Here is a 57,671-nt window from a genome sequence, read left to right as displayed (position 1 = left end):
CTCGCCGTCGCGGGCGTCTACCTCTTCACCCCCGTCGTCCACGAGGCCATCGACCTCATCGAGCCCTCCGCCCGCGGCGAGTTGGAGATCACCGACGCGCTCCAGCGCATGATCGACAAGCGCCTGACGGTCCGCTCCACCGTCATCCCCGGCTACTGGAAGGACACCGGCAACGTCACCGACATGCTGGAGGTCAACCGCACCCTCCTCGAACGGCTCCAGCCCTGCACCGAGGGCACCGTCGACGAGGAGAGCCAGATCGTCGGACGGGTCCGCATCGAGAAGGGCGCCGAGGTGCGGCGCTCACGCATCGTCGGCCCCGCCATCATCGGCGCGGGCACCCTCGTCAGCGACTCCTACGTGGGGCCCTCCACCTCGGTCGCGGAGAACTGCCGCATCATCGGCAGCGAGATCGAGTTCTCCATCGTCCTGCGGGACTCCTCCTTCGACCGGGTCCGCCGGATCGAGGGCTCGCTGGTCGGACGCAATGTCTCGGTGAGCCTGGCGCCGCGGCTGCCCGCCACGCACCGCCTCGTCATCGGCGACCACGGGCAGGTCCAGATCTCGTCATGAGCACTGTCCACCTCCTCGTCGTCACCGCCGTCCAGTCCGAACGCGACGCCGTCGCACGGGGGTTGGACCCCACCGCGCCGGCCCTGCCGCACCCCCTGCCCGGGCACGAGATGCTGCGCACCACGGGCGGGGGAGGACCCCACCCGCTGCACGCGGACCTCCTCGCCGCCGGAGTGGGCCCCGCCGCGGCGGCCGCCGCCACCGGCGCCGCCCTCACCGCCGCCGCCCTGCGCGAGAAGCCCTACGATCTGGTGATCACCGCCGGTATCGCCGGAGGCTTCGCCCCGGTCGCCCCCCTCGGATCCGTGGTGGTGGCCGACCGCGTCGTCGCCGCCGACCTCGGCGCGGAGTCCCCCGAGGGCTTCGTGGCCGTGGACGACCTCGGCTTCGGCCGCAGCAGCCACCCGTGCGCCCGCCACCTCGGCGCCGCCGTGGCCCGCGCGCTCGGCGCGGTGCACGCCCCGGTGCTGACCGTCTCCACCGTCACCGGCACCGCCGAACGCGCCCAGGCCCTGCGCACCCGCTACGAGGGCGCCGCCGCCGAGGCCATGGAGGGATTCGGCGTCGCCGAGGCCGCCGCCGCGCACGGCGTCCCGCTCCTTGAGATCCGTACGGTCTCCAATCCGGTCGGCCCCCGCGACCGCGCCGCCTGGCGCATACCCGACGCCCTGTCCACGCTCTGCGACGCCTTCGGTGTCCTGCGGACCGTCCTCGACCGGGGCGCGCCGCCGCCCTACTCCTGAGGCCCCGCGCGGCGCCCGCGCCCCTGCCGAAAGCCCGTGTCCCGCACGGGCTTTCGGCGTTCCGGGCACCCCCGCGGACAGGGCCCCGCCTGCGCCGATGACACCCGCCGGGGATTTCCAAGGGTTTCCCCAGAGAACCCGGCCGGGTACCGAAAAGACCCCGCGTCGCGGGTCATGCTGTCCGAGCCGTACGAGGAAAGCAGCGGGCCGGACAGCACCGGTACGGCCCCGGGCTCCAGACGACAGCAGCGTTCCCTAAGCCGAACCGATCACCTGTGGGGGTAGTCCATGTCGAATGAGGCGCAGCTTCGGGACTTCCTCAAGAGGGTCACCCTCGACCTGCACGAGACCCGCCGCAAGCTGCGCCAGCTGGAGTCCCGCGAGCGCGAGCCCCTGGCCGTCGTCGGTCTCGGCTGCCGCCTCCCCGGCGAGGTGCGCGGCCCCGAGGACTTCTGGGACCTGCTCTCCTCCGGCACCGACGCCGTCTCGGACTGGCCCGCCGACCGCGGCTGGCACCGCGGCCCCGTCGAAGGCGCCGAGGGCTCCCGGCGGCAGGCGGGCTTCGTCCATGACGCCCCCTGCTTCGACCCGGCCTTCTTCGGCATCTCGCCCCGCGAGGCCCTCGCCATGGACCCGCAGCAGCGCCTCCTGCTCGAAGTCGTCTGGGAGGCCCTGGAACACGCGGGCATCGACCCCACCGCGCTGCGCGGCAGCCGCTCCGGTGTCTTCGTCGGCTGCAGCGACCAGGGCTACACCTCCGGTCTGCGCGAGGTCCCCGAGGACGTCCGCGGCCACCTGCTCACCGGCAACTCGATGTCCGTCCTGTCCGGGCGGGTGGCCTACACCCTCGGCCTCGAAGGCCCCGCCGTCACCGTGGACACCGCCTGCTCCTCCTCCCTGGTCGCCCTGCACCAGGCCGCCCAGTCGCTCCAGTCGGGCGAGTGCTCCCTCGCCCTCGTCGGCGGCGTCACCGTGATGTCCGGCCCCGGCGCCTTCATCGAGTTCGGCGCCCAGGGCGGCCTCTCCTCCGACGGCCGCTGCAAGGCCTTCTCCGACGACGCCGACGGCACCGGCTGGGCCGAGGGCGCCGGAATCCTCGTCGTCGAGCGCCTCTCCGACGCCCGGCGCAACGGCCACCGGGTCCTCGCCGTGGTCCGCGGCTCCGCGGTCAACCAGGACGGCGCCTCCAACGGGCTCACCGCGCCCAACGGCCTCGCCCAGCAGCGCGTCATCCTCGCCGCACTCGCCAACGCCGGGGTGCCCGCCGCCGAGGTCGACGCCGTCGAGGCGCACGGCACCGGCACCTCGCTCGGCGACCCCATCGAGGCCGAGGCCCTGCTCGCCACCTACGGGCAGGGGCGCCCCGCCGAGCGCCCGCTGCTGCTCGGATCCGCGAAGTCGAACATCGGCCACACCCAGGCCGCCGCCGGTGCCGTCGGCGTCATCAAGGCGATTCTCGCCCTGAACCACGGCGTCCTCCCGGCCACCCTCCACGCCGAACAGCCCTCCCGCCATGTCGACTGGTCGGCCGGACACCTCCGGGTGCTCACCGAGGCCGCACCGTGGCCCGAGGCCGACCACCCGCGGCGCGTCGGCGTCTCCGCCTTCGGCGTCTCCGGCACCAACGCCCACGCGATCATCGAACAGGCGCCGCAGGCACCCGAGGAGGACGAGGACGCCCCCGCCCCGCGCGCCGCCCTGCCCGTCCTGCCCTGGGTACTGTCCGCCCGCGACGAGACCGCCCTGCGCGCCCAGGCCGGCCGGCTCCTGACCCACCTCACCGCCCACCCCGGCACCGACACCTACGACCTGGCCCACTCCCTGGCGACCACCCGCGCCGCCCTCCCGTTCCGCGCCGCCGTCCTCGGCACCGAGTCCGAGCTGCGCACCGGCCTCACCGCGCTGGCCACCGGCGAAGCACACGAGACCGTGCTCACCGGCCAGGACCGCGGCGAGGGACGCACCGCCTTCCTGTTCGCGGGTCAGGGTTCCCAACGGCTGGGCATGGGACGGGAGTTGTACGAGGCGTTCCCGGTGTTCGCGGAGGCGTTCGACGCGATCTGCGCGCACATCCCCGGGTTGAGGGAGGTCGTGTTCGAGGGCGGGGATCCGGAGGTTCTGCGGCGTACGGAGCATGCTCAGCCCGCGTTGTTCGCGTTCGAGGTGGGGTTGTTCCGTCTGGTCGAATCGTTCGGTGTGCGGCCGGAGTTCGTGGCCGGTCACTCGGTCGGGGAGATCGCTGCCGCGCATGTCGCGGGCGTGTTCTCCCTGGAAGACGCGTGCGCTCTGGTGGCAGCACGCGGTCGTCTGATGCAGCAGCTGCCTTCGGGTGGTGCGATGTGGGCGGTGGAGGCCTCGGAGGCGGAGGTGCTGCCGCTGCTCGAGGGCCGTCCGGAGGTGGGTGTCGCGGCGGTCAACGGGCCGCGTGCGGTGGTGCTTTCGGGTGCTGAGGCCGAAGTCGAGGTGCTGGCTGGTGAGTTGCGGGAGCGGGGTCACCGCGTCAACCGGTTGAAGGTCAGCCACGCTTTCCATTCGCCGTTGATGGAACCGATGGTGGAGGAGTTCCGTGCGGTTGCCGAGGGCGTGACGTACGGGCCTGCGCAGCTCGGCGTCGTCTCGACGCTGACCGGTGCGGTGGCGGACGCGGACGAGTGGGGGGACCCGGCGTACTGGGTGCGCCATGTGCGCGAGGCCGTGCGTTTCGGTGACGGTGTGGAGGCGTTGGCCGCTGCCGGGGTGACCCGGTTCCTGGAGATCGGGCCGGACGGCACCCTGACCGCACTCGCCGCCCACACCCTGTCGGAGAACGACCGGCTCCTGTTCAACTCCGCCCAGCGCAAGGACCGTTCGGAGCCGGAGGCGCTGCTCGGCGCGCTCGCCCGGCACCATCTGCACGGCGGCGAGCTGGCCTGGTCCGCGCTGCTGCCGGGGGCGCACACCGTCGCTCTGCCGACCTACGCCTTCCACCGCGACCGCTACTGGCTCGAACGCTCCTACGCCGCCGACGGCTCGGCCGCCGAGCCGAGCCGCCACCACCACGAGGTCGTCTGGCGCTCCGTCTCCGGACTGTCCGACACCGCCCGCCTGACCGGGCGCTGGCTCTGCGTGCTCCCGTCCGCATCGCCGGACCCCGAGGCCTACGAGACCCTGCGGACCGCCCTGGCGGATGCCGGGGCCGAACCGGTCTCCCTGACCCATGAGCCGGACACCTCGCGGGAGGAACTGGCCGCACGCCTCACCGAGGCCGCCGAGGACACCGGCCTGGCAGGCGTCGTCTCCCTGCTCCCGCTGAGCGAGGGCGAGCACGAGGACGTGCCGTCCGGGCTGCTCCACTCGGCGCTCCTGGTGCAGGCCCTCGGCGACGCCGGGATATCCGCTCCGCTCTGGACGCTCACCCGCGGCGCCGTCGCGGCCACCTCCGAGGACGTCGGCCCCCGCCCGGAGCAGGCCGCGGTCTGGGGCCTCGGCCGGGTCGCCGCCCTGGAGCACCCCGACCGCTGGGGCGGTCTGATCGACCTGCCGGAGACGCTCGACCGGCGCTCCGCGGCACGCCTCGCCGGACTGCTGGCGGGCGCTCCCACCGGGGGCGAGGACCAGGTGGCCGTCCGGCCGGGCGCCGCCCTCGGCCGCAGGCTTGTTCCCGCCGTCCAGGAGAAGGAGGCCGCCTGGACCCCGGCGGGCACCGTCCTGGTGACGGGCGGAACGGGCGCCCTGGGCAAGCGGGTTGCCCGCTGGGCCGCCGAACAGGGCGCCGCCCACCTGCTGTTGGTGAGCAGGCGCGGCGACGAAGCCCCCGGCGCCGTCGAACTCCGCGAGGAGCTCACCTCCCTCGGCGCAGAAGTGACCTTCGCCGCGCTCGATCTGACGGACCGTGAGGCGGTGCGCGGGCTGTTCGAGGGCCACGAGGTGGACGCCGTCGTCCACACCGCGGGTGTGCTCGACGACGGTGTGCTCTCCGGGCTGACCGAGGAGCGGTTCCGCAGCGTGTTCCGCGCCAAGGTCGTCGGCGCGCGGCACCTGGACGAACTGAGCCGCGGCCGTGAACTCTCCGCCTTCGTCCTCTTCTCCTCCTTCGCCGGCACCGTCGGCTCCCTCGGCCAGGCCAACTACGCCGCCGCCAACGCCATGCTGGACGCGCTGGCCGAGGAGCGCAGGGCCGCGGGTCTGCCGGGCACGTCGATCGCCTGGGGTCCCTGGGCGGGCGGAGGGATGGCCGCCGACGCCGCGGCCGAGGAGCGCCAGGTACGCGGTGGGGTGAGCCTCCTCGACCCGGCGGACGCACTGGAGGCACTGGCCGCCCGCGCCACCGGCACCGCCGCCGCCCTCCTCGTCGCCGACATCGACTGGGACCGCTTCGTCCCGGCCTTCACCGCCGTCCGCCCCAGCCCGCTGCTCGCCGAGCTGCACCGCGCCCCTGCCTTGCCCGAGTCCGGCACCGAGGACACCCATGGCCTCCGTGGGCGTCTTGCGGGGTTGCCGGTGGAGGGGCAGTTGCGTGAGGTGTTGGAGTTGGTGCGGTCGCGTGCTGCTGGGGTGTTGGGGTTTGCGGGTGCGGGGGAGGTGGGTGCGGAGCGTTCGTTCCGTGATCTGGGTGTGGATTCGTTGATCGCGGTGGAGTTGCGCAATGTGCTGGCGTCGGTGTGTGGGGTGTCGTTGCCGGCGACGGTGGTTTTTGATTATCCGACGCCGTTGGCGTTGGCGGGGTTCTTGCGGGATGAGGTGTGCGGGGGTGCGGTCGCGGAGGCGGCTGGTGCTGCTGTGGTGCCCGTGGCGGGTGCTGTCGGGGATGAGCCGGTGGCGATCGTGGGGATGGCGTGCCGTTTCCCGGGTGGGGTGGATTCCCCTGAGTCGTTGTGGGAGTTGCTGGTCCAGGAGCGGGACGGGATCACCGACTTCCCCACGGACCGCGGCTGGGACCTCGACCTGATCTTCGGCGCCGACAAGGACAACCCCTACGCCAGTCACACCCGCAGCGGCGGCTTCCTCGACGGCGTCGGTGGTTTTGATGCGGAGTTCTTCGGGGTGTCTCCGCGTGAGGCGTTGGCGATGGATCCGCAGCAGCGGTTGCTGTTGGAGGCGTCGTGGGAGGCGGTGGAGCGCTCGGGGATGGATCCGCGGTCGCTGCGGGGGAGCCGGACGGGCGTTTTCGCGGGCACCAACGGCCAGGACTATCCGGTGCTGCTGGGTGTCTCGGAGGGGGACTTCGGGGGCTACGTGGGCACGGGCAGCGCGGCCAGTGTGGTGTCGGGCCGTGTGTCGTACGTGCTGGGGCTTGAGGGTCCTGCGGTGACGGTGGACACGGCGTGCTCGTCGTCGTTGGTGGCCTTGCATCTGGCGGTGCGTTCGGTGCGCTCGGGGGAGTGTGATCTGGCGCTTGCGGGTGGGGCGACGGTGATGTCGACGCCGGGTGCGTTTGTGGAGTTCTCCCGTCAGGGTGGTCTGGCGGTGGATGGCCGGTGCAAGGCGTTCGGTGAGGGTGCGGATGGTACGGGGTGGGGTGAGGGTGTCGGTGTTGTGGTGGTGGAGCGCTTGTCGGTGGCGCGTGCGAAGGGGCATCGGGTTCTGGCGGTAGTGCGTGGGTCCGCGGTCAATCAGGACGGTGCGTCCAACGGTCTGACCGCGCCGAATGGTCCCTCGCAGCAGCGGGTGATTCGTGCGGCTCTGGCTGATGCGGGTGTGTCTGCCGATGGTGTGGATGTGGTGGAGGCGCACGGTACGGGGACGGCGTTGGGTGATCCGATCGAGGCGCAGGCTCTGCTGGCGACGTACGGGCAGGACCGGCCGATGGAGAGTCCGTTGTGGTTGGGGTCGGTGAAGTCGAATCTTGGTCATACGCAGGCTGCTGCGGGTGTGGCGGGTGTGATCAAGATGGTGGAGGCGTTGGGGCGTGGGGTGTTGCCCGCCTCGTTGCATGTGGGGGCACCGTCGTCGCGGGTGGACTGGTCTGCGGGTGCGGTGCGGGTGTTGGAGGAGTCGTGCGGGTGGCCGGAGGTGGAGGGTCGTCCGCGGCGTGCGGGTGTGTCGTCGTTCGGGTTGAGCGGGACGAACGCACACGTGATCTTGGAGCAGGCGCCTGAGGACCTGTCCGGTGGGGGTGAACTCCCGGCAGACGAAGGGTCGTTGGCGCAGACCGACACCGACACCGACACCGACACCGGCGCAGGCATCGATGTTGCTGGTGTTCCGGTGGCGTGGGTGGTGTCGGGGCGTGGTCGCGGTGCGTTGAGTGCGCAGGCGGAGCGTCTGGCTGCCTGGGTCGAGGAGCAGCCCGGTGTGGATGTGCGGGCTGTGGGTCGTGCACTGGCGTTGACGCGTTCGGCGTTCGAGGACCGTGCCGTGGTGCGTGGCTTTGACCGTGAGGAACTGCTTGCCGGTCTGGGGGCGTTGGCGCGGAGTGAGACCTCGCCGCGGGTGACGCTCGGCACGGTGGTTGAGGGTCGGTTGGCGTTCCTGTTCGCGGGTCAGGGCGCCCAACGCCCAGGCATGGGGCGGGAGTTGTACGAGGCCTTCCCTGCATTCGCGGACGCCTTCGACGCGATCTGCTCACAGCTCGGCGAAGAGCTGCGAGACGTCGTCTTTGGTGAGGACACTGACCGGCTGAACGAGACCGGCTGGACGCAGCCCGCCCTCTTCGCCTTCGAGGTGGCCCTGTTCCGTCTGCTCGAATCGTTCGGCGTACGCCCGGACTTCGTGGCCGGTCACTCCGTCGGGGAGATCGCGGCGGCGCACATCGCGGGCGTGTTCTCCCTGGAAGACGCGTGCGCCCTGGTGTCTGCGCGTGGCCGTCTGATGCAGCAACTGCCCGCAGGCGGAGCCATGTGGGCGGTGGAGGCCTCCGAGGCGGAAGTCCTGCCTCTCCTCGAAGACCGTCCGGAGGTCGGTATCGCGGCGGTCAACGGCCCCCGAGCCGTGGTCCTTTCCGGCGCCGAGGCCGAAGTCCAAGCCCTCGCAACCGAGTTGAATGAGCAGGGTCACCGCACCAACCGGCTGAAGGTCAGCCACGCCTTCCACTCACCGTTGATGGACCCGATGCTGGAGGAGTTCCGCACCCTCGCCGAGAGCCTGACCTACGAGACCCCGCAACTCCCCGTCGTTTCCACCCTGACCGGCGCCACAGCCGAAGCGGATGAGTGGACGAACCCCGCCTACTGGGTCCGTCACGTCCGCGAAGCCGTCCGCTTCGCCGACGGCATCAAAGCCCTGGCAGGCGCGGGAGTCACCCGCTTCCTGGAGATCGGGCCCGACGGCACCCTCACCGCCCTCGCCGCCACCAACCTGCCGGAGGAAGGGGACCACCTCCTCACTCCCGCGCAGCGCAAGGACCGACCCGAGGCCGACAGCCTGGTGGCCGCTGTCGGGGCGCTGTTCGCCGGGGGTGTGCCGGTGGACTGGACGCCGCTGCTCGGGCAGGCGGGCGGGGCGGCGCTGCCCCTCGTACCGACCTATGCCTTCCAGCGGTCCTGGTACTGGCCCGAGCCGCGTGGTGGGGAGCGGGCCGGATCGGTGCAGGACCCGGCCGACGCGGCGTTCTGGGAGGTCGTCGAGCGCGGGGACGCGGCCGAACTCGCCGGTGTGCTGGACCTCGACGGTGAGGACCTGGACCGCGTGGTGCCCGCCCTGTCCGCCTGGCGGCAGGCGCAGCACGAGCGCCGGGCCGCGGACGGACTGCGCTACACCGTGCGCTGGGAGCGGCTCGGCCTTCCCGAGGCGCCCGCGGTGCCGGGCCGCTGGCTGCTGCTCCAGCCGGAGGGGCGGGACGAACCGCTGCCCGGCATCGAGGAGTTCGTGCCCGGGGTGGAGCGCGTGAGGTGTGCGCCGGAGGCCTCCCGCGGTGAGGTGGGCGCCGTGCTCACCGCCGCCTCGGAGGGCGGGGAGCCGCCCGCCGGGGTGCTCGCCTGCCCGCAGGACGCCCACGCCGCGCTCGCCGTGGTGCAGGCGACCGGCGACACCGTGCCCTCGGCCCGGCTGTGGCTGGTCACGAGTGGTGCCGTCGCCCCGGGCGGCGGCAGCGAGGCCCCCGTCCGGCCCGACCAGGCCGCCGTGTGGGGTCTGGGCCGGGTAGCCGCGCTGGAGGCCCCCGAGCGCTGGGGCGGTCTGGCCGACCTGCCCGCACACGCCGACCGCCGGGCGCTTGCCGGGCTGGCGGCCGTGCTCGCCTCCGGTGCGGAGGACCAGGTGGCCGTCCGCGGCGCCGCCGCCTTCGGCCGCAGGCTGGCGCACGCCCCCGCGGCCGCCGCCGCCGCCGCGGACTGGAGCGCACCGCGCCGCGTGCTGCTCACCGGAGGCACCGGTGCGCTCGGTGCCCGGGTGGCACGCTGGGCGGTGAGCCGGGGCGCGCGGGAGCTCGTCCTGGTCAGCCGCCGCGGTCCGAAGGCGCCCGGCGCCCCGGAGCTGCGCGCCGAGTTGGAGGCCGCGGGTGCCCAAGTCGCCCTGGTGGCCTGTGACATGGGCGAGCGGGAGGAGGTCGCCCGGCTGCTTGCCGAGCACCCGGTGGACGCCGTGGTGCACGCGGCCGGAGTCCTCGACGACGAGGTGATCGCCGCCACCACCCCCGAGCAGTTGGACGCCGTCCTGCGCGCCAAGGCAGTCGCCGCCGACCACCTCGACGAACTGACCCGTACCGCGGAACTGACGGACTTCGTCGTCTTCTCCTCCATCGCCGGGGTCTGGGGCAGCGGCGGCCAGGCCGCCTACGCCGCCGCCAACGCCCACCTCGACGCGCTGGTCGAACGCCGCAGGACCCGCGGCCTGCCGGGCACCGCGGTGGCCTGGGGTCCCTGGGGCGGCACCGGCATGGCCGCCGAGGAGGAGGCGCAGGAACTCCTCCGCCGCCGGGGCCTGCTGCCGCTCGACCCGGAGACCGCGCTGACCGCGCTGGGCAGCGCCCTCGCCGCCCGGGACACCGCGGTGGTGGTCGCCGACGTCGACTGGCCGCGGTTCGCCCCCGCCTTCACCACCGGCCGGCCCAGCCCGCTGCTCGGCGCGCTGCCCGAGGCCGTCGTCGACTCCGGCCCGCAGGGCGAGGCCGACGGTGCCGCCGCCGCGCTGCGTGACCGGCTCGCCCCGCTCGGCGGGGAGGAACGCGCCGCCGCGCTCCTGGAGTTGGTGCGGGAACGGGCCGCCGCCGCGCTCGGCCACGGCGACCCGGCGCCCGTCGCCGCGGGCCGCGCCTTCCGCGAGATGGGCTTCGACTCGCTCACCGCGGTCGAGCTGCGCAACGACCTGAGGGCGGCCACCGGTGTCGCCCTGCCCTCCACGCTGGTCTTCGACCACCCGACCCCGCTGGCCGTCGCCGCCCGGCTCCGCGACGAGCTCTTCGGCGCCGAGTCGAGCGAGACCGCGCCCGTGGCCGCCGCGCTGGACACCGACCCCGTGGTCGTCGTCGGCATGGGATGCCGCCTGCCGGGCGGTGTCGACGGACCCGACGCGCTGTGGGAACTGCTCGCCGCGGGGGAGGACGCCGTCGCCGGGTTCCCCGAGGACCGCGGCTGGGACCTGGGGTCCCTCCTGGAGATCAGCGACACCCGTTCCGGCGGCTTCCTCTCCGGGGCCTCCGCCTTCGACGCCGCCTTCTTCGGCATCAGCCCGCGCGAGGCGCAGGCCCTCGACCCCCAGCAGCGCCTGGTCCTGGAGACTTCCTGGGAGGCCCTGGAGCGGGCCGGTGTCGCGCCGACCGGTCTGAAGGGCTCGCGCACCGGCGTCTTCGTCGGCGCGGGCGGCTCCGGTTACGCGACCGGGCTGCGGGAGATCCCGGAAGGGCTCGGCGGGCACCTGCTCACCGGCCAGGCCGGCAGTGTGGTCTCCGGCCGGGTGTCCTACGCCCTGGGTCTGGAGGGCCCGGCGGTCACCGTCGACACCGCCTGCTCCTCCGCCCTGGTCGCCCTGCACCTGGCGGCCCAGTCGCTGCGCTCGGGCGAGTGCGACCTCGCGCTCGCCGGAGGCGTCACCGTCATCGCCGACCCGGGCGCCTTCGTGGAGTTCAGCCTCCAGGGCGGCCTCGCCCCCGACGGGCGCTGCAAGGCCTTCGCCGAGGAGGCCGACGGCACCGGCTGGTCCGAGGGCGTCGGCGTGCTCGTCGTCGAGCGACTGTCGGACGCCCGGCGCCACGGCCACCCCGTCCTCGCCGTGGTCGAGGGCACGGCCGTCAACCAGGACGGTGCCTCCAACGGTCTGACGGCGCCGAACGGCCCGTCCCAGCAGCGGGTGATCCGGCAGGCGCTGGCCGCGGCCGGTCTGTCCCCCTCGGACGTGGACGCGGTGGAGGCGCACGGTACGGGCACCACGCTCGGCGACCCGATCGAGGCGCAGGCCCTGCTCGCCACGTACGGCCAGGACCGCGAGGAGGACCGGCCGCTGTGGCTCGGCTCGGTCAAGTCCAACCTCGGGCACACCCAGGCCGCCGCGGGCGCCGTGGGCCTCATCAAGATGGTGCTCGCGCTGCGCGAGAACACCCTGCCGCGCACCCTGCACGCCGGGGCGCCGACCACGCAGGTCGACTGGAGCGCGGGACACGTCCGGCTCCTCGACGAACCGGTCGCCTGGCCCGGCGGGGAACGGACCCGCAGGGCCGGTGTCTCGGCCTTCGGGGTGTCCGGCACCAACGCGCACGTCATCGTCGCCGAACCCCCGGCCGCGCCCCGCGCCGCGACGGACGCCCCGCGGGGCGGACACCCCGTACCGTGGCTGCTCTCGGCCCGCAGCGCCGCCGCCCTGCGCGCCCAGGCCGCGCGCCTGCTCGGCCATGTCGCCCAGCGGCCCGCGCTGCACCCGGCCGACATCGGCCACGCCCTGGCGTTCACCCGGGCACCCCTGGAGCACCGGGCGGTCGTCTCCGGCGCGGAGCACGGTGAACTGCTGGCCGGACTCGCCGCGCTCGCCGAGGGGGACCCCTCGCCCGCGGTCGTCACCGGCGACACCCTGACCGAGGGCGGCACCGCCTTCCTCTTCGCCGGACAGGGCACCCAGCGCCCCGGCATGGGCCGCGAACTGCACGCCGCCTTCCCGGTGTACGCGGAGGCCTTCGACACCGTCTGCGGACATTTCGAGGGGCTGCTCCCGCGTCCGCTCGCCGAGGTCGTCTTCGGCACCGACGAGGCCGAGCTGTCCCGTACCGAGTACGCGCAGCCCGCCCTGTTCGCGGTCGAGGTCGCCCTCTTCCGGCTCCTGGAGTCCTGGGGGGTGCGCCCCGGCCACCTGCTCGGCCACTCCGTGGGGGAGCTGGCCGCCGCCCATGTGGCGGGAGTCTTCACGCTGCCCGACGCCTGCCGCCTGGTCGCCGCCCGCGGCCGGCTCATGCAGGCGCTGCCGGAGGGCGGGGCGATGGCCGCCCTGGAGGCCGCGGAGGAGGAGGTGCTCCCGCTGCTGCTCGGACGCGAGGACGCGCTCGGCCTCGCCGCCGTCAACGGCCCCCGCTCCGTGGTGATCTCGGGGGACGAGGAGGCGGTGCGGGAGATCGCCGCGGACTTCGCGGCACGCGGGCGCAGGACCACCCGCCTCGCGGTCAGCCACGCCTTCCACTCGCCCCGTATGGAACCCATGCTGGCGGAGTTCCGGGCCGTGGCGCAGAGCGTCGCCTACGCGGAGCCGCGCCTCCCGCTCGTCTCCGACCTCACCGGACAGCCGGCCGCCGAGGGCGAACTCACCGACCCCGGCTACTGGGTGCGGCACGTGCGTGAAGCGGTGCGCTTCCACGACGGACTCGCCCGCCTGGAGGCCCTCGGCGCCGACCGGCACCTCGAACTCGGACCCGACGCCACCCTGGCCACGCTCGCCCGCGGCGCCTGGGGGACACCCGCACTGCTGGCCGTGCCCGCCCTCGACAAGGACCGGCCCGAGACCCTGTCCCTGGTGTCCGCCGTCGGGGCGCTGCACACCCGCGGCGTACCGGTGGACTGGAGCGCGGTCCTCGGCGCTCTCGCGCCCGGCTCCCGCCCCGTCGAACTGCCCACCTACGCCTTCCAGCACCGCTCGTACTGGATCACCGGCTCCGCCGACCAGGGCGACCCGGCCGCGGCCGGACTGGTGGCCGCCGCGCACCCGATGCTCGGCGCGGTGGTGCCCTCCGCCGTCGACGGGACCCTGCTGCTGACCGGCCGCCTCTCCGGCCGCACCCAGACCTGGCTCGACGACCACCGGCTGGCCGGACGGCCCGTCGTCCCCAGTACCGCCTTCCTCGAACTCGCCCTGCGCGCGGGCGCGCACACCGGCTGCGAGCAGGTGACCGAACTCGTCCTGGAGAGCCCGCTCGTCCTGCCCGAAGCAGGCGGCCTCGCGCTGCAGATACGGGTCGAGGCACCCGACGCCCGCGGCCGGCGCGCCTTCGGTGTGCACGCCCGCCCGGGCGGAGCCGAGACCGGCGCGCCCTGGACCCGGCACGCCGGGGGCATCCTGGCTGCCGGAGAGCCGGAAGCGGGCCACGACCTGAGCCAGTGGCCGCCCGCCGGGGCCGCGGAACTCGACACCGAGGGGCTGTACGAGAGGCTGCGGGAGGCCGGACTCGACTACGGCGAGGTCTTCCGCGGACTGCGCACCGCCTGGCAGGACGCGGAGGCCGTCTACGCGGAGGTCGCGCTGCCCGGCGACCGGGAGGACGAGGCCGCCCGCTACGACCTGCACCCCGCCCTGCTCGACGCGGCCCTGCACCCGCTCGGCCTCGGGGCGCTCGACGGACTCGGCGAGGGCCGCGTCCTGTTCTCCGCCTCCTCGGTCTCCCTCCACGCGGCGGGCGCGACGACGCTGCGGGTGCGCCTGGAGCGCACCGGCGCCGACACCCTCGCGCTGACCGCCGCCGACACCGCCGGTGAGCCCGTCCTGCACATCGGCTCCCTCCTGATGCGGCCCGTACCCGCCGCCGAGCCGGGCGCGGACGTACCGGAGGACACGGCGGCCCCGGCCGAACCGCTCGCCGCCGCGCCGGTGACGGCCCCGGCCCGCCGCCGCGCCGCCACCCGCACCCAGCCGGCCGGAAGCATGCTGGAACGCCTGGCGACCCGGCCCGCCGCCGAGCGCGAGCGCACCCTGCTGGCCGCGGTGCGGGCCCAGATCGCCGGGGTGCTCGGCCACGACGACCCCGAAGAGGTCGAGCCCGCACGGCCGTTCACCGACCTCGGCCTGACCTCCCTCACCGCCGTCGAACTGCGCAACGGGCTCAGCACCACCCTCGGCGTCACCCTGCCCGCCACCCTGGTCTTCGACCACCCCACGCCCGCGGGCCTCGCCCGGCACCTCGCCCGGGACCTCTTCGAGGCCGCCGGGCAGGGAACCGCGGCCACCGCCCCGCGCCCGGTCGACGACGACCCGATCGTCGTCGTCGGCATGGCCTGCCGCTACCCGGGCGGCATCGGCAGCCCCGAGGAGCTCTGGGAGCTGGTGAGCGCCGGACAGGACGGCATCTCGCCGCTGCCCACCGACCGCAACTGGAGCCCCGAGCGGCTCTACCACCCCGACCCGGACCACCCGGGCACGGTCTACACCCGCGAGGGCGGCTTCCTGCACGACGCCAGCCGGTTCGACCCCGCCTTCTTCGCCATCAGCCCGCGCGAGGCCCTCGCCATGGACCCGCAGCAGCGGCTCCTCCTGGAGGTCTCCTGGGAGGCGCTGGAGCGCGCCGGGATCGACCCGGTCGCCGCCCGCGGCTCGCACACCGGCGTCTTCGCGGGTGTCACCTACCAGGACTACGTCACGATCCTGGCCGCCTCCGACGACGACTTCGAGGGCTACGTCGGCACCGGCAACTCGCCCAGCGTGCTGTCCGGGCGGATCTCCTACGCCCTCGGACTCGAAGGCCCGGCCGTCTCCGTGGACACCGCCTGCTCCTCCTCGCTGGTCGCCCTGCACCTGGCCGCCCAGTCGCTGCGCCAGGGCGAGTGCGAACTGGCCCTGGCAGGCGGCGTCACCGTGATGTCGACCCCCGGCTCCCTCATCGAGTTCAGCCGCCAGCGCGCTCTCGCCGAGGACGGCCGCTGCAAGCCCTTCTCCGCGGACGCGGACGGAGCGAGCTGGGCCGAGGGCGTCGGCATGATCGTCCTCGAACGGCTCTCCGACGCCCGCCGCAACCACCACCAGGTGCTCGCCGTGGTCCGCGGCAGCGCCCTCAACCAGGACGGCGCGTCCAACGGCCTGACCGCGCCGAACGGTCCGTCCCAGCAGCGGGTGATCCGCCAGGCGCTGGCCGCCGCGGGTCTCGCCCCGTCCGAGGTGGACGCGGTGGAGGCGCACGGCACCGGTACGACGCTCGGCGACCCGATCGAGGCGCAGGCCCTGCTCGCCACGTACGGCCAGGACCGGGAGGAGGACCGGCCGCTCTGGCTCGGCTCGCTGAAGTCCAACATCGGCCACAGCCAGGCCGCCGCGGGCGTCGGCGGCGTCATCAAGATGGTGATGGCGCTGCGCCACGGCGTCCTGCCGCGCACCCTGTACGCGCAGAACCCCACCCCGCACGTCGACTGGACCGCGGGCCACGTCCGGCTGCTGACCGAGGAGCAGCAGTGGCCCGACGCCGGGCGTCCGCGCCGCGCGGGCATCTCCTCCTTCGGCATGAGCGGCACCAACGCGCACGTCATCGTCGAGCAGCCCCCGGCCGCCGACCCGCGGCAGCAGACCACCACCGCGCCGCCCGTGGTGCCCGTACTGGTCTCCGGCCGCACCCGGACGGCGCTGCGCGCCCAGGCGGCCCGGCTGCGCACCCACCTCAGGGCCAAGAAGGATCTGCCGCTCACCGACGCCGCCTACACCCTCGCCTGCGGCCGCCCCGCCTTCGAGCACCGCGCCGCGGTCCTCGCCGGGGACGCCGCCGAACTGGACGAGGCCCTGGCGGCGCTCGCCTCCGACGGCCCGCTGGCCGGGCCCGCCCTGGTGGCCGAGGCCGTCTCCGGCGGCGCCCAGCCCGTCCTCGTCTTCCCCGGGCAGGGCGCCCAGTGGGCCGGTATGGCCCGCGAACTCCTCGACGAATCACCGGTGTTCGCCGCCGCCGTCGAGGAGTGCGCCCGCGCCCTGGCGCCGTACACCGACTGGTCCCTGACCGCGGTGCTGCGCGGCGAGGAGGACGCCGCCGACCTCGGCCGCGTCGATGTCGTCCAGCCCGCGCTGTGGGCCGTGATGGTGTCCACCGCCGCGCTGTGGCGCTCCCTCGGGGTGGTGCCCGCCGCGGTCGTCGGGCACTCCCAGGGCGAGATCGCCGCGGCCTGCGTGGCGGGGGCGCTGAGCCTGGAGGACGGCGCCCGCGTCGTCGCCCTGCGCAGCCGGGCCCTGGTCCGCATCGCCGGTACCGGCGGCATGATGTCCGTACCGCTGCCCGCGAAGGAGACCCGGGAGCGCCTGGCACCGTGGGAGGGGCGGCTCGCGCTCGCCGCCGCCAACGGCCCCTCCTCGACCGTGGTCTCCGGCGAGGCCGAGGCCCTCGACGAGCTGTACACCGCCCTCACCGGGGACGGCGTCCGCGCCCGCAAGGTCCCGGTCGACTACGGCTCGCACTCCGCGCAGGTCGAGGAGATCCGCGAGGCCGTCCTCGAAGCCCTCGACGGCCTCGACCCCCGGGAGCCGGAGATCCCCTTCCGGTCCACGCTCACCGGCGACTGGCAGGAGAGCGCGGAGCTGGACGCCGCCTACTGGTACAACGGCCTGCGCGAGACCGTCCGCTTCGAGGAGGCCGTACGCGGCCTGATCGCCGCGGGGCACCGCACCTTCCTGGAGGTCGGCCCGCACCCGGTGCTCGCCGTCGGACTGCGCGAGACCCTGGAGGACGCGGGCGCGGCCGGGGCCGTGCTCGGCTCGCTCCGCCGTGACCAGGGCGGGCTGCGCCAGTTCCTCACCGCCGTCGCCGACGCCCATGTGCACGGTGTCGCCCTCGACTGGGAGGCCGTCTTCGCCGGTACCGGGGCCACCCGCACCGAACTGCCGACCTACCCCTTCGAGCACCGCCGCTACTGGCCGGCCATCCGCGAGGGCGCGGCCGAGGCGTCGGGCGGCGCCCCCGAGGGCTCCGTCGAGGCGCGCTTCTGGGAGACCGTCGAGCAGGAGGACCTCGAAGCCCTCACCGACGCCCTCGAACTGCCCGCGGACGCCCCGCTCAGCAGCCTGCTGCCCGCGCTGTCGACCTGGCGGCGCTCCGGCCGGGAGCGCTTCGAGGCCGACGGCTGGCGCTACCGCGTCGGCTTCACCCCGCTCGCCGGTGCCGCCTCCGGCGCGCTGAGCGGCACCTGGCTGCTCGTCCTGCCCCATGACACCGGCGGACGCGCGGAGTTGGCCGAGGCCGTCGCCGACGCCCTCACCGCGGGCGGGGCACGCTCCGTACGGCGGGTCGTGCTCGGCGCGGACGACGTCGACCGGGCGGCGCTCACCGCGCTGCTCACCGCGGACGACGAGGCCGCCCCGGACGGGATCCTGTCGCTGCTCGCCCTCGACGAGCGCGCGCACCCCGGGCACCCCGCCGTCCCGGTCGGCCTCGCCGCCACCCTCGCCCTGGTGCAGGCCCTCGGCGACCTGGGCCTCCAGGCCCCGCTGTGGAACGCCACCAGCGGCGCCGTCCGGGCCGGTTCCGCGGACGCCGCACCCAACCCCGCGCAGTCCCTGGTCTGGGGCTTTGGCCGGGTCGCCGCCCTGGAGCACTCCGAGCGCTGGGGCGGTCTCGTCGACCTGCCCGCCGCACTGGACCCGCGGGGCGCCACCCGCCTGGCCGCCCTCCTCGCCGACTCCGGCCAGGAGGACCAACTCGCGCTGCGCCCCGCCGGGGTGTTCGGCCGCCGCCTCTTCCACGCACCGGGCAGCCTCGCCGCCGGACCCTCCTGGCGGCCGCGGGGCACGGCCCTGATCACCGGCGGCACCGGCGCCCTCGGCCGCCACCTGGCGCGCTGGCTCGCCGACCGCGGCGCCACCCGCCTGATCCTGGCGGGCCGCCGCGGCGCCGAGGCGCCCGGAGCGGTCGAGCTGCGGGACGAACTGGCCGCGCGGGACGTCGAGGTGGTCCTCGCCGCCTGCGACGTCTCGGACCGCGAGGCGCTGGCCCGCCTGCTGGCGGAGGTGCCCGCCGAGCAGCCCCTGGACAGCGTGTTCCACGCGGCCGGCTCCCTCGACGACGGCGTCGTCGACTCCCTGGACCCGGCCCGGATGGAGCCCGTGCTGCGGGGCAAGGCCACCGCCGCCCGCAACCTGCACGAACTCACCCGGGACCTCGACCTGTCCGCCTTCGTGCTCTTCTCCTCCAGCGCGGGTGTGCTCGGCGGCGCCGGACTCGGCAACTACGCCCCCGGCAATGCCCTGTTGGACGCCCTCGCCGAGGAACGCCGCGCCGCGGGCCTGCCCGCGACCGCCGTCTCCTGGGGGCTGTGGGCCGACGGCGGCATGGTCGGCGACGCGGCGGGCGACCGGATGCGGCGCTACGGCGTCCACCCCATGGACACCGCGCTCGCCTGCGAGGCCCTCGGCCGCGCCCTGGACCTCGACGACACCCACGTCATGGTCACCGACCTGCGCTGGGAGACCTACGCGCCCTCCTTCACCGCGCCGCGCCCGAGCCACCTCTTCGACGAACTGCCCACCGCGCACCGGGCACTGGAGGAGGCGGGCCGCACCGCGCAGCCGGAGACCGCGGGGGCCTCCTCGCTCCAGGCCCATCTCGCCTCCCGCCCGGAGTACGAGCGCGCCGGAGCCGTACTGGACATCGTCCGCGGGCACCTCGCGGGCGTGCTCGGCTATGCCCGCGCCGAGGACGTGGACGCCGAACGGCCCTTCACCGACCTCGGCATCGACTCGCTCAGCGCGGTCGAACTGCGCAACGGCCTGAACCGCATCACCGGCCTGAGCCTGCCCAGCACCCTCGTCTTCGACCACCCCAACTGCCGTGCCCTGGCGGACTTCCTGCTCGCGGAGGTCGCCGAGGAGACCGCCTCGGAGCCGCAGGCCGAGGCGCCGAGGGCGGTCGGCGACGGGGACGAGCCCATCGCCGTGGTCGCCATGGGCTGCCGCTTCCCCGGGGGCGTCAGCACCCCGGAGCAGCTCTGGACGATGCTCCTCGACGGCGAGGAGGGCCTGGTGCCCTTCCCCGAGGACCGCGGCTGGGACCTCGGCGCCCTCTACGATCCCGAGCCCGGCAAGCCCGGCACGGTGTACACCCGTACCGGCGGCTTCCTCGACGAGGCCGGTGGATTCGATCCGGGGTTCTTCGGGATCTCGCCGCGTGAGGCGGTGGCGATGGATCCGCAGCAGCGGCTGCTCCTGGAGATGGCCTGGGAGAGCTTCGAGCGCGCCGGAATCGACCCGCGCACCCTGCGCGGCAGCCGTACCGGCGTCTTCGCCGGTACCAACGGCCAGGACTACACCGGCATGCTCGCCGCCTCCGGCGAGGACTACGAGGGCTACCTCCTCACCGGCAACGCCGCGAGTGTCGTCTCCGGCCGCCTCTCGTACACCTTCGGTCTCGAAGGCCCCGCGGTGACGGTGGACACGGCGTGCTCGGCCTCGCTGGTCGCGCTGCACCTCGCGGTGCGCTCACTGCGCTCCGGGGAGTGCGACATGGCTCTCGCGGGCGGCATCACGGTCATGGCCTCACCAGGCCTGTTCGTGGACTTCAGCCGTCAGCAGGGGCTTGCCGAGGACGGCCGGTGCAAGGCCTTCGCGGACGCGGCGGACGGGACGGGTTTCTCCGAGGGCGGCGGTCTGCTGCTTGTGGAGCGTCTGTCGGACGCGCGGGCGAAGGGCCATCCGGTGCTTGCGGTGGTGCGTGGTTCTGCCGTGAACCAGGACGGTGCCTCCAACGGTCTCAGCGCCCCCAACGGTCCCTCGCAACAGCGGGTGATCCGGGCGGCGTTGGCGGATGCGGGGGTGTCGGCGTCCGAGGTGGACGCGGTGGAGGCGCACGGTACGGGCACCAAGCTGGGCGACCCGATCGAGGCGCAGGCGCTCCTTGCGACGTACGGGCGTGAGCGTGCCGGAGCCGAACCGTTGTGGCTGGGTTCGGTGAAGTCGAACGTGGGTCACACCCAGGCGGGTGCGGGTGTGGCGGGTGTGATGAAGATGGTGCTGGCGATGCGCCATGGTGTGCTGCCCGCGACCTTGCATGTGGACGCGCCGTCCTCGCATGTCGATTGGGATGCGGGTGCGGTGCGGCTGCTGGAGCAGGCACGGGACTGGGAGACGCCCGACGGGCGTCCGCGGCGTGCGGGGGTGTCCTCCTTCGGGATCAGCGGCACCAACGCCCACATCGTCCTGGAGGACGCGCCGGAGGAACCCGCCGAGGAGCCGAGCGCTGAGCCTGTCGAGCCCGGGGCCGCCGAGCCCGGGACCCCTCTGCCCTGGGTGCTCACGGCCCGTACCGCCGAGGCCCTGCGGGCCCAGGCCGCGCAGCTCCTCCACCACGTCCAGGACCGCCCCGGCCTCGCCGCCGCGGACCTCGGCCTCTCGCTGACCGCCTCCCGGGCCGTCTTCGAGCACCGTGCCGTGGTCCTCGGCGCCGACCCGGCGGCACTCACCGACGGACTGCGGCTGCTCGCCTCCGGTGAGAGCGGCCCGCACACGGTGACCGGAGTCCACCGCGGCGAGGGCAAGCTCGCCTTCCTCTTCTCCGGCCAAGGCGCCCAACGCCTCGGCATGGGACGGGAGTTGTACGAGACCTTCCCGGTCTTCGCGGAGGCCTTCGACGCGGTCTGCGCCCAGGTCGGCGAGGAGCTGCGCGAGGTCGTCCTCGGCGCGGACGCCGACCGGCTGAACGAGACCGGCTGGACCCAGCCCGCGCTCTTCGCCGTCGAGGTGGCGTTGTTCCGTCTGGTCGAATCCCTGGGCGTGCGGCCGGAGTTCGTGGCGGGTCATTCGGTGGGGGAGATCGCGGCGGCGCATGTGGCGGGGGTGTTCTCGCTGGAGGATGCGTGCGCTTTGGTGTCGGCGCGTGGGCGTCTGATGCAGCAATTGCCTGCCGGTGGTGCGATGTGGGCGGTGGAGGCTTCCGAGGGGGAGGTGCTGCCGCTGCTTGAGAGTCGTCCGCAGGTGGGTGTCGCGGCGGTCAACGGTCCTCGTGCGGTGGTGGTTTCGGGTGTGGAGGCTGAAGTCGCGGCGCTGGCGGCGGAGTTGAGGGCTGCTGGGCGTCGGGTGAGTCGGTTGCGGGTGAGTCATGCGTTCCATTCGCCGCTGATGGAGCCGATGTTGGAGGAGTTCCGTGCGGTGGTGGAGGGGTTGTCCTTCGCGGAGCCGCGGATGGCTGTGGTCTCGGGGCTGACCGGATCTGTCGCGGCTGCGGGGGAGTTGGCGGATCCGGGGTATTGGGTGCGGCATGTGCGCGAGCCGGTGCGGTTCGCGGACTGCGCACGGCTCCTGGGGGAGCAGGGCGTACGCCGCTTCCTGGAGATCGGCCCCGACGGGACCCTGACCGCCATGGCGCAGAGCAGCCTGGAGGACGTCGACGGCGTCTTCCTCGCCCCCGTCCTGCGCAAGGACCGCCCCGAGCGCGAGAGTCTGCTCGACGCGCTCGCCCGCGCCTTCACCCAGGGCGTCGACGTCGACTGGACGCCCCTGTTCGGTGACGCCGCACGGACCGTCGAACTGCCGACCTATCCCTTCCAGCGCCGCCGGTTCTGGCCCAAGCCGCCCGTACTGCTCGGCGATGTGAGCGCCGTCGGCCTGCGCCCGAGCGAGCACCCGCTGCTCGGCGCCGCGGTCGAACTCGCCGGTGGCGACACCTGCGTACTCACCGGACGGCTCAACCTCTCCACCAGCGGCTGGCTCAAGGAGCACGCCCTCACCAGCACCGCCCTCTTCCCGGCCACCGGCTTCCTGGACCTGGCGCTCCACGCGGGCGGCCGGGTCGGCTGCGAGCGGGTCGAGGAACTGACCATCCTGGCCCCGCTGACCCTGCCCGAGCGCGGGGGAGTCCAGGTGCAGGTGCGCGTCGAGGCGCCGGACGCGGACGGCTCGCGCACGGTGACCGTGCACGGGCGCCGCGAGGAGGGCGGACCGGACGGCGAGTGGACCCTGCACGTCAGCGGACGCCTCGCCGCGGCGGGCGAAACCCCGGACCAGCCCTACGACTTCACCCAGTGGCCGCCGCAGGGCGGCGAGGAGGTCCCGCTCGACGGCTTCTACGAGCGCTTCGCCGAGCGCGGCCACCTCTACGGCCCGCTCTTCCAGGGCCTGACCCGGGTGTGGACGCGCGGCGCCGAGGTGTTCGCCGAGGTCGCGCTGCCCGCCGACGCCGACCCCGCCGCCGGGGCCTTCGACCTGCACCCCGCCCTCCTCGACGCGGCTCTGCACGCCGTGATGTTCGTCCCGATGAAGGACGCCGGACGGCTGCCCTTCTCCTGGAACCAGGTGCACCTGGACGCCGTGGGCGCCTCCGCGGTGCGGGTGCGCATGGTCCAGGAGGGCCCGGAGGCCGTGAGCCTCGCGCTCGCCGATCCGGCCGGGCGCCCGGTGGCCTCGGTCGGCTCGCTCACCCTGCGCGAACTCACCGGCGACCTCGACGGATCCACCGTCGGCGCGCCGGAGCGGCAGGGCCTGTACGAGGTGGCCTGGCAGCCCCTGTCCCCGGCGGCCGAACCGGCCACCGCGCCCTGGACCGTCGTCGGCGGCGACTCCGCCCGCGCCCTCGCCGGGGAGCTGACCGCGGCGGGCCTGGACGCCCGGGCGGTCTCCGGTACCGAGGCGCTGACCGAGGCCGGGGACGTCCCCGCGCAGCTCCTGTACGCGGTCCCGGCCACCCCGCCCGGCGACCCGGCGACGGCGGTCAGGGACACCGCCGCGAGCGTGCTCGCCTTCCTCCAGCGCTGGCTGGACGACCCCGCGTTCGGCGCCACCCGGCTCGCCGTGGTGACCCGCGCGGCCACCGCCACCGGCCCCGGCGCCGCCGATCCGGTGCAGGCCGCCGTCTGGGGCCTGGTGCGCTCGGCCCGCTCCGAGAACCCCGGGCGGCTCGTCCTCGTCGACCTCGACGGCAGCCCGGCCTCCGCGGCGGCCCTGCCCGGCGTACTGGACGCCGAGGCCTTCGAGGTCGCCCTGCGCGAGGGTGCCGCGAGCACCCCGCAGATCACGCCGCTCGCCGCGGGACAGGAACTGCCGCCGCCCCCGGACACCGAGGCCTGGCGCCTGGGCGTCACCGAGCCCGGCACCCTGGAGAGCCTGCGCCTGGCCCCCTGCCCGGAGGTGCTGGCCCCGCTCGCCCCGCGCGAGGTGCGCCTCTCGCTGCGGGCCTCGGGCGTCAACTTCCGCGATGTGCTGACCGCCCTCGGCATGTACCCGGGCGAGGCCACGGCCATCGGCCTGGAGGGCGCCGGGGTGATCACCGAGGTCGGCAGCGCGGTGCGCGGACTCGCCCCCGGCGACCGCGTGATGGGCATGTTCGCCGGAGCCTTCGGCCCGGTCGCCGTCGCCGACGAGCGGATGGTCACCCGTATCCCGAAGGGCTGGACCTTCGCGGAGGCGGCGACCGTCCCCATCGTCTACCTGACCGCCTACTACGCCCTCGTCGACCTCGGCGGGCTGCGCGAGGGCGAGAAGGTGCTCGTGCACGCCGCGGCCGGCGGCGTCGGCTCCGCGGCCGTGCAGCTCGCCCGGCACCTGGGCGCCGAGGTCTACGGCACCGCGTCCCCCGCCAAGTGGCAGGCGCTGCGGGCCGCGGGCCTCGACGAGGGGCACCTGGCCTCCTCCCGGGACCTCGCCTTCGAGGAGCACTTCCGGCAGAGCACCCAGGGCGCGGGCTTCGACCTCGTACTCGACTCCCTGGCACGGGAGTTCGTGGACGCCTCGCTGCGGCTGCTGCCGCGCGGCGGGCGCTTCCTGGAGATGGGCAAGACCGATGTACGCGACCCGGAGCAGGTGGCGGCCGACCACCGGGACGTGCGCTACCGGGCCTTCGACCTCGTCGAGGCCGGTCCCGACCGGATCGGCGAGATGCTCGCCGAACTCTCCGAACTCTTCGGCCAGGGCGCGCTGCGGCCGCTGCCCATGGCGGTGTGGGACGTGCGCCGCGCGCCCGAGGCCTTCCGCTTCCTGAGCCAGGCGCAGCACATCGGCAAGGTCGTGCTGACCCTGCCGGTCGCCCCCGACCCGGACGGGACGGTCCTGCTCACCGGCGGCCTCGGCGGCCTCGGCCGGGTCACCGCCCGGCACCTGGTCACCGGGCACGGGGTGCGGCACCTGCTGATCGCGGGCCGCCGCGGACCCGACTCGCCCGGCGCCGCCGAACTGCGCGAGGAACTCACCGCCCTGGGCGCCGAGATCACGGTCGCCGCCTGCGACATCGCCGACCGCACCGCCCTGGCCGCCCTGCTCGACCGCGTCCCGGCCGCGCATCCGCTGACCGCGGTGGTCCACACCGCGGGCGTCCTGGCCGACGGCGTGCTGTCCTCGATGACGCCCGAGCGGCTGGCCGAGGCCCTGCGGCCCAAGGCGGACGCGGTGAGCGCGCTGCACGAGCTGACCCGGGACCTCGACCTCGCCCGGTTCGTCGTCTACTCCTCGGTCGCGGGCACCTTCGGCGGGGCGGGGCAGGCCAACTACTCGGCCGCCAACGCCTTCCTGGACGCCTTCGCCCACCGGCGGCGCGCCGCGGGCCTGCCCGCCGTCTCGCTGGCCTGGGGCACCTGGCTGCCGGACGCCGGGATGACCGGGGAGCTGACCGAGGCCGACCGGGAGCGGCACGCGCGCACCGGCATGGTGCCGCTCGGACCCGAGCGCGGCATGCGCCTGCTCGACGCCGCCTTCGGCAGCGACCGGGCCGCGCTGCTGCCGATGGACCTGGACCCCCAGGCCCTGCGCGAGCACCACGACGTCCTGCCGGTCCTGCTGCGCGGCCTGGTCCGCGCACCGGCCCGGCGGCGGGCGGGCGCCGCGCCCGCGGCGGCCCCGGCGGCGAGCGAGCGGAGCCTGCCCGAGCAGCTCGCCCCGCTGCCCGCGGCCGACCGGGAGCAGCTGGTCCTCGACCTGGTCTGCACCCAGGCCGCGGCCGTGCTCGGCCACGGCTCCGGGCACGAGATCGACCCGGAGCAGACCTTCAAGGAACTCGGCTTCGACTCCCTCACGGCGGTCGAACTGCGCAACCGGATCACCGCGGCCACCGGGCTGCGGCTGCCGGCCACGCTGGTCTTCGACTACCCCACCCCGCAGGCACAGGTCGCGCTCCTGCTGGCCCGACTCGACCTGCCCGAACCCCCCGGCACCGCCCAGGCCCTGCTCGCCGACCTGGACCGGCTCGACACGGCCCTGCACGGCAGCGACGTGGACCCCGCCGACCGGGACCGCGTCACCGCCCGCCTGCACGCGCTGCTCGCCCGCTGGCAGGGAGAGCCCCTGCCCGAGGCGCCGTCCGCGGCGCCGGACGAGGACGACGACCTCGCCGGAGCGGCGACCGCGGGCGAGCTCTTCGACCTGATCGACCGGGAGCTCGGCGAGGCCTGAACGCCCCGCCCGACCCGGTACCCCCCGACGCCACCGGCCCGCCCGGTTCAAGGAAGTGACTCACGTGGCTGACGACGACAAGTACGTGGAATACCTCAAGAAGGTCACGGGCGAACTCCGGCAGACCCGCAAGCGGCTCCGCGAGGTCGAGGAGCGCGGCAGCGAGCCGGTCGCGATCGTCGCCATGAGCTGCCGCTTCCCCGGCGACATCCGCTCGCCGGAGGACCTGTGGCGGCTCGTCGACGAGGGCCGCGACGCCATCGGCCCGCTGCCCGGGGACCGCGGCTGGGACATCGAGGACCGCTACGACCCCGACCCCGACAAGCCGGGCACCTTCACCACCCGTGAGGGCGGCTTCCTGCGGGACGCCAGCGGCTTCGACGCGGGCTTCTTCGGCATGAGCCCCCGCGAGGCCCTGGCCACCGACCCCCAGCAGCGGCTGCTCCTCGAAGCCTCCTGGGAACTCCTCGAACGCGCCGGGATCCGCCCCGCCAGCCTGCGCGGCAGCGCCACCGGCGTCTTCGTCGGCGCCGCCACCTCCGGCTACGGCCAGGGCCCGGTGGAGGTCCCCGAGGACGTGCACGGACTGATGCTCGCCGGCAACGCCACCTCCGTCGCCTCCGGCCGCATCTCCTACGTCCTCGGCCTCGAAGGCCCGACCGTCACCGTCGACACCGCCTGCTCCTCCTCCCTGGTCGCCCTGCACTGGGCGGTGCAGGCTCTGCGCGCGGGGGAGTGCGACCTCGCGATGGCCGGTGGTGTCGCCGTGATGGCCACCCCCGGTCTGCTCTTCGAGTTCAGCCGCCAGCGCGGGCTCGCCCCGGACGGCCGCTGCAAGGCCTTCTCGGACGACGCCGACGGCACCGGCTGGTCCGAGGGCGTCGGCCTGCTCCTCGTCGAGCGCCTCTCCGACGCCCGGCGCAACGGCCACCAGGTCCTCGCCGTGGTCCGCGGCTCCGCCGTCAACTCCGACGGCGCCTCCAACGGACTCACCGCGCCCAACGGCCCCTCCCAGCAGCGCGTCATCGAGCAGGCCCTGGCCGCCTCCGGCCTGAGCGGCGCCGACATCGACGCCGTCGAGGCGCACGGCACCGGCACCTCCCTCGGCGACCCGATCGAGGCGCAGGCCCTGCTGAACACCTACGGGCAGGACCGGGACCCCGACCGCCCGCTGCTGCTCGGCTCCCTCAAGTCCAACCTGGGCCACACCCAGGCGGTGGCGGGCGTGGCCGGGGTCATCAAGACCGTGATGGCCCTGCGCCACGGGCGGCTGCCCCGCACCCTGCACGTCAGCACGCCCTCCACCCACGTCGACTGGGACGCGGGGCACGTACGCCTGCTCACCGAACCCGCCGAGTGGCCCGGCAGCGCCGACCGGCCGCGCCGCGCCGGGGTCTCCTCCTTCGGCATCAGCGGCACCAACGCGCACACCATCCTGGAGTCCGCGCCCGCACCGGAGGCGGCGGACACCGAGCCCGGCACCGATCCCGCGGCCGAACTCGGGGCGAGCGCCCTGCCGTTGGTGCCGTGGTTCGTCTCCGCCCGCAGTGCGGCGGCGCTGCGCGAGCAGGCCGGGCGGCTCGTCGAGCACCTCGGTACGCTCCCGGACGGCGACCTCCTCCCCACCGCACACGCCCTGGTGACGGACCGTCAGGCCTTCGAGCACCGGGCCGCGGTGCTCGCCCCGGACGCCGACCGCGCCCGGGAGGCCCTCACCGCGCTGGCGGCGGGCGAGGAGCACCCCGCCGCCGTCACCGGCCGGGTGCTGCGCGGGGCCACCGCCTTCCTGTTCGCCGGGCAGGGCTCCCAGCGGCTCGGCATGGGACGCCAACTGCACGCCGCCTTCCCGGTGTTCGCCCGCGCCTTCGACGAGGCCTGCGCCTGCTTCGACGCCGTACCGGACAGCCCCCTCGCGCCCCCGCTCTCCTTCAAGGACCTCGTCCTGGAGGGCGCCCTCGGCGAGGAGGCGCTGCGGCGCACCGACCTGATGCAGCCCGCCCTGTTCGCCTTCGAGACCGCCCTCTTCAGGCTCCTGGAGTCCTGGGGCCTGACCCCCAAGTACGTCCTCGGGCACTCGCTCGGTGAACTCGCCGCCGCGCACGTCGCCGGGGTCTGGTCGCTGCCGGACGCCTGCCGCCTCGTCGCCGCCCGCGGCCGCCTCATGCAGGCCCTGCCCCCCGGCGGCGCCATGCTCTCCGTGGAGGCCACCGAGGACGAGGTGGCCCCCCTGCTCGCCCCGCACGGCGACGCCGTCTGCGTCGCCGCGGTGAACGGCCCCCGCGCCACCGTGGTCTCCGGCGACGAGGAGGCCGTCGAGGCGGTCGGCGCCGCACTCGCCGCCCGCGGCCGCAGCTGCCGCCGCCTGCGGGTCGACCACGCCTTCCACTCGGCCCGCATGGACGCCGCCCTCGACGAGTTCCGTACCGTCGTCGCGGGCGTCACCGCGCACCCGCCGCGGCTCACCGTGGTCTCCGACCTGACCGGCCGCCCCGCGAGCGCCGAGGACCTGGCCTCCGCCGACTACTGGGCCCGCCACCTGCGCCGGACGGTGCGCTTCGCCGACGGCGTCGCCTGGCTCGCCGCGCACGGCGTCTCCCGGTTCCTCGAGATCGGCCCCGACCACACCCTGACCGCGCTCGCCGGAAGCTGCCTGCCCGAGGACACCACCGAGCGGGTCTGCCTCCCGCTGCTGCGCAAGGACCGGCCCGAGGCCGAGGCCCTGCTCGCCGCCGTCGCCGGTGCCCACGCCCACGGCGCCGTCCTCGACACCGCCCGCCTGCTCGGCGAACCCCCCGCCGACCGCCCGGCCCTGCCCACCTACGCCTTCCAGCACGAGCGGTACTGGCTGCGCCCGTCGGCCACCGCCGGGGACCCCGGCGCCGCCGGACTCGGGGCCACCGACCATCCGCTGCTCGCCGCCGTCGTCCGGGTCGCCGACGACGACCGCGTGCTGCTCACCGGACGGCTCTCCCTGCGCACCCAGCCCTGGCTGGCCGAGCACGCCGTCTCCGGGACCGTGCTGCTGCCGGGCACCGCCTTCGTCGAACTCGCCCTGCGCGCGGGCCAGGAGGCGGGCTGCGCGCTCCTGGACGAACTCACCCTGGAGGCGCCGCTGCTGCTGCCCGAGCGGGCCGGAGCGCAGATCCAGCTCGGCCTCGGGGCGCCCGACGCCGAGGGCCGCCGCACCCTGACCGTGCACGCCCGCCCCGACGGCGAGGACGAGACGCCCTGGACCCGGCACGCCACCGCCGTGCTCGCCCCCGCGGGCCCGGAGGCGCCGCAGGACCTGAGCGCCTGGCCGCCCGCCGGTGCCGAGCCCGTCGCCCTCGACGGCTTCTACCCGGCACTCGCCGACCACGGCTACCAGTACGGGCCCGTCTTCCAGGGCCTGCGCGCGGTCTGGCGCCGGGACGGTGCCTGGTACGCCGAGGTCGCGCTGCCCGAGGACCAGCACCGCGACGCCGCCCGGTTCGGACTCCACCCCGCCCTGCTCGACGCGGCCCTGCACGCCCAGCTCGCGGGCGCCGGGGACGGGGGAGAACAGGGGGTGGGACTGCCCTTCGCCTGGAGCGGGGTCCGCCTGCACGCCGCGGGCGCCACCACCCTGCGCGTCCGGCTCGAACCCCAGGCCTCCGGCGCCCTGCGCCTCACCCTCGCCGACGGCACCGGACGCTCCGTCGCCACCGTCGACTCCCTCACCAGCCGCCCCCTGCCCGCCGAGGCCCTGCGCGGGGCACGGGCCGCGCAGGGCGCCCTATACGCGCTGCGCTGGAGCGGCGCGGACCTCCCCGAGGCCCCCGCCACCGGCGACTGGCAGCTCGCCGGCCCCGACCCGGTGGGCCTCGCCCCCGACTGCGCCCCGCTCGGCACCGCCACCACGCCCTCCGTGGTCGTCCTGCCCTGCGCCGGTGCGGACGGGGAGAGCGCCACCGACGTGGCCGTACGTACGCTGCGGGCGCTCCAGGAGCTCCTGGCCGACGAACGGGCCGCGCGGGCCACGGTGCTGGTGCTCACCCGCGGCGCGGTCTCCACCGGGGACGAGGACGTTCCCGACCTCGCCGCCTCCGCCGTGTGGGGGCTGGTGCGCTCCGCCCAGACCGAGAACCCGGGGCGGCTGGTCCTGGCCGACCTCGACGGCACCGCCGCCTCGCGCGCCGCGCTCCCGGCCGCCCTCGCCTCCGGGGCCGCCCAGTGCGCCCTGCGCGAGGGCCGCGTCCTCACCCCGGCCCTGACCAGGGCGGCACCCGCTACCGCCGCGGAACCCGCCCTGGACCCCGAGGGCACCGTCCTGATCACCGGCGGCACCGGCGCCCTCGGCGCCCAGGTGGCCCGGCACCTCGTCACCGCGCACGGCGTGCGCTCACTGCTGCTGCTCTCCCGCCGCGGCCCCGAGGCGCCCGGCGCCGCCGAACTCGTCGCGGAAATCGACGACTTGGGAGCCGAGGCCCGGGTCGAGGCCTGCGACGCCGCCGACCCCGAGGCCCTGGAGCGGGTCCTCGCCACCGTCCCGCGGACCCGTCCGCTGCGCGCCGTCGTGCACGCCGCGGGCACCCTGGACGACGGCACCCTCGACTCCCTCACCCCCGAGAAGCTGACCGCCGTCCTCGCCGCGAAGGCGGACACGGCGCTGGCCCTGCACCGGGCCACCCGGGAGGCGGAGTTGACCGCCTTCGTCCTCTTCTCCTCCGCCTCCGGTCTCCTCGGCGGAGCCGGACAGGCCAACTACGCCGCCGCCAACACCGTCCTGGACGCCCTCGCCCACCACCGCCGCGCCCAGGGGCTGCCCGCCACCTCCCTCGCCTGGACCCTGTGGGCGGCCGAGGGCGGCATGACCGGAGGCCTCGGCGAGGAGGACCGGCGCCGTATCGCCGCCTCCGGCCTGCCCGCCCTGGAGACCGAGGACGCGCTGCGCCTGCTGGACGAGTCCCTCACCACCGGCGAGCCGCTGCTCGCCCCGCTGCGCACCGAACCCGCCGCGCTGCGCGCCGCCGCGGCCGCGGGCCGCCTGCCCGCACTGCTGCGCGGACTCGTCCCCGTCCCCGTACGCCGCGCCGAGCAGAGCGCGCCCGGCGCGGGCGGCGCCGAACTGCTCCGGAGCCTCGCGGCCCTCGACGAGGCCGAGCAGGAGCGGCTGCTCCTCGGTGTGGTGCGCCGCCACGCCGCCCTCGCCCTCGGCCACGGCTCCGCCGGGGCGGTCGACGCCGAGCAGTCCTTCAAGGAACTCGGCTTCGACTCCCTGACCTCGGTGGACCTGCGCAACCGCCTCAACGCCGAGACGGGCCTCCGGCTCCCGGCCACCCTGGTCTTCGACCACCCCCGCCCCACGGCCCTCGCCCGCCACCTGCGGGAGGAACTCGGCGGCAGCCGGGCAGACGCCCTCGCCGGCCCGACGGGCGCCGTGGACGACGACCCGATCGTCATCGTCTCCATGGCCTGCCAGTACCCGGGCGGCGTCGGCTCGCCCGAGGACCTGTGGCGGTTCGTCTCCGAGGGCGGCGACGCCATCTCCTCCTTCCCCACCGACCGCGGCTGGGACCTGGACTCCCTGCCCGGCCTCGAAGCCGGATTCCTGTACGGGGCAACCCACTTCGACGCCGCCCTGTTCGGCATCTCACCGCGCGAGGCGCTGGCCATGGACCCGCAGCAGCGCCTGCTCCTGGAGACCTGCTGGGAGGCCTTCGAACGCGCCGGGCTCGACCCGCTCTCGCTGCGCGGCAGCAGCACCGGCGTCTGGGCCGGAGCCATGGGCTCGGGATACGCCTCGGGCCTCGCCGACATCCCCAAGGGCATGGAGGGCTACATCGGCCTCGGCGTCTCCGGCAGCGTCATCTCCGGCCGCGTCGCCTACACCTTCGGCCTGGAGGGGCCGACGATGACCGTCGACACGGCCTGCTCCTCGGCCCTGGTCGCCCTCCACCTCGCCGCGACGGCCCTGCGCCAGGGGGAGTGCTCCCTCGCCGTGGCGGGCGGTGTCACGGTGATGGCCACCCCGGGTACGTACACCGAGTTCACCGCGCAGAAGGGGCTGGCGGCCGACGGGCGCTGCAAGGCCTTCGCGGCCTCCGCCGACGGCACCAGCTTCTCCGAGGGCGTCGGCGTGCTGGTCCTGGAACGCCTCTCGGACGCGCGGCGCAGCGGCCACCCCGTCCTCGCGGTCGTCCGCGGCTCCGCCACCAACCAGGACGGTGCCTCCAACGGCCTGACCGCGCCGAGCGGTCCGGCCCAGCAGCGGGTGATCCGGCAGGCCCTCGCCTCGGCCGGTCTGTCCCCCGCGGACGTGGACGCGGTGGAGGCGCACGGCACCGGCACCACCCTCGGCGACCCGATCGAGGCGCAGGCCCTCCTCGCCACGTACGGCGCCGGGCGCCCCGACGGGCAGCCCCTGCTGCTCGGCTCCGCCAAGTCCAACTTCGGCCACACCCAGGCCGCGGCGGGCGCCGCGGGCATCATCAAGATGATCATGGCGATGCGCCACGGCGCGCTGCCCCGCACCCTCCACGTCGACGAGCCCTCCCCGCACATCGACTGGTCCGAGGGCACCCTCGAACTCCTCACCGAGCAAAGGCCCTGGACCGCGCGGGAGGGACGGCCGCGCCGCGCCGGGGTCTCCTCCTTCGGCATCAGCGGCAGCAACGCCCACGTCATCCTGGAGGAACCCCCGGCGGCGGCCCCCGGGCCCGAGCGGTCCGAGGCGCCCGCCCTGCCCCGCGCCTTCCCCCTCTCCGGACACACCCCCGAGGCGCTCGGCGCCCAGGCCGCCCGGCTGCGCACCCACCTCGTCTCCGGCGAGCACGACCCGCGCGACCTCGCGCACACCCTCAGGACCGCCCGCCACCATCTCGCCCACCGCGCCGTCGTCGTCGCCGAGGACCGGGAGGGGCTGCTCGCCGCCCTCGCCGCCGCGGCCACCGGCGACCGGCATCCGGACCTGGTCCGCGGCCAGGGCGACGGCGGACGCACCGCCTTCCTCTTCAGCGGCCAGGGCGCCCAGCGCCCCGGCATGGGCCGGGACCTGTACGCCGACTGGCCGGTGTTCGCCGAGACCTTCGACGCGGTCTGCGCCGAACTCGACCGCCATCTGCAGGGCCCGCCGCTGCGCGAGATCGTCTTCGCCGAGGAAGGCACCGAGACGGCCGCCCTGCTCGACCGCACCGCCTGGACCCAGGCCGCCCTCTTCGCCTTCGGCACCGCGGCCCACGCCCTGGCCGCCTCCTGGGGCGTGCACCCCGACGTGGTGATGGGCCACTCCATCGGCGAACTCACCGCCGCGCACGCCGCCGGAGTGCTCGACCTGCCGGACGCCTGCGCCCTGGTGGCCGCCCGCGGCCGCCTCATGCAGGCCCTGCCGGAGGGCGGGGCGATGACCGCGGTGGAGGCCACCGAGGAGGAGATGCGCCCGCACCTCGAAGGCCTCGCCGACCGGGTCGCGCTCGCCGCCGTGAACGGCCCGGTCTCGCTCGTCCTGTCCGGCGAAGCGGACGAAGTGGAGCGTATCGCCGGGGAGTTCGCCGACCTCGGGCGAAAGACTAGGCGTTTGCGGGTCAGCCATGCATTTCACTCTCCTCTCATGGACGCCATGCTCGACGAGTTCGCCCGGGCCGCGGCGGAGGTGCGCTACCAGCCTCCGTCGGTGCCCGTCGTCTCCAACCTCACCGGCGCCCTCGCCGGGGAGGCGGAGCTGTGCGACCCCGCGTACTGGGTACGGCACGTCCGCGAGGCCGTGCGCTTCGGGGACGGGGTGCGCGCCCTCGCCGAGGAGGGCGTCACCACCTGCGTCGAGCTGGGCCCCGACGCGGTACTGACCCCGCTGGTGCCGGAGGGCTACGGCGACCCCTCCGCCGTGACCGCCTTCTCCCTGCTGCGCCGCGGGCTTCCCGAGCGGCAGGCCGTACTGCGCGCCGCCGCCCGGCTCTACACACGCGGCTTCGGCGCCGAGACCTTCGGCCCGGCCGAGACCGGGGCCCGGCCCCTGGCCCTGCCCACCTACGCCTTCCAGCGCGAGCGGTACTGGCTGGAGTCCTCCGCCCCGGCGGCGCGCCCCGCCGAGGACGAGGCCTTCTGGGAGCTGGTGGAGTCCGCGGACCCGTCCGCCCTCGCCGAGCAGCTCGCCCTCGACGCCGAGGCACCGCTCAGCGCCGTACTGCCCGCCCTGTCCGCCTGGCGCGGCGACGGCCGGCGGCGCGCGGAGGCGGGACGCTGGGAGCACCGCGCCGTGTGGCGCCCCGCCCCCGAAGGCGCCGTGGGCACCCTCACCGGCACCTGGCTGCTGGCCGTCCCCTCGGGGACCGAGGGCGAGACCTGGGCCCAGCACTTGACCGGGGCGCTCACCGCGCACGGCGCCCGCGTCCTGCCGCTGCCGGTGGACTGCACCGGCAGCGACCGGGCCGCGGTGACCGCCGCGCTGACCGAGCTGTGCGGCGCCGAGGCGGAGGCGCCCGCCGGGGTGCTGTCGCTGCTCGCCGCCGACACCCGCGCGCTGCCCGGCCACTCCTCGGTACCCGCCGGTCTCGCCGCCACCCTGGCCCTGCTCCAGGCCCTGGCGGACGGCGCCGCGGGGGCGGCGGCGCCCCGGCTGTGGGCGCTCACCCAGGGCGCGGTCGGCGCGCTCGCCGCCGAGGCCCCGACCGCCCCCGAACAGGCCGCCGTCTGGGGGCTCGGGCGCACCGCGGCACTCGAACACCCCCAGATCTGGGGCGGCTTGGTGGACCTGCCGCCGCTCACCGAGGGCAGCGCCGCGGAGGCGGGCCGCCGCCTGTGCGCGGTGCTCGCCGCCGCCGACGGGGAGGACCAGATCGCCGTCCGCCCCTCGGGCACCTTCCTGCGCCGTCTGGAGCGCGTACCCGCCCGGCCGGAGGCAGCAGGACCCGACTGGTCCGGCACCGTCCTGCTGACCGGCGCGACCGGCGCGCTCGGAGTGCACACCGCGGCCTGGCTCGCGGGGCGCGGGGCCGGCCGCATCCTGGCCGTCAGCAGGTCCGGCGCCGAGGCGCCCGGCGCGGCCCGGCTCGCGGAGGCCCTCGCCGGAACCGGCACCGAACTCACCCTCGCCGCCTGCGACGTGGCCGACCGCAAGGCCCTCGCCGACCTGCTCGCGGAGTACCCGGTGGACGCCGTCGTGCACACCGCGGGCGTACTCGACGACCGGCTCCTCGACACCATGGACGCGGCCGGCCTCGACCTCGTGCTGCGGCCGAAGCTCGCCGCGGCCCGCAACCTCGACGAGCTCACCCGCGGGCGCGAGCTGTCCGCCTTCGTCCTCTACGCCTCCGTCTCCGGCACCCTCGGCACGCTCGGACAGGCCAACTACTCGGCCGCCAACGCCTATCTGGACGCACTGGCCGAGTCCCGCCGCGGCGCCGGACTGCCCGCCGCCTCCCTCGCCTGGGGCCCCTGGGCGGGCGGCGGCATGGCGACCGGGAGCGCCGAGGCCGAGGCGCGCATGCGGCGCAGCGGCGTGCACCCCCTCGACCCCGACCGGGCCGTGCGCGCCCTCGACCGGGTGGCGGCCGGCCCCGAGGCGGCCCTCGTGGTCGCCGACATCGACTGGGCCGCCTTCGCCCCCGGGTTCACCACCGGGCGGCCCAGCCGCCTGCTCGCCGACCTGCCCGAGGTCCGGGAGGTCCTGGCCCGGCAGCAGACCACCGCCGAGGAAGGGCCCGGGCAGCTGGGCGCCCGGCTCGCCGGACAGCCCGCCGCCGAACAGGAGCGCACCCTGGTCACGCTGGTGCGCACCGAGGCCTCCGAGGTGCTCGGGCACGCCTCCACCGAACGCGTGGGAGCCGCCCAGGACTTCAACTCCCTCGGCTTCGACTCGCTGACCGCCGTCGAACTGCGCAACCGGCTCGGCGCCGCCACCGGCCTCGCGCTCCCGGCGACCCTGCTCTTCGACCAGCCCAACCCCACCGCCCTCGCCCGGTACCTGCGCGGACGGCTGCGGCAGGACGTGGACGAGGCCGCCGCGGTCCTCGCCGACCTGGACCGGCTGGAGAGCGCCCTGACCGCGCTGCCCGCCGAGGACGGCAGGCGCGACCGCATCGGCGCCCGGCTGCGGTCCCTGCTCACCCGCTGGCAGGACGGCGAGCGGGGCGGCGCCGGGGCAGAGCCCGCGCAGGACGTCAGCGAACGGATCCACTCCGCCGCGGCGGACGAGATCTTCGACTTCATCGAGAACGACCTCGGAATCTCCTGATGCACGGCAACGGGACCTGGGAACGGGTGAGAAGCGCATGAGCGATGAGGAGAAGCTGCTCGGCTACCTGAGGAAGGTGACGGCCGATCTCCACCAGACGCGCCGGCGCCTCGCCGAGGCCGAGTCGCGCCAGGAGGAACCCGTGGCGATCGTCGCCATGGGGTGCCGCTTCCCCGGCCGGGTCTCGGACCCCGAGGACCTGTGGCGGCTGCTCAGCGAGGGCTCCGACGCGATGACCGAGTGGCCGCGCGACCGCGGCTGGGACGTCGAGGCGCTCTACGACCCCGAGCCCGGGACGCCCGGCCGCAGCTACACCCGGACCGGCGGATTCGTCGAGGGGGTCGGCGACTTCGACGCCGGGTTCTTCGGCATCTCCCCGCGGGAGGCCGTCGGCACCGACCCGCAGCAGCGGCTCCTCCTGGAGATCTGCTGGGAGGCCCTGGAGCGGGCCGGTATCGACCCGCTGGGCCTGCGCGGCAGCCGTACCGGAGTCTTCGCCGGGACCAACCTCCAGGACTATCCCGCGCTGCTCAGCCACTCCGACAACGCCGGTGACGACGGTGTCGGCAACTCCTCCAGCGTGGTCTCCGGACGCATCTCCTACACCCTGGGCCTCGAAGGGCCCGCCGTGTCCGTGGACACCGCCTGCTCCTCCTCGCTGGTGACCCTGCACCTGGCCGCCCAGGCCCTGCGCGCCGGTGAGTGCGACCTCGCCCTCGCCGGCGGCGTCACCGTCATGTCCACCCCGACGGTCTTCCTGGAGTTCAGCCGCCAGCGCGGCCTCTCCGCGGACGGCCGCTGCCGCGCCTTCGCCGACGGCGCCGACGGCACCGCCTGGGGCGAGGGCGCCGGTGTCCTGGTCGTCGAACGGCTCTCCGACGCCCGGCGCAACGGCCATCCCGTGCTCGCCCTGCTCCGCGGCTCGGCCGTCAACCAGGACGGCGCCTCCAACGGGCTCACCGCCCCCAACGGCCCCTCCCAGGAACGCGTCATCTGGCAGGCGCTCCAGTCCGCCCGGCTCACCCCCGTCGAGGTGGACGCGGTGGAGGCGCACGGCACCGGTACGACGCTCGGCGACCCGATCGAGGCGCAGGCCCTGCTCGCCACGTACGGCCAGGACCGCCAGGAGGACCGGCCGCTCTGGCTCGGCTCGGTCAAGTCCAACCTCGGGCACACCCAGGCCGCGGCCGGTGTCGCCGGAGTCATCAAGATGGTCCTCGCCCTGCGCGAGGGCCGCCTCCCCGCGACCCTGCACCTCGACCGTCCCACGCGGCACGTCGACTGGTCCGCGGGCCGGGTCGCCCTGCTCGACGAGGCCCGCCCCTGGCCCGAGACCGGCCGGGCCCGGCGCTGCGGCGTCTCCTCCTTCGGCGTCAGCGGCACCAACGCCCATGTCGTCCTGGAGCAGGCACCCGAGCCCGAGGGATCCGAAGAGCTCGCGGAACCGGCGGAACCAGCAGAATCCGCGGCGTCGGGCGCGGCGCCGCGGACCGCGGACGGGGAAGGAGACGCGCGCTTCCGCGCCTTCCCCGTCTCCGGCCGGAGTGCCGCCGCCCTGCGCGCGCAGGGCGCCCGGCTCGCCGCCCATCTGCGCACCGCCCCCGCCGAGCGGACCCGGCCCGCCGACCTGGCCTGGTCCCTGGCCGCGACCCGGTCCGCGCTCGAACACCGGGCGGTCGTCGTCGCCCGCGGCCACCAGGACCTGCTGCCCGCCCTGGACGCGCTCGCCGAGGGCAAGCCCGCCGCCTCCCTGGTGCGCGGCAGCATCGGCGCCGAGGGCGAGCCCGTCCTGCTCTTCCCCGGGCACGGGGCGCAGTGGGAGGGGATGGCCCTCGAACTCCTCGACAGCGACGAGCGGTTCCGGGGCCACCTGGCCGAGGCCGCCGCCGCCGTGGAGGAGCACACCGACTGGTCCGTCCTCGACGTCCTGCGCCTCAGCGAGGGTGCCCCGCCCCTGGAGCGCGTCGACGTCGTCCAGCCCGTCCTGTTCGCGGTGTGCGTCGCCCTCGCGCGGCTCTGGGAGTCCTGCGGCATCCGCCCCGGCGCGGTCGCCGGACACAGCCAGGGCGAGATCGCCGCCGCGCACATCGCCGGGGTGCTCACCCTCCGGGAGGCGGCGCGCGTCGTCGTCGTCCGGGCGCGGGCCCTCACCGCGATCGCCGGGCGCGGCGGCATGATCGCCGTCCCGCTCCCCCTCGCCGAGGTCGAGCGGCGCCTCGCCGGACGGCAGGGCCTGTCCATCGGCTCCGTGTCCGGGCCCCGCTCCATCGGCGTCACCGGCGAGGAACCGGCGCTCACCGCCTTCCTGGCGGAGCTGACGGAGGAGGGGGTGGGGGCCCGCCGGGTACGCCTCGGCTACGCCTCGCACAGCGCCCAGGTCGAGGAGGTCCGCGAGGCCCTGCTCGACGGCTTCGCCGCGGTGCGGCCCGGGCAGGCCACGATCCCCTTCTACTCCACCGTCACCGGGGAGCGCGTCACGGACACCACCGTCCTGGACGCCGACTACTGGTACCGCAACGTCCGTTCGCCCGTCCGCTTCGACGCGGCGGTACGGCAACTGGCCGCCGACGGCCACCGGGTCTTCCTCGAATCCGGCCCGCACTCCGTGCTCACCGCCGCCACCGGCGACGTCCTCGACGAGCTCGGCGTCACCGACGGCCACGCGCTCGGCACCCTGCGCCGCGGCGCGGGCGGCCAGGAGCGCTTCCTGCTCTCCGCCGCCGAACTCGCCGTACGCGGCGTGCCGGTGGACTGGAGCACCGTCCACGGCGAGCCCGGCCGCCGCACCGAGCTGCCCGTCTACGCCTTCCAACGCCGCCGCTACTGGCCCGAGTTCAGCGGGGCCGGGCAGGAGCCCGCGGCCCCCGCCGCCGACGCGCCCTTCTGGCAGGCCGTCGAGGACGGCGACCTCGGCACCCTCGGCGCCGCCCTCGGCCTCGACGAGGAGAAGACCTCCGCCCTCGTCCCGGCCCTCGCGCACTACCGCAGGAACAGCGCCGACAGCGCCGTCTCCGACCGCTGGCGCTACCGGATCGGCTGGCACCCCCTGGAGCAGCCCGCCGCCGCGCCCACCGGCTCCTGGCTGCTCCTGGTGCCCGAGGGCCGCGAGAAGGAGCCGGAGGCCGCCGTCCTGCGCGCCGCCCTGGAACGCGCCGGTGGCCACTGCACCGTCCTCGGCGTCGATCCCGGCGCCGACCGCGCCGCCCTCGCCGCACAGCTCACCGAGGCGGCCGAGGGCACCCGGGGCGTGCTGTCCCTGCTCGCCCTCGACGCGTCCCCGCTGCCCGGGCACGCACTGCTGCCGGGCGGCTTCGCCGCCAACGTCGCCCTGGTCCAGGCCCTCACCGACCTCGAACTGCCCCTGCCCGTGTGGTTCCTCACCCGGGGCGCCGTCGCCACCGGCCGCGGCTCCGAGACGATCCGCCCCGACCAGGCCCTGGTCTGGGGCTTCGGCCGGGTGGTCGCGCTCGAACAGGCCGCCCGCTGGGGCGGTTTGGCCGACCTGCCCGCCGCGTGGGACGCCCGCGCCGCGGACCGCCTCGTCGCCTTCCTCGCCGACCCCGGCCCCGAGGACCAGATCGCCGTACGCGGCTCCGGCGTGCTCGGGCGGCGCCTCGAGCGGGCCGCGACCGGCGGACTGCCCGGCCGCCGCACCTGGCAGCCGCAGGGCACCGTCCTGGTCACCGGCGGCACCGGAGCCCTCGGCCGGCACCTCGCCCGCTGGCTCGCCCGCTCCGGCGCCCGCGACCTCCTCCTGGTCTCCCGCTCCGGGCCCGGCGCCGAGGGCGCCGAAGCCCTGGTCGCCGAGCTCGCGGAGCTGGGCGCCCGTGCGGAGCTGGCCTCCTGCGACATCGCCGACCCGGCCGCCCTCGACGCCCTGCTGGCCGCCGTGCCCGAGGACCGCCCGCTGAACGCGGTCTTCCACACGGCCGCCGTCCTCGACGACGGCGTCATCGAGAGCCTCACCCCCGACCGCCTCGCCGAGGTCCTGCGGGTCAAGGTCGGCGGCGCCCTCAACCTCGACCGGGCGACCGCCGGAGCCGACCTGTCCGCCTTCGTCCTGTTCTCCTCGTCCTCGGGCGCGCTCGGCAGCCCCGGGCACGGCAACTACGCGCCCGGCAACGCCTACCTCGACGCCCTCGCCGAGGAGCGCCGGGACCGCGGACTGCCCGCCACCGCGGTGGCCTGGGGCGGCTGGGCCGACGGCGGCATGGCTTCCGGAGCCGTCGGACGGCGCCTGGAGCGGCACGGCCTGCGCCTGATGGAGCCCCGTACGGCCGCGAGCGCACTCCAGCAGGCGCTGGACCACGAGGACACCGCCCTGGTCGTGACCGACATCGACTGGGAGGTCTTCGGCCCGGAGGCGGTCAAGGGACGCCCCCGCCCGCTCTACGCCGCCCTGCCCGAGATGCGCCGCCTGCTCACCGCCCCGGCCGCGGCCGCGGGCAGCACCGAGGACGCCCCCGACGAGCACGCGCTGCGCACCCGGCTCGCCGGACTCGGCCCCGGCGAGCGCCGCGAGACACTGCTCGAACTCGTCCGCGGGCACATCGCCTACGTCCTCGACCACCCCAGCCTCGACGAGGTCGAGCCGCTGCGCGCCTTCCGCGAACTCGGCTTCGACTCGCTCACCGCCGTGGAACTGAGCAACGCCCTCGGCGAGGCCACCGGCGTCCGGCTGACCAGCACGGTGATCTACGACTACCCGACGCCCCTCGCGCTCGCCGAGCACCTGGCCGCGCTCCTGGTGCCCGCCGCCGAACCGTCCGCCACCGCCGCCTTCCGGGCGGAGCGCGGCGAGGAGGACGACCCGGTCGTCATCGTCGGGATGGCCTGCCGCTTCCCCGAGAACGCGGACACCCCGGAGCGCTTCTGGCAGCTCCTCGCCGAGGGCACGGACGCGATGAGCGCCTTCCCCGACGACCGGGACTGGGACCTGGAGGCGCTCTACGACCCCGAGCCGGGCCGCCCGGGCCGCACCTCCACCCTCGTCGGCGGCTTCCTGAGCGGCTTCGCCGACTTCGATCCGGGCTTCTTCGGGATCTCGCCGCGTGAGGCGGTGGCGATGGATCCGCAGCAGCGGCTGCTCCTGGAGATGGCCTGGGAGAGCTTCGAACGTGCCGAGATCGCTCCGCGCACCCTGCGCGGCAGCCGCACCGGCGTCTTCGTCGGCACCAACTACCAGGACTACTCCCAGCGTCCGCTCGCCGTCAGCGAGGACGTCGGCGCCCATCTGGGCACCGGCACCTCCGCCAGCGTGATGTCCGGCCGGCTCTCGTACACCTTCGGTCTCGAAGGCCCCGCGGTGACGGTGGACACGGCGTGCTCGGCCTCGCTGGTCGCGCTGCACCTCGCGGTGCGCTCACTGCGCTCCGGGGAGTGCGATCTCGCGCTGGCCGGAGGCGTCACGGTGATGTCGACCCCCGGTCTGTTCGTGGACTTCAGCCGTCAGCAGGGTCTCGCGGCGGACGGCCGGTGCAAGGCCTTCGCGGACGCGGCGGACGGGACGGGTTTCTCCGAGGGCGGCGGTCTGCTGCTCGTGGAGCGGCTGTCGGACGCGCGGGCGAAGGGCCATCCGGTGCTTGCGGTGGTGCGTGGTTCGGCCGTGAACCAGGACGGTGCCTCCAACGGTCTCAGCGCCCCCAACGGTCCCTCGCAACAGCGGGTGATCCGGGCGGCGTTGGCGGATGCGGGGGTGTCGGCGTCCGAGGTGGACGCGGTGGAGGCGCACGGTACGGGCACCAAGCTGGGCGACCCGATCGAGGCGCAGGCGCTCCTTGCGACGTACGGGCGTGAGCGGGATGGGGCCGAGCCGTTGTGGCTGGGTTCGGTGAAGTCGAACGTGGGTCACACGCAGGCGGGTGCGGGTGTGGCGGGTGTGATGAAGATGGTGCTGGCGATGCGCCACGGTGTGCTGCCCGCGACCTTGCACGTGGACGCGCCGTCCTCGCATGTGGATTGGGATGCGGGTGCGGTGCGACTGCTGGAGCAGGCGCGCGAGTGGGAGATGCCGGAGGGGCGTCCGCGCCGTGCGGGGGTGTCCTCCTTCGGGATCAGCGGCACCAACGCCCACATCGTCCTGGAAGCGGCACCCGAGGAACCCGTAGAGACGTCCTCCGGCGCACAGGAGCAGCCCGCGGGGATCGCAGCCACCGCAGAGGCGGAGAACAGCGAGCAGTCACCACCCGCCGACGGGTCCGCGACGGCCTGGGTGCTCAGCGCCCGCACGGCCGAGGCGCTGCACGCGCAGGCCGCCCGGCTGCACGCACACGTCCTGAGCCGCCCCGAGGTGCCGCTCGCCGACACCGCCCTGTCCCTGGCGGCGCGTACCCCCTTCACCCACCGGGCCGTGCTCCTCGGCACCGAACGGGCCGAGTTCCTGGAGCAGTTGACAGCCCTCGCGGCGGGCAGCCCGCTGCCCTCCACCGTGACCGGAAGCGCCCGCACCACCGGCAGGACCGCCTTCCTCTTCACCGGCCAGGGCGCCCAACGCCTCGGCATGGGACGGGAGTTGTACGAGACCTTCCCGGTGTTCGCCGAGACCTTCGACGCCGTCTGCGCCCAGGTGCCCGGACTGGCGGAGTGCCTCCTCGGCGGTGACGACCCCGAACTCGTCCAGCGCACCGAGTACGCCCAGCCCGCGCTTTTCGCCGTCGAGGTGGCGTTGTTCCGTCTGGTCGAATCCCTGGGCGTGCGGCCGGAGTTCGTGGCGGGTCATTCGGTGGGGGAGATCGCGGCGGCGCATGTGGCGGGGGTGTTCTCGCTGGAGGATGCGTGCGCTTTGGTGTCGGCGCGTGGGCGTCTGATGCAGCAACTGCCTTCGGGTGGTGCGATGTGGGCGGTGGAGGCTTCCGAGGGGGAGGCGCTGCCGCTGCTTGAGAGTCGTCCGCAGGTGGGTGTCGCGGCGGTCAACGGTCCTCGTGCGGTGGTGGTTTCGGGTGTGGAGGCTGAAGTCGCGGCGCTGGCGGAGGAGTTGAGGGCTGCTGGGCGTCGGGTGAGTCGGTTGCGGGTGAGTCATGCGTTCCATTCGCCGCTGATGGAGCCGATGTTGGAGGAGTTCCGGGCGGTGGTGGAGGGGTTGTCCTTCGCGGAGCCGCGGATGGCTGTGGTCTCGGGGCTGACCGGATCTGTCGCGGCTGCGGGGGAGTTGGCGGATCCGGGGTATTGGGTGCGGCATGTGCGCGAGCCGGTGCGGTTCGCGGACTGCGCGCGGCTCCTGGGAGAGCAGGGCGTACGCCGCTTCCTGGAGATCGGCCCCGACAGCCCGCTCACCGCCCTCACCGAGTCCGTGCTCGCGGACACCGGCATCGAGGACGCGCTCTGCGTGCCCGCCTCGCTGCGCGACAGGCCCGAGCCGCACCAACTCCTGCGCGCCCTCGGCACCCTCTTCGCCCACGGCGCCGAACCCGACTGGGCTCCGCTGCTGCCGGGCGCCCGCACCACCGCGCTGCCGACCTACGCCTTCCAGCACCGGCGCTACTGGCTGCCCAGCCTCACCTGGACCGGCGACCTGGACGGGGCGGGCCTCGAAGCCGACAGCCACCCCTTCCTCGGTGCCGCCCTCGCCCCCGCGGACTCCGAGGGCCTGCTGCTCACCGGCCGGCTCTCGCTGCGCAGCCACCCCTGGCTGGCCGACCACGCCGTCCTCGGCAGCGTCATCATGCCCGCCACCGGCTACCTCGACCTCGCCGTGCACGCCGGGGACCGCACCGGCTGCGGACACCTGGCCGAACTGACCCTGCTCAGCCCCCTGGTCGTACCCGAGGAGGGCGCGGTGCGGATCCAGGTCGTGGTGGCGGCACCCGACGACGAGGGCCGCCGCGCCTTCGCCGTCCACTCCCGGGCCGCGGGCAGCGGCGGCGACTGGCAGCGCCACGCCCAGGGCACCCTCGCCCCCGAGGCACCGCCCGCCCCCGCGACCGACCTCACCGCCTGGCCACCGCCCGGTGCCGAGCTGGTGTCCGAGGAGGACCACTACGCCGCCTTCGCCGCCGCGGGCTTCGCCTACGGGCCCAGCTTCCAGGGCCTGCACCGCGTCTGGCGGCGCGGCGAGGAGGTCTTCGCCGAGGCGGCCCTGCCGGAGGCGCCCCGAGCCGAGGCCGCCCGCTTCGGCCTCCACCCCGCGCTGCTCGACGCCGCCGTACAGGCCCTGCTCGTCCAGCGCCCGGGACCGCAGGACGCGGCGACCGGCGGGGAGCCGATGCTGCCCTTCGCCTGGACCGGACTGACCCTGCACGCCGAAGGAGCCACCGCGGTACGGGTGCGCCTGGCCCCCGCGGAGGCCGAGGACGCCTTCTCGGTCCTGGTCACCGACGCCTCCGGCGCGCTCGTGGCCTCGGCCGAGGCGATCACCCTGCGCACGGTGTCCGCCGACCGGATGCCGGGGGCCCGCCGCCCCGAACTCCTGCGCCTGGACTGGGCGGAGGCGGTGCCCGCACCGGCCGCACCCCGCCCGGAGTCGGTGCGCTGGATCCTGCTCGGCGCGGGCGACGACCGGGTCGCCGCCGCCCTGGACCGCAGCGGCGTCCACCTGGAGACCTACGCCGACCTGGAGGCGCTGGCCAAGGCCGTGGACACCGGCATGGCGATGCCCGAACTGGTCCTGGTCGCCCCCGAGGACCAGCCCGCGGGGCCGGGACTCGCCGAGACGCTCAGGGCCCGGCTCCACCGGGTCCACGAGAGCCTCTGCGGCTGGCTGGCCGAGGAGCGCTTCGCCGGATCCCGGCTGGTCTTCGTCACCCGCTCCGCCGTACCGGCCCCGGCCGCCGCCGCACCGGACACCGAGCCGCACGGGGCCGCCCTGTGGGGTCTGGTCCGCTCCGCCCAGGCCGAACACCCGGGCCGGTTCCACCTCGTGGACCTGCCCGCCGAGCCGACGGCCTCCGACGAGGCGGCCCTGCTCGCCGCGCTGGCCTCGGGCCACCCGCACAGCGTGGTCCGCGACGGCGCCGTCCTGCTGCCCGACGCGGCCCCGGCGGCCACCGGGTCCGCGCTGCCGGAGCTGGGTACGGGCACCGTGCTGATCACCGGCGCCACCGGCACCCTCGGGCACGCCGTCGCCCGCCACCTGGTCACCCGCCACCGGGCCCGCTCCCTGCTGCTCGCCGCGCGCGGCGGGCCGGACGCCGAGGGCGCCGCCGAACTGGCCGCCGAACTGGGCGAGTCGGGGGCCGAGGTCCGTCTCGTGTCCTGCGACGTGGCCGACCGGGACCAGGTGGCCCGGCTGCTGGCCCAGGTACCCGCCGAGGCACCCCTGAAGGCGGTCGTGCACGCCGCCGGGGTCACCGACGACGCGGTCCTCACCGCCCTGGACGGCACCCGCTTCGACACCGTGCTGCGGCCCAAGGCCGACGGCGCCTGGCACCTGCACGAACTGACCGCGGACCGCGACCTCGCCGCCTTCGTCCTCTTCTCCTCGGCCGCCGGCACCTTCGGCGCCCCGGGACAGGCCAACTACGCGGCGGCCAACGCCTTCCTGGACGGCCTCGCCGCGCACCGCCGGGCCCACGGGCTCCCGGCCACCTCGGTGGCCTGGGGACTGTGGGAGCACGGCAGCGCGCTCAGTGGCCACCTCTCGGAGGCGGACCGCCGCCGGATGGCCCGCGGCGGCATGCTGCCCCTGGCCACCGAGGACGCGCTCGCCCTCCTCGACGAGGCCCTCGGCACCCCGGACCCCGCCGTGATCGCCATGAACGCCCCCGCGGGACTGAGCGGGGTGCGGCGGATGCTGCGCCCGGCGCCCCCCGCGCGGGCGCGCAGGGCGGCCGCGGACGCGACCGGCACCACCGCTGCCGGGCCGCTGCTCGCCGGGCGGTCCCCCGAGGAGCGCAGGCCGCTGCTGCTCGGCCTGGTGCGTGAACTGGCCGCCACCGTGCTCGGCCACGGCTCCGCCGAGGAGGTGGAACCGGACGGCCTCTTCACCGAGCAGGGCTTCGACTCCCTGACCGCGGTGGAACTGCGCAACCACCTCGCCACCGCGACCGGTCTGAAGCTGGCCCCCACCCTGCTCTTCGACCACGCGACCCCCGAGGCGCTGGCGGGCCACCTCGACCACCGGCTCGCGGACACCGCGGCCACGGCCGAACCGGACAGCCCGGCGTCCTCGGGTCCCGCCCCGCGCGAACAGGACACCCTCAGCGGCCTGTTCAAGAACGCCTGCCTGGCCGGCCGGGTCGACGACGGCTTCACCCTGCTGCAGGCCGCCGCCGGACTGCGGCCCACCTTCTCCTCGCCGAAGGAGCTCGACCGCCTCCCCGAGGCGATCCGCCTCTCCGCCGGAGAACCCGCCTCCCCGCTGGTGTGCTTCAGCTCCTATGTGGCCCTGGCGGGCGTCCACCAGTACGCGCGCTTCGCCTCCGCCTTCCGCGGCAGGCGGGACGTCTGGGCCCTGCCGACCCAGGGCTTCGGCAGCGGGGAACTCCTGCCCGCCACCTTCGACGCGGTCGCCGACCTGCACGCCGACGCCGTCGCGCGCACGGTGGGCGAGGGCCCCGCCATCCTCCTCGGCTCCTCCTCCGGCGGCATCCTCGCCCTCCAGGCGGCCCGCCGCCTCCAGGAGCGCGGCACACCGCCGTCCGCCGTGGTCCTGCTCGACACCTATATGCCGCGCGCGGATTCGCCGTTCCTGCGGTTCTCCCAGCAGATGCTGGGCGGCATGTTCGACCGGGAGTCGATGTTCGCCCACATGGACACCGACCGGCTGACCGCGATGAGCTGGTACGTGGCCCTCATCGGCGAGTGGGAACCGGGGCCCCTGGAGTGCCCCGTGCTCCTGGTGCGCTCCAGCGAGCCTCCGGTGCCGCCCGCCCCCGGTGAGGAACTGCGGCCCGAGGAGTGGCAGACGACCTGGGAGCGGGCGGGCACCGTACTCGACGTGACCGGCAACCACTTCACGATGATGGAGTCCTTCGCCCGCTCCACCGCGGCGGCCACCGAGGACTGGCTCACCGGCCTCGGCTTCTGAGCCCGCCCCGCCCGTACGCACGAGTGCCCCGCGCGAATCCCGCGTGGGGCACTCGTGCGTCACGACCCGGCCGGGACGTCCCGTACGCCGAAGTCCTCGCCCCCCGCGCATGCCGCCCGCCAAAGGCGTGCAGGGCAGAGAGCGCGGCCCCGCAGCCGCGGGAGCGGGACCGTACGACAGGAGTCCGGGACCGAGGAGTATCCGGAAAGGGCCGGGGGTGAGGCGGGCACCCACCCGGACGGAGCGGGGGAGAGGCGGGCACACGGCAGTGCCGGGCGGTGCGGTGCACCACCCGGCACGGTGAGGAGGGGAGCCGGTGGATCAGTCCCGGCGGGCGAGCAGTTCCGTGCGGAGCCGGTGGGCGATCACGGCGGGTGTCGCGCCCTCGTCGAGCAGGGGAGCGGACAGCCGCAGGCCGGTCGCCGACCGGAGCGCGGTGCGCACCGAGAGCACCCCGAGCGAATCCAGGCCCAGCTCCCCGATCCGCGTCCCGGCGGAGGGCGCCTCCCGGTCCGTACGGCCCAGGGCCCCGGCCAACTCCGCGCGGACCAGGCGCAGCAGGGCCTGCTCCTGCTCGGCTCCGGACAGGGCCGCGAGGCGCTGCCGCAGACCGGAGGGCGCGCAGGCGCCGTCGCGTGCGCTGCGCCGGGGGACCGCCGCACCTGCCGCCAGGCCGGTGTGATCCCCGGTCGTGGGGCCCCCGGCGGCGAGGCCCCCGGCACTGGGGGAGTCGCCCGAGGCGGAGCCCGGTGCCGCCCCGGGCCGCTGTCCGGCCCCGGCGGCGCGCACCGCGACCGGCCCCGCGGTGACGGCCGCGGCGAAGAGGTCCTGGGCCTCGTGCGCCGGGGAGGCCGCGCCCCGGACGGCGACCGCGCGGACCCCGGCCCGCCGCAGCAGGCGGGCGCAGACCTCCAGGAGGGCGGCCACCGCGTCGTCGAGCAGGCCGCCTCCGGCCGGTGCGGAGAAGACCACGAGCTCCACGCCGTGGCGGGCCGCCCCGGCGGTCAGCGCGAGGGCGGGATCGACGACCGTGCGCAGCACCGCGTCGATGTCGTCCCGCTGGCCCGCGGTGGCCCGCCGCGCGGCGAGGGAGGTGGTGAACAGGACCGTCGAGGGCCGCTCCGCCAGCAGCGCGAGCAGGCAGTCCACCGCCCGCGCCGGGTCCCAGGCGAGCAGCGGAAGCCCCTCGCCCCGGTCGGACAGCAGGTCGGCGGTCTCCTTGGCGAAGGGGCCGGTCACGAGCAGCGGTACCGCCGTGCTCCGGGCCAGACGGCGTTCGGGGGCCGCGGCCTCCGGGCGCCCGGCGAAGAGCCCGGCCGGACCCGCGGGGAGCCCGGCGCCCTCGGCCGGCGCCACCCGCACCGTCCGCGGCAGCAGCAACCGGCCCTCGCGCAGGGCGAGTCGAGGGGCGCCGTGGCCCACCGCGTCCCGGGTGCGCCGCCAGGAGCGCGGCTGCGCATCGGTGTCGACGAGGACGAAGCGGCCCGGCGCCCGGTCGAGGGCGGAGCCGAGCAGCCCCCGTACCGCCGCCGCGTCCGGTGTGCCGGTCTCCGCGGCCGAGACGGCCGTGCCGCCCCGGAGCAGGACCACCAGCGGGCTGTCGTCGAGCAGCGGATCGGTGCCGTGGCGTATCCACTCCAGGGCCCCGGCCACCGCCGTGCGCGCCGCGTCCGCCGCGTGCGTCGGGTCGTCGCCGGGTCCGTCCGGTCCCGACCCGTCGTACGTGAGCACGACCGCGCCGGGAGTCGGGGCGCCCTGCCGCAGTGCGTGCAGGAGGGAGGGCAGGTCCGCGTGGTGCTCGCAGCGGACACCGGCGCCTTCCAGGGCGGCGCGGCCCCCGAGCGGATCCGGGCCGACCACGGCCCAGCGGTCCTCCTGCGGTGGGGCCTCGGGCAGCGGGGCGGGTGTCCAGACCTCCTCGGTCAGGCCGTCCTGCTGGAGCGCCGAGGCACTCTCCAGCGCCGGGCCCGCCAGGGGGCCGAGGGTCAGGGACCGGGCCGTCAGGACCGGGTCGCCCGCCCCGTCGGCGGCGGCCAGCGCCCAGGCGCCGTCCTCCCGCGGGGTCAGCCGGACCCGGAGCACCCCCGCGCCCACGGCGTGCAGGGCCACGTCCCGCCAACTCACGGGCGTCATCGGCGAGTCGGAGCCGGGATCCGTCCGCCGCGCCCCGGCCGCCGCCAGGGCCGCCTCCAGGAGGGCGGGGTGCAGAGCGAAGCCCGCCCGGTCCGTCCAGTCCGGCAGGGTCACCTCGGCGAAGAGCTCGTCCCCGCGGCGCCACACCCCGCGCAGCCCGCGGACCGAGCGGTCGCCGCCGAGCCCGCGTGCGCCCGGCGGCGGCCAGGCGGCCATGGTCCAGCCGGGCTCGCCGTCCTCGGCGGGGCCGACACGGCCCGAGGCGTGCAGGGTCCAGGGGTGGCCGGGGCCCGTGCGGGTGTCCCGGCGGCCGTGCACCCGTACGGGGCGCACCGGGGATCCGTGCGCCGGGCCGACCGTCACGCGCAGCTGGACCCCGCCGTCCTCCGGCAGGACCAGCGGCTGGTCCAGACGCAGATCGATCAGGCGCGCACAGCCCAGGTGCCCCGCGGCCTCGAAGACCAGCTCCGGCAGGAGCGCGCCGACGGCCACCGGCCGGTGGCCCACCCGCCGTACGAGGGAGGGGTCGCCCCCGGCCGCGGTGAGGCGTCCGGTGCACACCAGCTCGTCGCGGTCCGGGAGTTCGAGCACCGCGCCGAGCAGCGCGTGGCCGGTCCCGGTCAGACCGAGCCCGGCGACCGTGGTGCCGCGCTCCCGCGCGGCGGCCGCCTCCCGGGCCCGCCGCCACAGCAGGCGGGCCGGCCGCTCGGCCAGTTCTCTGCGGGCCACCTTGCCCGCCGGGGTGCGCGGCACCGAGGCGATGCGGTGGATCTCCTCGGGGAGCTTGAAGGAGGACAGCCGTTCGCGGCAGAAGTCCAGCACCGCCCCGGCGTCCATGCCGTCCGGTCCCGGTACGAGGTAGGCGGCCGGGACTTCGCCGAGGGTCTCGTGCGGGATCCCGGCCACGGCGGCGTCGGCGACGCCGGGCGCCCGCGCCAGCACCTCCTCGACCTCGCCGGGGTGGATGTTCTCCCCGCCGCGGATGATGAGTTCCTTGAGCCTGCCGGTGATCGTGAGGTAGCCCTCGGGGTCCTGGCGGGCCAGATCGCCGGTGCGGTACCAGCCCCCGGACAGCACGGCCCCGGTCTCCTCGGGGCGGCCGTGGTACCCCAGCATCAGCGCGGGGGTGGAGACGCGGACCTCGCCCTCCACCCCGGGCGGGACCTCCTCCTCGCTCCCGGGGCGGGTGATCCGCAGCGCGAGCCCGGGCAGCGGCACCCCGCAGGAGCCGGGTACGTACGGGCCCCCGGGCAGGTTGGTGGTGATCGCCCCGCCGGTCTCGGTCATGCCGTAGCTGTCGAGCAGCGCGGTGCCGAAGGCCTCCCGGAAGTCCTCGTGCAGGGACTCGGGGCAGGGGGATCCGGCGACCATGCACACCCGCGGCAGGCGCCCCTCGACGGCACCGTCCCGGGCGAGTTGGACCAGGCGGTGGTACGTGGCGGGGACGCCCACCAGGAAGGTGGAGTCCTCCGACCGCGCCCGGCGCAGCAGGGCCTCGGCGCCGTGCTCGTCGGTGAGGAAGGCGGTGGCGCCGACGGCGAGGACGCCGAGGACGCACACGTTGTGCCCGACCGAGTGGTGCAGCGGCACCGGCCACAGCATCCGGTCCTCGCGGGAGAGGCCGAGCAGCGGGGCGGTGCACGAGGCCGTCGTCCACAGCGAGCCGCGCTGGGTGCAGACCACGCCCCGCGGCGGCCCGGAGGTGCCGGAGGTGTACAGGATCCAGGCGGGCTCGTCGAGTCCGAGGTCGTCGGGTGTCGGATCGCGCAGCGACCACGCGGCGGCGAACTCCTCCCAGCAGGGCAGCCCCTCCGCGGCGGCCTCGGCGTACCCGGCTTCGGAGGCGTCGCCGACGAGGACGACCAGGACCTCGGGGCGGTCGGCCAGCACCCTGCGCACCTGCGGGAGTTGGGCGGCCCCCGTGATCACCAGGGCGGCCCCGCAGTCCGCGAGGAGGTGGGAGAGCTCGGCGTCGGTGGAGCGGGGGTGCAGCGGCACGCCCACGGCCCCGGCCCGGGTGAGGGCGAGGCAACTCTCCACCGCCTCCACCCGGTTCGGCAGGTAGACGGCCGCGGCGGCGCCCCGCTCCAGGCCGAGGCCGATCAGGTGCCCGGCGACGCGGGCGGTGCGGCGCTCCAGCTCGGCCCAGGTGACCGCGCGGCGGGCGTCCTCGAAGGCGGTGCGCCCCGGCTGCCGTACGGCGTGCTCCACCAGCAGCTCGTGCACCGGGCGGATCAGGTCCGCGCGGAAGGAGTCCTCGGCCCTCATGGGCGTCCGCCCCTCACGCACCGGCCGCGCGGTACCGGCGGCCGGCCAGTGCCCGTGCGGTCACGGCGATGACGATCGACCAGGTCAGGGAGACCAGCACCGGGTGCTGGGTGGGCCAGGGGCCGCCGTCGACCACACCGGGATTGCCGAAGAGTTCGCGTACCGCCTGCACCGTCGCGCTCAGCGGGTTCCACTCGGCGGCCCAGCGCAGCACGGTCGGCAGGGTGGAGGGTGCCACGAAGGCGTTGGACAGGAAGGTCAGCGGGAAGAGCCACAGGAAGTTGCTGCTGGCCGCGGCCTCGGGCGCCCGGACGGTGAGGCCGATGACGACGCCCACCCAGGACAGCGCGTAGCCCATGAGCAGCAGCAGGCCGAAGGCGGCGGCGGCGCGCAGCACGCCGTGGTGGATGCGCCAGCCCACCATGAGGGCGCACAGGACCATCACCACCATCACGACGCTGTTCTGCACCATGTCCGCGAGGGTGCGGCCGGTCAGCAGGGCGCCGCGGGCCATCGGCAGCGAGCGGAACCGGTCGGTCATGCCGCTGTGCACGTCGTTGGCCATGCTCACGCTGCTGTTGCTGGCGGTGGCGAAGGCGATGGTCTGCGCGAAGAAGCCCGGCATCATGTACTCGCGGTAGGCGCTCGCGCCCTCCGCGCCCGGCAGGCTGAAGGAGCCGGCGAAGATGTAGGCGAAGAGCAGCACGAACACCACGGGCTGCACGAGCGCGAGGACGACCACCTCGGGGATCCGTATCGTCCGGGTCAGATTGCGGCGGGTGACCACGAGGACGTCGCGCAGGGCCTTCGCGGCGCTGCCGGGTTTCAGGGTGGGCACGGGGGCTGCGGCCGGCACGGTCATGACTTCTTCTCCCACGGGCTGTCGGTGGCGGCCGCGGTGCCCACGGGTTCCGGCTGCCGCTCTTCGGTGAGCGCCAGGAAGACCTCGTCCAGGGTGGGGCGCCGCAGCCCGATGTCGGTGATCTCGATGCCGGAGGCGTCCAGCGCGGCGATCACCTCGGTCAGCAGCCGCACCCCGCCGTCCACCGGGACGGAGACCGTCGAACGCGGCCGGTCGGCCTCGGGCTTGCGGGTGCCGAAGCGGTCGAGCAGGGCGACGGCGTGCTCCAGCTGTTCGGGCCAGGCCACGACCAGTTCGATGCGCTGGCCCCCGGCCTGCGTCTTCATGTCGCGCGGGGTGCCGCGGGCGATGATGCGCCCGTGGTCGACGACCGCGATGTCCCGGGCGAGGCGGTCCGCCTCCTCCAGGTACTGCGTGGTCAGCAGCAGCGTCATGCCCTGTGCGACCAGGCCCTCGATCGCGTCCCACAGCATCAGACGGCTGGTGGGGTCGAGGCCGACCGAGGGTTCGTCCAGGAACAGCACCGGCGGATGCAGCACCAGCGCCCCGGCGAGGTCGAGGCGGCGCCGCATGCCCCCGGAGTACGTGCTGGAGACGCGGTCGGCCGCGGCGTCCAGGCCGAAACGGGCCAGCAGTTCGTCCGCCCGCTGCCGCGCCGCGCGCGAGCCCAGCCCGTACAGCTCCCCGATCATCCGTAGGTTCTCCCGGCCGGTGAGCCGGTCGTCGACGGCGGCGAACTGCCCGGAGAGGCCGATGGAGAGCCGGACCCGGTCGGGCTGGCGGAGCACGTCGTGCCCGGCCACGGACGCGACTCCCGCGTCCGGCCGCAGCAGTGTCGTCAGCAGGCGCACCGTGGTGGTCTTGCCGGCTCCGTTGGGGCCGAGCAGACCCAGCACGCCTCCTTCCGGTACGTCCAGGTCGACCCCGTCGACGGCGCGGACTTCACCGAAGGTCTTCACCAGACCCGTGGCGTGGATGGCGCCCGCCATGAGCTTCTCCTGTCCTTGTCTGCTTGTGTGGCCCGGCGAAACGGCTCCCGTACCCGCGCCGCGCGGGGTACGGGAGCCGCCCCGTTCTCAGGTGGTGGCGATGAGCTTCAGCTCGGGGTGGGCGGTGCCGCCCTCGATGGCGGTGGAGGAGATGTGCGAGACCACGCGGTCGTCGACCGGGTCGTTCGCCGGGTCCTCGTGGACCACCAGGTGCTCGTAGGTGGTGGCCCGCTGCGCGGGAACCCGGCCCGCACGGCGGATCAGATCGATGATCTCCAGGCGGTTGGAACGGTGCTTGGCACCGGCCGAGGAGACCACGTTCTCCTCCAGCATGATCGAACCCAGGTCGTCGGCACCGTAGTGCAGCGACAACTGCCCGATCTCCTTGCCCGTGGTCAGCCACGAACCCTGGATATGGGCGACGTTGTTCAGATACAGCCGCGCCACCGCCAGCATCCGCAGGTACTCGAAGACCGTCGCCTGCGTCTGCCCCTTCAGGTGGTTGTTCTCGGGCTGGTACGTGTACGGGATGAAGGCGCGGAAGCCGCCGGTGCGGTCCTGCACGTCGCGGATCATCCGCAGGTGCTCGATGCGTTCGGCGTTGGTCTCGCCGGTGCCCATCAGCATGGTCGAGGTGGACTCGACGCCGAGGCCGTGGGCGATCTCCATGATCTCCAGCCAGCGCTCGCCGGACTCCTTGAGCGGGGCGATCGCCTTGCGCGGGCGGGCGGGCAGCAGTTCGGCGCCCGCGCCCGCGAAGGAGTCCAGGCCCGCCGCGTGGATGCGGGTGATCGCCTCCTCCACGCTCACCTTGGAGATCCGCGCCATGTGCTCGACCTCGGAGGCGCCCAGCGAGTGGATGACCAGCTGGGGGTAGGCCTTCTTGATCGCGGAGAAGTGCTCCTCGTAGTACTCGACGCCGTAGTCCGGGTGGTGCCCGCCCTGGAACATGATCTGGGTGCCGCCCAGCTCCACGGTCTCCGCGCAGCGGCGCAGGATGTCGTCGAGGTCGCGGGTCCAGCCCTTGGCCTTGTCCTTGGGCGCCGCGTAGAAGGCGCAGAACTTGCAGGCCGTCACGCAGACGTTGGTGTAGTTGATGTTGCGCTCGATGATGTACGTGGCGATGTGCTCGGTGCCCGCGTACCGGCGGCGGCGCACCGCGTCGGCGGCCGAGGCGAGGGAGTGCAGCGGCGCGTCGCGGTAGAGCTCCAGTGCCTCCTCGGTCGTGATCCGGCCGCCTTCGGCGGCACGGTCGAGTACGGGCTGGAGGCGGTGCTGCGCGGGTCGGGGCATGATGGCCGGCCTTTCCGGTTTCTGTGAGTGGTCAGGAGGGGGAGTCGAGCAGCCGGACTTCCGCGTCCGGGGCGAAGCCGTCGGCCTCGCCGCCGACGCGGCGCGCGAACTCCCTGATCCCGGCGAGCTGTTGCGGGCCGAGGCGGAAGTCGAGTGCCGTCGTGTAGTACTGCTCCAGCGTGGCGGCGTCGAACTCCTCCCACTGGGAGGCCTGTTCGCAGACCTTGGTCACCTCGGACAGGGAGAGGTCGCGCGAGGCGAGCAGGTCGGCGTGGACCTGGCGCACCAGCGCGGGTTCCCGCGCGAGGAAGTCGCGCCGGGCGGCGAAGACGGCGAAGACGAAGGGCAGGCCCGTCCAGTCCTTCCACATCCGGCCCAGGTCGTGCACCTGCAGGCCCATGCGGGGGGCCTCGTGCAGGGCGGCGCGCAGGGCCGCGTCGCCGATCACCACGGCCGCCCGCGCCTCGGACATCATCGTCCGCAGATCGGGCGGGCAGACGTAGTACTCGGGGCGCACCCCGATCTTCTCCGCGAGCAGGAGCTGGGCGAGCCGCACCGAGGTGCGGCTGGTCGAGCCCAACGCGACGCGCTCGCCGTCGAGTTCCTCCAGCGGCACCTGGCTGAGCAGCAGGCACGACATCACCTCGCCGTCGCTGCCGACCGCGATGTCGGGCAGGGCGACCAGCTCGTCCGCGTGCCGCAGGAACTCCACCAGGCTGATGGGGCCGATGTCCAAGTCCCCCGCGGCCAGCGCCTCGTTGAGGCCGTCCGGGGTGTCGGTCCGCAGGTCGAGGTCGAGGAGGGTTCCGGTGCGCGCCAAACCCCAGAAGAGCGGCAGGCAGTTGAGGAACTGGATATGGCCCACCCGCGGGCGTCGCCGCTTGCCGGACGGTGCTCTCACGGTCTCCTCGGAGAGTTGCTCGGTCATCGGTACACGCTCCCGGAACGGGTCGGAGGAAGGAGAGGTGCGGGCGCCGCCATCAGGCGTGGCGGGCCGGTGCCGCGGTGAAGTGCTCGCGCAGCACGGCCAGTACGTCGGCGGGCCGCTCGGAGAGGAAGAAGTGGCCGCCGGGGAAGACCCTGACCTCGCTCCCGGCGGTGGTGTGCTCGCTCCAGGCGCGGGCCTCCTCCAGGGAGGTGCGGGGGTCCGCGTCGCCGGTGAGCACCGTGATCGGGCAGTCCACCGCGGCACCGGGCTCGGGGCGGTAGGTCTCCACCGCCCGGTAGTCGCTGCGGATGGCGGGCAGCACCATGCGCAGCAGGTCCTCGTCCTGGAAGACCTGGGCGTCGGTGCCGGAGAGCGCCCGCAGCTCGGCGATCACCCCGTCGTCGTCGCGGGTGTGCACCGACTCCTCACGGGTGCGGGAGGGAGCGCGGCGCCCGGAGGCGAAGATCCGTACCGGGGTCCGGCCTGCCCGGCGGGCCACCTCGAAGGCCACCACGGCCCCCATGCTGTGGCCGAAGAAGGTCACCGGGCGGTCGTCCCAGGTCCGCATCGCCTGCGCCACCTGCTCCGCGAGGGCGGCGACCGAGGAGGGCCCCGGCTCGTGCCGGCGGTCCTGGCGCCCGGGGTACTGGACGGCCACGACGTCCACCCCGGGGCTGAGGGCGCTCGCGACGGGGACGTAGAAGCTCGCCGAACCGCCCGCGTGCGGGAAGCACACCAGACGTTCCGCCGCCTCGGCGGAGGGCCGGAACCTGCGGAACCACAGGTCGTCCGTGGAGGGGGAGGCCATCGGGGCGTGTTCCTTCCGTAGTGCGGCGGGAGTTCGGCAGGACGGGCGCGCGGGGGACGCTGCCGGAGAGCACGCCCCGGCAGGTCCTTCGCGGGTCAGTCCTCCTGTGCGTTCGGGCCGTACACCTCGACGCGGTCCGCGGACCTGCGGACGTGGATGCACTCGCCCGGGCACTCCTTGGCGGACTCCACCACGTCGTTGAGGATCTCCAGCGGGATCCTGGTGGTGGCACCGGGGTCCTGGAGCAGCTCGTCCTCGCCGTCCTTGACATAGGCGAGGCCGTCGATGTCCAGCTCGAACACCTCGGGCGCGTACTGGGCACAGATTCCGTCGCCGGTGCACAGATCCTGGTCTATCCAGACTTCCAGATCCTGGCCGTCCGTCGTCTGCGGGGACATTCACACCTGCCTAGCAGTGTCGTCATCGGACCGGGCGCGGTCCGCCGCCGCCGTCGAGCGGCATGGCGGGGACCGGGCACGGGGGGTGTGTGCGGGGAGCGCGGCGGGGGCCGCCCCGGGTGGGGGCGGCCCCGGTGTCAGACGCGCATGGGCTGCGGTGTCTCGCGGCGCTGGGTGTCCGGGCCCTCGAACTCGCGGATGATCTCGTAGCGGGTGTTGCGCTCGACGGGGCGGAAACCGGCGTCGCGGATGAGGTCGAGCAGGTCGTTGCGGGTGAGCTTGTTCGGGGTGCCGTAGTCGTCGGCGTCGTGGGTGATCTTGTACTCGACGACCGAGCCGTCCATGTCGTCCGCGCCGTGCTGCAGGGCGAGTTGGGCGGTCTGCAGACCGTGCATCACCCAGAAGACCTTGACGTGCGGGACGTTGTCGAAGAGCAGCCGGGAGACGGCGAAGACCTTCAGGGCCTCGGCGCCGGTGGCCATGGTGGTGCGGGCCTGGAGCTTGTTGCGGACCTTGCCGTCCTTCATGTCCACGAAGTCGTGCTGGTAGCGCAGCGGGATGAAGACCTGGAAACCGCCGGTCTCGTCCTGGAGTTCCCGCAGCCGCAGCACGTGGTCCACGCGGTGGCGCGGCTCCTCGATGTGCCCGTACAGCATGGTGCAGGGCGTCTTGAGCCCCTTCTCGTGCGCCAGGCGGTGGATGCGCGACCAGTCCTCCCAGTGGGTGCGGTGGTCGACGATGTGCTGGCGGACCTCCCAGTCGAAGATCTCCGCGCCGCCGCCGGTCAGCGATTCGAGACCGGCGTCGATCAGCTCGTCGAGGATGTCGCTCGCGCTCATCCCGGAGATCGTCTCGAAGTGGTGGATCTCGGTGGCGGTGAAGGCCTTCAGCGACACCTGCGGCAGCGCCTTCTTCAGCTCCCGCAGCGAACGCGGGTAGTAGCGCCACGGCAGGTTCGGGTGCAGCCCGTTGACGATGTGCAGCTCGGAGAGGTGCTCGTTCTCCATCGTCTTCGCGAGCCGGACCGCCTCCTCGATGCGCATCGTGTACGCGTCGGTCTCGCCCGGCTTGCGCTGGAAGGAGCAGTACGCGCAGGAGGCGGTGCAGACGTTCGTCATGTTGAGATGCCGGTTGACATTGAAGTGCACG

General features: G+C 75.1%; 13 protein-coding genes (2 of these 13 cut by a window edge). 5 read left to right on the top strand and 8 right to left on the bottom strand.

The genetic code is table 11. The features are described from left to right. The 5 genes from MID12_RS02560 to MID12_RS02535 form a co-directional block, all read left to right on the top strand. Nucleotides 1–573, top strand: partial view of a glucose-1-phosphate thymidylyltransferase gene (locus tag MID12_RS02560; RefSeq protein WP_040246450.1) — the 3' portion only. It extends 495 nt beyond the left edge of the window; the window shows 573 of its 1,068 coding nt (coding positions 496–1,068); the start codon falls outside the window, past its left edge; its stop codon occupies nt 571–573. Next, nucleotides 570–1,316, top strand: a complete 747-nt coding sequence (locus tag MID12_RS02555) for a futalosine hydrolase (protein WP_263164599.1) — start codon at nt 570–572, stop codon at nt 1,314–1,316. The genes MID12_RS02560 and MID12_RS02555 overlap by 4 nt, the downstream gene beginning before the upstream one ends. A 288-nt stretch (nt 1,317–1,604) precedes the next feature. After that, nucleotides 1,605–25,691: a type I polyketide synthase gene (locus MID12_RS02545; RefSeq protein ID WP_317633359.1), complete on the top strand. Its 24,087-nt coding sequence runs from the start codon at nt 1,605–1,607 to the stop codon at nt 25,689–25,691. Nucleotides 25,692–25,755: 64 nt separating this feature from the next. Next, a complete protein-coding gene (locus tag MID12_RS02540; protein WP_263164597.1) occupies nt 25,756–35,880 on the top strand; it encodes a type I polyketide synthase in 10,125 nt (3,374 codons plus the stop codon). A gap of 76 nt (nt 35,881–35,956) precedes the next feature. Further along, on the top strand, nt 35,957–46,843 hold the full coding sequence (locus MID12_RS02535) for a type I polyketide synthase (RefSeq protein WP_411577037.1): 10,887 nt from the start codon (nt 35,957–35,959) through the stop codon (nt 46,841–46,843). 321 nt (nt 46,844–47,164) lie between these two features. Here the strand turns inward: MID12_RS02535 and MID12_RS02530 are convergent, their stop codons facing one another. From MID12_RS02530 to mqnE, 8 genes are all read right to left on the bottom strand, one after another. Beyond that, a complete protein-coding gene (locus MID12_RS02530; RefSeq protein ID WP_263164594.1) occupies nt 47,165–51,244 on the bottom strand; it encodes an AMP-binding protein in 4,080 nt (1,359 codons plus the stop codon). Between the two features lie 13 nt (nt 51,245–51,257). Next, nucleotides 51,258–52,106 carry an ABC transporter permease gene (locus MID12_RS02525; protein WP_040246444.1) on the bottom strand — a complete coding sequence of 283 codons (849 nt, stop codon included), beginning with the start codon at nt 52,104–52,106 and terminating at the stop codon, nt 51,258–51,260. After that, nucleotides 52,103–53,095, bottom strand: coding sequence for a daunorubicin resistance protein DrrA family ABC transporter ATP-binding protein (locus tag MID12_RS02520; protein WP_040246442.1), 993 nt, complete (start codon nt 53,093–53,095; stop codon nt 52,103–52,105). Before MID12_RS02520 ends, MID12_RS02525 begins: the two co-directional genes overlap by 4 nt. Before the next feature lie 87 nt (nt 53,096–53,182). Next, on the bottom strand, nt 53,183–54,388 hold the full coding sequence (gene mqnC / locus MID12_RS02515) for a cyclic dehypoxanthinyl futalosine synthase (RefSeq protein WP_263164592.1): 1,206 nt from the start codon (nt 54,386–54,388) through the stop codon (nt 53,183–53,185). Nucleotides 54,389–54,419: 31 nt separating this feature from the next. Next, nucleotides 54,420–55,316 (bottom strand): menaquinone biosynthetic enzyme MqnA/MqnD family protein, encoded by an 897-nt coding sequence (locus MID12_RS02510; protein ID WP_052482063.1) that lies wholly within the window; start codon nt 55,314–55,316, stop codon nt 54,420–54,422. Between the two features lie 52 nt (nt 55,317–55,368). Further along, nucleotides 55,369–56,124: a thioesterase II family protein gene (locus MID12_RS02505; RefSeq protein ID WP_040246439.1), complete on the bottom strand. Its 756-nt coding sequence runs from the start codon at nt 56,122–56,124 to the stop codon at nt 55,369–55,371. Nucleotides 56,125–56,219: 95 nt separating this feature from the next. Further along, entirely contained in the window at nt 56,220–56,522 is a 303-nt protein-coding gene (locus MID12_RS02500) for a ferredoxin (protein WP_040246437.1), read from the bottom strand. Nucleotides 56,523–56,659: 137 nt separating this feature from the next. After that, on the bottom strand, nt 56,660–57,671 hold the 3' portion of the coding sequence (gene mqnE / locus MID12_RS02495) for an aminofutalosine synthase MqnE (RefSeq protein ID WP_263164590.1). The gene runs 152 nt beyond the window's last position; only the last 1,012 of its 1,164 coding nucleotides appear in the window; its start codon lies beyond the right edge, outside the window — the gene reads right to left on this strand; it ends in the stop codon at nt 56,660–56,662.

Origin of the sequence: Streptomyces sp. SCSIO ZS0520, assembly GCF_025643355.1 — a bacterium.
In the GTDB taxonomy this organism is placed as follows: domain Bacteria; phylum Actinomycetota; class Actinomycetes; order Streptomycetales; family Streptomycetaceae; genus Streptomyces; species Streptomyces physcomitrii.
The sequence above is the reverse complement of the archived record's forward strand: the minus strand, read 5'-3'. Positions and strand labels throughout refer to the sequence as shown.

Coding starts and splice junctions, on each gene's coding strand:
- MID12_RS02525 (WP_040246444.1), bottom strand. CDS start 52,106: ATGACCGTGCCGGCCGCAGCCCCCGTGCCCACCCTGAAACCCGGCAGC.
- MID12_RS02545 (WP_317633359.1), top strand. CDS start 1,605: ATGTCGAATGAGGCGCAGCTTCGGGACTTCCTCAAGAGGGTCACCCTC.
- MID12_RS02505 (WP_040246439.1), bottom strand. CDS start 56,124: ATGGCCTCCCCCTCCACGGACGACCTGTGGTTCCGCAGGTTCCGGCCC.
- MID12_RS02500 (WP_040246437.1), bottom strand. CDS start 56,522: ATGTCCCCGCAGACGACGGACGGCCAGGATCTGGAAGTCTGGATAGAC.
- MID12_RS02555 (WP_263164599.1), top strand. CDS start 570: ATGAGCACTGTCCACCTCCTCGTCGTCACCGCCGTCCAGTCCGAACGC.
- MID12_RS02530 (WP_263164594.1), bottom strand. CDS start 51,244: ATGAGGGCCGAGGACTCCTTCCGCGCGGACCTGATCCGCCCGGTGCAC.
- MID12_RS02510 (WP_052482063.1), bottom strand. CDS start 55,316: ATGACCGAGCAACTCTCCGAGGAGACCGTGAGAGCACCGTCCGGCAAG.
- mqnC (WP_263164592.1), bottom strand. CDS start 54,388: ATGCCCCGACCCGCGCAGCACCGCCTCCAGCCCGTACTCGACCGTGCC.
- MID12_RS02520 (WP_040246442.1), bottom strand. CDS start 53,095: ATGGCGGGCGCCATCCACGCCACGGGTCTGGTGAAGACCTTCGGTGAA.